General features: G+C 67.7%; 46 protein-coding genes, 1 tRNA gene, 6 pseudogenes and 2 CRISPR repeat arrays (2 of these 55 cut by a window edge). Of the genes and pseudogenes, 30 read left to right on the top strand and 23 right to left on the bottom strand.

What is annotated here, in order from left to right; translation table 11 throughout:
* Positions 1-6 (top strand) — tRNA-Ala (locus tag ACZ6QQ_RS32565); it begins 68 nt to the left of the window's first position.
* A 63-nt stretch (positions 7-69) separates the two neighbouring features.
* On the opposite strand, the pseudogene ACZ6QQ_RS32560 reads toward ACZ6QQ_RS32565, so the two are convergent.
* The 3 genes and pseudogenes from ACZ6QQ_RS32560 to ACZ6QQ_RS32550 form a co-directional block, all read right to left on the bottom strand.
* Positions 70-847, bottom strand: a pseudogene (locus ACZ6QQ_RS32560) (transposase family protein).
* A 53-nt stretch (positions 848-900) separates the two neighbouring features.
* Positions 901-1,037 (bottom strand): annotated as a pseudogene (locus ACZ6QQ_RS32555) (transposase); the annotation flags it as partial.
* A gap of 122 nt (positions 1,038-1,159) precedes the next feature.
* Positions 1,160-4,474: an AfsR/SARP family transcriptional regulator gene (locus tag ACZ6QQ_RS32550; RefSeq protein ID WP_465881498.1), complete on the bottom strand. Its 3,315-nt coding sequence runs from the start codon at positions 4,472-4,474 to the stop codon at positions 1,160-1,162.
* 2,135 nt (positions 4,475-6,609) lie between these two features.
* On the opposite strand from ACZ6QQ_RS32550, the gene ACZ6QQ_RS32545 reads away from it, so the two are divergent.
* The gene (locus ACZ6QQ_RS32545; protein WP_465881497.1) at positions 6,610-7,143 is read left to right on the top strand and encodes an IS5 family transposase; all 534 of its coding nucleotides are present in this window, start codon (positions 6,610-6,612) and stop codon (positions 7,141-7,143) included.
* Between the two features lie 206 nt (positions 7,144-7,349).
* Here ACZ6QQ_RS32545 and ACZ6QQ_RS32540 read toward each other — a convergent pair whose 3' ends face one another.
* Genes ACZ6QQ_RS32540 through ACZ6QQ_RS32525 form a run of 4 tightly spaced genes read right to left on the bottom strand, consistent with a single transcriptional unit; the run spans position 7,350 to position 9,384 of the window.
* Positions 7,350-8,261, bottom strand: coding sequence for an SPFH domain-containing protein (locus ACZ6QQ_RS32540; protein ID WP_465881496.1), 912 nt, complete (start codon positions 8,259-8,261; stop codon positions 7,350-7,352).
* A gap of 3 nt (positions 8,262-8,264) precedes the next feature.
* Positions 8,265-8,639 carry a hypothetical protein gene (locus ACZ6QQ_RS32535; RefSeq protein ID WP_465881495.1) on the bottom strand — a complete coding sequence of 125 codons (375 nt, stop codon included), beginning with the start codon at positions 8,637-8,639 and terminating at the stop codon, positions 8,265-8,267.
* A 14-nt stretch (positions 8,640-8,653) separates the two neighbouring features.
* Positions 8,654-9,016: a transposase gene (locus tag ACZ6QQ_RS32530; RefSeq protein ID WP_465881505.1), complete on the bottom strand. Its 363-nt coding sequence runs from the start codon at positions 9,014-9,016 to the stop codon at positions 8,654-8,656.
* Complete coding sequence (locus tag ACZ6QQ_RS32525; RefSeq protein WP_465881493.1) at positions 9,013-9,384, bottom strand: IS5 family transposase; 372 nt, start codon at positions 9,382-9,384, stop codon at positions 9,013-9,015. The genes ACZ6QQ_RS32530 and ACZ6QQ_RS32525 overlap by 4 nt, the downstream gene beginning before the upstream one ends.
* Positions 9,385-9,428: 44 nt before the next feature.
* On the opposite strand from ACZ6QQ_RS32525, the gene ACZ6QQ_RS32520 reads away from it, so the two are divergent.
* Positions 9,429-9,722: a helix-turn-helix domain-containing protein gene (locus tag ACZ6QQ_RS32520; protein ID WP_465881491.1), complete on the top strand. Its 294-nt coding sequence runs from the start codon at positions 9,429-9,431 to the stop codon at positions 9,720-9,722.
* 46 nt (positions 9,723-9,768) lie between these two features.
* Here ACZ6QQ_RS32520 and ACZ6QQ_RS32515 read toward each other — a convergent pair whose 3' ends face one another.
* Genes ACZ6QQ_RS32515 through ACZ6QQ_RS32495 form a run of 5 tightly spaced genes read right to left on the bottom strand, consistent with a single transcriptional unit; the run spans position 9,769 to position 15,242 of the window.
* Entirely contained in the window at positions 9,769-10,839 is a 1,071-nt protein-coding gene (locus ACZ6QQ_RS32515) for a LacI family DNA-binding transcriptional regulator (protein WP_465881489.1), read from the bottom strand.
* Positions 10,840-12,228 (bottom strand): glycoside hydrolase family 13 protein, encoded by a 1,389-nt coding sequence (locus ACZ6QQ_RS32510; RefSeq protein WP_465881488.1) that lies wholly within the window; start codon positions 12,226-12,228, stop codon positions 10,840-10,842. It lies immediately after the preceding gene.
* 1 nt (position 12,229) lies between these two features.
* Positions 12,230-13,051, bottom strand: a complete 822-nt coding sequence (locus ACZ6QQ_RS32505; protein ID WP_465881486.1) for a carbohydrate ABC transporter permease — start codon at positions 13,049-13,051, stop codon at positions 12,230-12,232.
* A complete protein-coding gene (locus tag ACZ6QQ_RS32500; protein WP_465881485.1) occupies positions 13,048-13,965 on the bottom strand; it encodes a carbohydrate ABC transporter permease in 918 nt (305 codons plus the stop codon). Before ACZ6QQ_RS32500 ends, ACZ6QQ_RS32505 begins: the two co-directional genes overlap by 4 nt.
* The gene (locus ACZ6QQ_RS32495; protein WP_465881484.1) at positions 13,962-15,242 is read right to left on the bottom strand and encodes an ABC transporter substrate-binding protein; all 1,281 of its coding nucleotides are present in this window, start codon (positions 15,240-15,242) and stop codon (positions 13,962-13,964) included. The genes ACZ6QQ_RS32500 and ACZ6QQ_RS32495 overlap by 4 nt, the downstream gene beginning before the upstream one ends.
* Before the next feature lie 108 nt (positions 15,243-15,350).
* On the opposite strand from ACZ6QQ_RS32495, the gene ACZ6QQ_RS32490 reads away from it, so the two are divergent.
* From ACZ6QQ_RS32490 to ACZ6QQ_RS32475, 4 genes and pseudogenes are all read left to right on the top strand, one after another.
* Positions 15,351-17,015 (top strand): glycoside hydrolase family 13 protein, encoded by a 1,665-nt coding sequence (locus ACZ6QQ_RS32490; RefSeq protein WP_465881483.1) that lies wholly within the window; start codon positions 15,351-15,353, stop codon positions 17,013-17,015.
* A 363-nt stretch (positions 17,016-17,378) separates the two neighbouring features.
* Positions 17,379-17,525 (top strand): annotated as a pseudogene (locus ACZ6QQ_RS32485) (transposase); the annotation flags it as partial.
* A 90-nt stretch (positions 17,526-17,615) separates the two neighbouring features.
* Positions 17,616-17,924: pseudogene (locus ACZ6QQ_RS32480) on the top strand (transposase); the annotation flags it as partial.
* Between the two features lie 726 nt (positions 17,925-18,650).
* Positions 18,651-18,884: a hypothetical protein gene (locus ACZ6QQ_RS32475; RefSeq protein WP_465881481.1), complete on the top strand. Its 234-nt coding sequence runs from the start codon at positions 18,651-18,653 to the stop codon at positions 18,882-18,884.
* 680 nt (positions 18,885-19,564) lie between these two features.
* Here ACZ6QQ_RS32475 and ACZ6QQ_RS32470 read toward each other — a convergent pair.
* Positions 19,565-19,735 (bottom strand): hypothetical protein, encoded by a 171-nt coding sequence (locus ACZ6QQ_RS32470; protein WP_465881480.1) that lies wholly within the window; start codon positions 19,733-19,735, stop codon positions 19,565-19,567.
* A gap of 261 nt (positions 19,736-19,996) precedes the next feature.
* On the opposite strand from ACZ6QQ_RS32470, the gene ACZ6QQ_RS32465 reads away from it, so the two are divergent.
* Positions 19,997-20,566, top strand: coding sequence for a hypothetical protein (locus tag ACZ6QQ_RS32465; protein WP_465881478.1), 570 nt, complete (start codon positions 19,997-19,999; stop codon positions 20,564-20,566).
* Between the two features lie 468 nt (positions 20,567-21,034).
* Here the strand turns inward: ACZ6QQ_RS32465 and ACZ6QQ_RS32460 are convergent, their stop codons facing one another.
* Positions 21,035-21,814: a helix-turn-helix domain-containing protein gene (locus ACZ6QQ_RS32460; RefSeq protein ID WP_465881477.1), complete on the bottom strand. Its 780-nt coding sequence runs from the start codon at positions 21,812-21,814 to the stop codon at positions 21,035-21,037.
* A 362-nt stretch (positions 21,815-22,176) separates the two neighbouring features.
* Between ACZ6QQ_RS32460 and ACZ6QQ_RS32455 the strand changes: the two genes are divergently transcribed.
* The 5 genes from ACZ6QQ_RS32455 to ACZ6QQ_RS32435 all read left to right on the top strand — a co-directional run bounded on the left by ACZ6QQ_RS32455 (position 22,177) and on the right by ACZ6QQ_RS32435 (position 25,908).
* Complete coding sequence (locus ACZ6QQ_RS32455; protein WP_465881476.1) at positions 22,177-23,238, top strand: helix-turn-helix domain-containing protein; 1,062 nt, start codon at positions 22,177-22,179, stop codon at positions 23,236-23,238.
* A gap of 15 nt (positions 23,239-23,253) precedes the next feature.
* Positions 23,254-23,811, top strand: coding sequence for an HD domain-containing protein (locus ACZ6QQ_RS32450; RefSeq protein WP_465881475.1), 558 nt, complete (start codon positions 23,254-23,256; stop codon positions 23,809-23,811).
* A gap of 43 nt (positions 23,812-23,854) precedes the next feature.
* On the top strand, positions 23,855-24,094 hold the full coding sequence (locus tag ACZ6QQ_RS32445; RefSeq protein ID WP_465881473.1) for a hypothetical protein: 240 nt from the start codon (positions 23,855-23,857) through the stop codon (positions 24,092-24,094).
* A gap of 341 nt (positions 24,095-24,435) precedes the next feature.
* Positions 24,436-25,371 (top strand): threonine/serine dehydratase, encoded by a 936-nt coding sequence (locus ACZ6QQ_RS32440; RefSeq protein ID WP_465881471.1) that lies wholly within the window; start codon positions 24,436-24,438, stop codon positions 25,369-25,371.
* 21 nt (positions 25,372-25,392) lie between these two features.
* Complete coding sequence (locus tag ACZ6QQ_RS32435; RefSeq protein ID WP_465881469.1) at positions 25,393-25,908, top strand: GNAT family N-acetyltransferase; 516 nt, start codon at positions 25,393-25,395, stop codon at positions 25,906-25,908.
* Between the two features lie 101 nt (positions 25,909-26,009).
* On the opposite strand, the gene ACZ6QQ_RS32430 is transcribed toward ACZ6QQ_RS32435, so the two are convergent.
* Both ACZ6QQ_RS32430 and ACZ6QQ_RS32425 read right to left on the bottom strand, forming a co-directional pair.
* Positions 26,010-27,272 carry a D-alanyl-D-alanine carboxypeptidase family protein gene (locus ACZ6QQ_RS32430; RefSeq protein ID WP_465881468.1) on the bottom strand — a complete coding sequence of 421 codons (1,263 nt, stop codon included), beginning with the start codon at positions 27,270-27,272 and terminating at the stop codon, positions 26,010-26,012.
* Between the two features lie 276 nt (positions 27,273-27,548).
* Positions 27,549-29,144 carry an alpha/beta hydrolase gene (locus tag ACZ6QQ_RS32425; RefSeq protein ID WP_465881467.1) on the bottom strand — a complete coding sequence of 532 codons (1,596 nt, stop codon included), beginning with the start codon at positions 29,142-29,144 and terminating at the stop codon, positions 27,549-27,551.
* A 197-nt stretch (positions 29,145-29,341) separates the two neighbouring features.
* On the opposite strand from ACZ6QQ_RS32425, the gene ACZ6QQ_RS32420 reads away from it, so the two are divergent.
* From ACZ6QQ_RS32420 to ACZ6QQ_RS32405, 4 genes and pseudogenes are all read left to right on the top strand, one after another.
* The gene (locus ACZ6QQ_RS32420; protein ID WP_465881466.1) at positions 29,342-29,878 is read left to right on the top strand and encodes a DUF1697 domain-containing protein; all 537 of its coding nucleotides are present in this window, start codon (positions 29,342-29,344) and stop codon (positions 29,876-29,878) included.
* Between the two features lie 27 nt (positions 29,879-29,905).
* Positions 29,906-30,420 (top strand): annotated as a pseudogene (locus ACZ6QQ_RS32415) (chloramphenicol phosphotransferase CPT family protein).
* A gap of 69 nt (positions 30,421-30,489) precedes the next feature.
* On the top strand, positions 30,490-31,083 hold the full coding sequence (locus ACZ6QQ_RS32410) for a SigE family RNA polymerase sigma factor (RefSeq protein WP_465881465.1): 594 nt from the start codon (positions 30,490-30,492) through the stop codon (positions 31,081-31,083).
* A complete protein-coding gene (locus ACZ6QQ_RS32405) occupies positions 31,080-32,231 on the top strand; it encodes a hypothetical protein (protein WP_465881464.1) in 1,152 nt (383 codons plus the stop codon). Before ACZ6QQ_RS32410 ends, ACZ6QQ_RS32405 begins: the two co-directional genes overlap by 4 nt.
* Before the next feature lie 163 nt (positions 32,232-32,394).
* On the opposite strand, the gene ACZ6QQ_RS32400 is transcribed toward ACZ6QQ_RS32405, so the two are convergent.
* Positions 32,395-32,769, bottom strand: a complete 375-nt coding sequence (locus ACZ6QQ_RS32400; protein ID WP_465881462.1) for a YciI family protein — start codon at positions 32,767-32,769, stop codon at positions 32,395-32,397.
* A gap of 272 nt (positions 32,770-33,041) precedes the next feature.
* Here ACZ6QQ_RS32400 and ACZ6QQ_RS32395 point away from each other — a divergent pair, with 272 nt between their 5' ends.
* Together ACZ6QQ_RS32395 and ACZ6QQ_RS32390 are read left to right on the top strand one after the other, a co-directional pair.
* Positions 33,042-33,260, top strand: coding sequence for a hypothetical protein (locus ACZ6QQ_RS32395; RefSeq protein WP_465881460.1), 219 nt, complete (start codon positions 33,042-33,044; stop codon positions 33,258-33,260).
* A 36-nt stretch (positions 33,261-33,296) separates the two neighbouring features.
* Positions 33,297-33,584 carry a hypothetical protein gene (locus ACZ6QQ_RS32390; RefSeq protein ID WP_465881459.1) on the top strand — a complete coding sequence of 96 codons (288 nt, stop codon included), beginning with the start codon at positions 33,297-33,299 and terminating at the stop codon, positions 33,582-33,584.
* A gap of 57 nt (positions 33,585-33,641) precedes the next feature.
* Here the strand turns inward: ACZ6QQ_RS32390 and ACZ6QQ_RS32385 are convergent, their stop codons facing one another.
* The gene (locus ACZ6QQ_RS32385; protein WP_465881457.1) at positions 33,642-34,082 is read right to left on the bottom strand and encodes a hypothetical protein; all 441 of its coding nucleotides are present in this window, start codon (positions 34,080-34,082) and stop codon (positions 33,642-33,644) included.
* Between the two features lie 172 nt (positions 34,083-34,254).
* Here ACZ6QQ_RS32385 and cas3 point away from each other — a divergent pair, with 172 nt between their 5' ends.
* The 7 genes from cas3 (at position 34,255) to cas2 (ending at position 42,216) form a co-directional block, all read left to right on the top strand.
* Positions 34,255-36,525, top strand: a complete 2,271-nt coding sequence (cas3, locus tag ACZ6QQ_RS32380; RefSeq protein ID WP_465881456.1) for a CRISPR-associated helicase Cas3' — start codon at positions 34,255-34,257, stop codon at positions 36,523-36,525.
* A gap of 368 nt (positions 36,526-36,893) precedes the next feature.
* Positions 36,894-37,580, top strand: coding sequence for a type I-C CRISPR-associated protein Cas5c (cas5c, locus tag ACZ6QQ_RS32375; protein ID WP_465881504.1), 687 nt, complete (start codon positions 36,894-36,896; stop codon positions 37,578-37,580).
* Positions 37,580-39,403, top strand: a complete 1,824-nt coding sequence (gene cas8c / locus ACZ6QQ_RS32370; RefSeq protein WP_465881454.1) for a type I-C CRISPR-associated protein Cas8c/Csd1 — start codon at positions 37,580-37,582, stop codon at positions 39,401-39,403. The genes cas5c and cas8c overlap by 1 nt, the downstream gene beginning before the upstream one ends.
* Entirely contained in the window at positions 39,400-40,263 is an 864-nt protein-coding gene (gene cas7c, locus ACZ6QQ_RS32365; RefSeq protein ID WP_465881452.1) for a type I-C CRISPR-associated protein Cas7/Csd2, read from the top strand. The genes cas8c and cas7c overlap by 4 nt, the downstream gene beginning before the upstream one ends.
* Positions 40,260-40,904 (top strand): CRISPR-associated protein Cas4, encoded by a 645-nt coding sequence (gene cas4 / locus ACZ6QQ_RS32360; protein WP_465881450.1) that lies wholly within the window; start codon positions 40,260-40,262, stop codon positions 40,902-40,904. The genes cas7c and cas4 overlap by 4 nt, the downstream gene beginning before the upstream one ends.
* The gene (gene cas1c, locus ACZ6QQ_RS32355; RefSeq protein ID WP_465881448.1) at positions 40,897-41,925 is read left to right on the top strand and encodes a type I-C CRISPR-associated endonuclease Cas1c; all 1,029 of its coding nucleotides are present in this window, start codon (positions 40,897-40,899) and stop codon (positions 41,923-41,925) included. The genes cas4 and cas1c overlap by 8 nt, the downstream gene beginning before the upstream one ends.
* A complete protein-coding gene (gene cas2, locus ACZ6QQ_RS32350; protein WP_465881447.1) occupies positions 41,926-42,216 on the top strand; it encodes a CRISPR-associated endonuclease Cas2 in 291 nt (96 codons plus the stop codon).
* A 125-nt stretch (positions 42,217-42,341) separates the two neighbouring features.
* A CRISPR array of direct repeats spans positions 42,342-44,822; the repeat unit is 37 nt; unit sequence GCTGCGCCCGGTCCCCGGACCAGGCGAGGATCGCAAC.
* Between the two features lie 579 nt (positions 44,823-45,401).
* Here cas2 and ACZ6QQ_RS32345 read toward each other — a convergent pair.
* The 5 genes from ACZ6QQ_RS32345 to ACZ6QQ_RS32325 form a co-directional block, all read right to left on the bottom strand.
* On the bottom strand, positions 45,402-45,680 hold the full coding sequence (locus ACZ6QQ_RS32345; protein ID WP_465881445.1) for a hypothetical protein: 279 nt from the start codon (positions 45,678-45,680) through the stop codon (positions 45,402-45,404).
* A gap of 11 nt (positions 45,681-45,691) precedes the next feature.
* A complete protein-coding gene (locus ACZ6QQ_RS32340; protein WP_465881444.1) occupies positions 45,692-45,934 on the bottom strand; it encodes a hypothetical protein in 243 nt (80 codons plus the stop codon).
* Positions 45,931-47,151 carry a helix-turn-helix domain-containing protein gene (locus ACZ6QQ_RS32335; RefSeq protein WP_465881443.1) on the bottom strand — a complete coding sequence of 407 codons (1,221 nt, stop codon included), beginning with the start codon at positions 47,149-47,151 and terminating at the stop codon, positions 45,931-45,933. The genes ACZ6QQ_RS32340 and ACZ6QQ_RS32335 overlap by 4 nt, the downstream gene beginning before the upstream one ends.
* 38 nt (positions 47,152-47,189) lie before the next feature.
* Positions 47,190-47,336: a hypothetical protein gene (locus tag ACZ6QQ_RS32330; protein ID WP_465881442.1), complete on the bottom strand. Its 147-nt coding sequence runs from the start codon at positions 47,334-47,336 to the stop codon at positions 47,190-47,192.
* Between the two features lie 458 nt (positions 47,337-47,794).
* Positions 47,795-49,003: a helix-turn-helix domain-containing protein gene (locus ACZ6QQ_RS32325; RefSeq protein WP_465881441.1), complete on the bottom strand. Its 1,209-nt coding sequence runs from the start codon at positions 49,001-49,003 to the stop codon at positions 47,795-47,797.
* A 281-nt stretch (positions 49,004-49,284) separates the two neighbouring features.
* Here ACZ6QQ_RS32325 and ACZ6QQ_RS32320 point away from each other — a divergent pair.
* From ACZ6QQ_RS32320 to ACZ6QQ_RS32305, 4 genes and pseudogenes are all read left to right on the top strand, one after another.
* Positions 49,285-49,830 (top strand): annotated as a pseudogene (locus ACZ6QQ_RS32320) (cysteine hydrolase family protein).
* A 594-nt stretch (positions 49,831-50,424) separates the two neighbouring features.
* A CRISPR array of direct repeats spans positions 50,425-52,593; the repeat unit is 36 nt; unit sequence CTGCGCCCGGTCCCCGGACCGGGCGAGGATCGCAAC.
* A gap of 419 nt (positions 52,594-53,012) precedes the next feature.
* Positions 53,013-55,178, top strand: a complete 2,166-nt coding sequence (locus ACZ6QQ_RS32315) for an acyltransferase family protein (RefSeq protein WP_465881440.1) — start codon at positions 53,013-53,015, stop codon at positions 55,176-55,178.
* Between the two features lie 111 nt (positions 55,179-55,289).
* Entirely contained in the window at positions 55,290-57,191 is a 1,902-nt protein-coding gene (locus ACZ6QQ_RS32310) for a glycerophosphodiester phosphodiesterase (protein WP_465881438.1), read from the top strand.
* Between the two features lie 187 nt (positions 57,192-57,378).
* A protein-coding gene (locus ACZ6QQ_RS32305; protein WP_465881436.1) for a metallophosphoesterase family protein crosses the window boundary here: on the top strand, positions 57,379-57,671 show its 5' end (the start). It continues 1,381 nt past the right edge of the window; the window shows 293 of its 1,674 coding nt (coding positions 1-293); it begins with the start codon at positions 57,379-57,381; its stop codon lies beyond the right edge, outside the window.

Here is a 57,671-nt window from a genome sequence, read left to right as displayed (position 1 = left end):
GCTCCACAGTTTTAAGGCCCTGACCAGCAAGAACGCCGGTCAGGGCCTTAAAGTTTGTCTATGCTGGTGTCATCCCGTCAGGATGATGTTGTGGAGGTTGGCGATACCGGAAGCGGTGTCGGCCAATGTGCGGGCGGCGCGGCGGTAGTCGCGTAGGACTTTGAAGCACTTCATCCTGGCCAGGGCGTGTTCGACCTGTGCCCGGACGGTGCGGTGTTGCTTGTTCAGGTCGGTTTTCCACTCGGGCAGTTCGCTGCCGTCGGCGGGCTTGCGGTACGGGATGATGACCTCGGGGTTGCCGCGGTAGGCGCCGTCGGCCATGACCGGGCGGCCGGCCAGCTTCTGGTCGATGCCACTGGTGCGGTAGACGATGGTCGTTGCGGTTGCCGGGTTGCGGGTCGCCGAGGGCGACGACGAGGCGGGTGTGGGCGTCGATAGCGACTTGCAGGTTCGTCGAGTAGCGGTAGTTCTTGCTCGGGGCGGCCAGGCGGTGGTCCCGGGTCGGGATGAGAGTGCCGTCGACGATGGTGATCTGGTCGACCCGGCGTCGTCGTACCGGTGCGAGTGCGAGCAGTGGGCCGAGGGTGTCGATGACCCGGTGGGCGGCGGAGTGCGATACCCCGAACAGGGGGCCGATCTGCCGCATTGTCAGCTTCGTGCGCCAGTACGCGGCGACCAGCAGCACCCGGTCCGGCAGGTCGAGAGACCACTGCCGGCCCGGCCGACCGTCAGCGATCGCGTCCCCGCCACGCTCGGCGACGAGCTTGACCAGGCGGCGGAACTGGACGGGCTGCAGCCCAGTGAACGGGAAGATCCACTCGGGGTGGGCTGCCGAGATCACCTGCACCACAACATGATCCACCATGGAGCACCCACCGAGTTACGAGACGTCCCTTAGCCGGCCATCTCCTCGATCACCTTGTCGGTGATTCGGGAGATCACCCCCTTCGACACCGCCCGTGGATCTTGGCGAAGTGCACGGAGATTTCCCCGGTCGTGAGGGCTTTGGCGTACATCGACAGGACCGCCTCGTTGACCGCCCGTTGATGTTCCTGTGCGCCCGCGTCTGGCCAGGCCTGCGCGCGGTTCATGCGGCAGTGGGCTGGGAGCGCAGTCGCTCCTCGTGCGCATTCGTTCGCTGCGCGCACCACGCTTGCACTCAGGAAGGACCAGGACAGGGCATGCTACTGATTTCGTCAAGGATCTTGCATGCATCTCCCAGGTATCGCTCCGCGGCAGGTCGGTCGCCGAGTCTTCGGGCAATGTTGCTGAGCAGATGCGTGGCACGGGCTTCTCCAAGTCGATAGCCGGTCCGCTTGTAGACTTGAACTGCTTGTCGGGCAAGCCTGCTGGAAGTGTCAACGTCACGGGAGGCGTAGTGGATTCGGCCATGCACCGTCAATGCATCGGCCTCGGGCACCAAATATCCGGCGCGCCGGGCAATAGCAAGCGCATCCACGATATGAACCGCGGCTTCCTTTGAGAACTCATCCCGCCTCGGTTGGGCGATCAGTGACGTAGCCAAGCCGGTCAGTGCCTGGCTCTGTAGGCGTTCTTTTTCGGCAGGGGGCAGAATCGCGAGCGCCTGGCGGTGATGTTCGACGGCTTCGTTGTGGAATTCTAGATGAGTGTAAATCGTTCCTAGTAGGCTCAATACTTGGCTTTCTGCAGTTCGTTCATCAATTTTTCGCGCAGAAGCAAGGGCCTTCTTGGCCACGCGAAGCGCTAGAGCATGATTCCCGGTTTCATGCTCCAACATTGCGAGAATTCGTAAGGTGTCTGCCTCGGCGAACCGTTTCCCGATCTCCGTCTGCAAGGCCAGCGCGTCGGAGACGCACATTCGTGCGACGGAAGACCGGCCCAGCCAGTGTTCTACTTCGCCGAGTGCGATCAGGGACGTCATCTCGCCGAGCTTCGAGTCCACCTTGCGGTATAACTCGATCGCCTGAGCGAGTCCACCGCTGGCATTCTCCAGATGACCGATATCTTTGAGAGCTAGAGCCTTGTTGCCTGTAGCATTAGCTTGTCCTGACAGATTGTTCCGCTGCCGATAGAATGCGGCCAAATGGTCGTACAGGTCAATTGCTCTATGAGGTTGGCCGACATGAAGGTGAATCCTTGCAATGTTGCCCGCGCATGCCGCCTTGCCCTCATCCCACCCGATTCTTTCTGCATATTGACCTGCCAACCTGTAGTGGTCCCGAGCTACCGCATACCGTTTCCGCTCATGACTGGCCACCCCGGCGTTGATATGAAGTGCGCTTTGAGCCACCAGATCGCCGTCGCGCTGTGCTGCTTCGATGCCGACGTCAGTCGCTACGAGCCAGTCCGTCGGGTAGCCCTCGTGCCAAAAGTAGCCACGGAGCGCGTCTGCGAGCAGCCATGACAATCTCCTTGGGCCCAGCTTGGCGGCGTATCGGACCGCCGACACCAAATTCGCCCTCTCGGATTCCAGCCAGGCGAGTGCACATTTTCGATCGCCGAACACCATGGGCACGATATGTGGCGGCATTGTGGGTGCGCGGAGCCGAGATATATGCGGGTAGAGGAGGTCGACGGCCGCAGCAGCGGAATACAGGTACCAGTGCAGGAGCCGGGTGGCAGCGTCGTGGTCCTCGTCGTTCGAGCATTCCTGGGAGCGTGAACGTACGAGCTCGTGCGCTGCGTACCTTCCGGGCGTGCGCTGCGACAGCAATTGGAGGTCGCAGAGATTCTTTAGGTATTCAGCCGCACGTTCGGGGGCCGTCGCGAGAAGGTTGGCGGCGGCTAAGGTGGTGAGGTCGAATCCAGGACATAGAGCTATGGCGCGTAACATTCGACGTTCGTCGGGCTGGAGCTCGGCGCAAGATGTGTCGATAACTACATGTGCCGCAGTACGGACATGATCGTCCGGCATATTGGGATTCGCGGATCGCTCAATTTGGGAGACGGAAAGAAAATGCGAAATTGGCAAGTCAGGATTCCGTCTGATTTGTGCGGCGGCGATACGTAAAGCGAGGGGAAGGTATCCGCACTCCTGGGCCAGCCTTGCGGCCGAGCTGGGCTCGGAATCGACTCGGCCGTATCCCAGAACCCTTTTGATCAACGTCAGGGAGTCAACCTCCGAGAATCGCCCGATCGTCAAGCGGCGAATGTCGTCGCCGACGAGTGGTTCTAGTCGGTCGCGCGTGGTTACCACTGCCAGGCAACCGGCTTCCATGGGTAGTAGCGGCCAAATCTGTTCAGCATCGTACGCATTGTCAAGAATGATCAATATTCGTCGGCCAGCGGTCATCGTTCGAAACAGATCCGCTGCTTCTTCGACGTTGTCTGGGATTTGATACCCAGACACGCCCAACGCACGTAGGACGTGGTCAAGTGCGTCGAGCGAACGCATCGCCGTACCCTCGTCGTTACCGTGCAGGTCGACGAAAATCTGTCCGTCAGCAAAGTCGCGGGCTGCGGCGTGCTGAGCCCAACGGACCGCTAGAGCGGTCTTGCCGATACCATCAGCGTCAGCATGGATGACTATCGTTGACGACCTTTTCGAACTCCGGGCGGCTAGTAGAGAGTCGAGCTCGCTCAGTTCCGTCTTCCGTCCGGTGAAATCGGGAAGGGCAGCAGGTAGCTGGTCCGGTACCCGTATCCGAGGTCGCGGTGCGGGGCTGGACAGATTGATGGAGCTGACCGAACTGTCCGGGTAGTGAAATCTAGGAGGGAGATCGAGGGCGGCATCCGAGCGGAGCATGGCCGTATGCAGTCGCTGGAGCTCGCTGCCCGGGTCGAGACCGAGGTCGTCGCGGATTCGCGCGCGTGTTCCGGCGAATACCTCCAACGCCTCGCCGCGGCGCCCGTCGCGGTACAGTGCGAGCATCAGGTGACGTGCGAGCCGCTCATCGAGCGGGGCACCGGCGTGCAGTTCGGTGAGTTCGCCAATCAGTTGGGTGTGCCGACCCACCTCAAGGTCTGCCTCGATTCTAAGGTCGAGAGCCGTGCGACGTGCCTCCTCCAGTCGGGCGGCAAGCCGGTCCCGGGCAACGGGTTGAAGATCGGCCATCGCCGGCCCTTGCCACAGCGCCAGCGCGGACCGCAGAAGCCGCCCTCGCTCCGCAGGGTCATAGCAGCCCTGTGCCTGGTGACACAGGCTCATAAACCGGTGCGCGTCCACGTTCGATGGCGCGACGTCAAGCTGGTAGCTACCGCGCCGGTGACGAAGCTGCAGGTCCTCTTCCCCGAGGCCCTCAGCCCGGAGCCGGGCACGCAGCCGAGAGACATAGGTCTGCATGACGCTTCGTGCGGCATCCGGCGGACTTTGTGCCCAGACCAGCTCCGTGAGGCGCGTGACCGCGACCGGGTTACCTGCCTCCAGCAGGAGTATGGCCAGCACACACCGCTCCTGCCGTCTCCCGAGATGCACCTGACGACCGGCAAGTTGGAGTTCGACAGGCCCGAGCACGCGGAAATCCATGACCATGATTGTATCGATCTCGGCCACCGGTACGAGCGTTGGTAAGCGATCTGGTAAGAGCGGGCAGGCAGAATCAAACCCAACCGATTTCGTCTCCATCCACACGACGAGGTGACCGACGAGGGTGTAACGAGAGGTTCGAAAGGCAGAGCTGTTCGTCGCCACGGCCCTATCCCGCTCGCAGAATTGTCTCCACCACCTGCAGGAATCGGGCTAAGAGTGAGACTCGGAACTCGAAATAGACAATTACTACCGACTGGTTCGCGTGTGCCTCACCGAGGAGGTATCGCTGACGGCCTGGTATTCGGCGAGACTACTGCGCGAGCCAGCAGCAGTGCGATTCAGTAGACGTATCCGCGAGAGTGGAGGCGGTAGCTTGCCCACCGAATGCTCGTTCACGATACAAGTAGGAGCGTTCTATTCTCGACTGGGTCACGGTGGTGTTCGTGATCTGGTGCCGATCGGCTTTTCGGACCGCGCGGCACCTGGTGGCCTCACTGCGTTAGTCCAAAGTCATTCCATGTAGTCGACTGTGATGGGACGAGTGGAAACGGGCCGAGAGTAAGACAATTTGGCTCGGGATAGAGTGAGCCGGACCCGCAAGGTCCTCCTGACAGCAAGCGTCAATAGGGGCAATATGTGGCTAAGACCGCGCCAGCGTGCACCGCCGAGCGTACGGGACATCCCGATCCTCTAAGGTGCCTTCATTCGCAATAGGTCACCTCTGGTTGGTAGGAGCGTTAAGGAGCCACCGGGCACACGGGAGCCTTTCGGTATGCTCCCGCGACAGCATTTCAATTATTCGTGAAACTCCCGGAACCGTTTATGTCCGAGTATCGGTAAGGCAACCCTGAAGAAGATAGGGGAAAGTAGTGAAGTCTAGACTAATCAGGTCTGTGCTGATAACCATGGCTGCACTCGCATTGGCATTGAGCGCGTCTGGGAATGTCGCCTCGGCTAGTCCGGGTGGGGCAGCTCCTAAGGGTGTAGAGGCTAGTCTGGCTGTTGCTGTGGCTAGCTCCGATCGGGCGAACGCCCCGGCCTACACGTTCGGCTGCCCGACTGGCGGCGTAATCTCGGTGGCCAACAACCTTCCGATTCGTGTGGACACCACGACGACTTCGACAATCATTGAATGGGCACAAAAGGGGTGGGTGTACTCCTGCTACCGAGGCACCTATTACCTGGGTGGCCGGTATACCGCCTGCGGAGTTACCAACGCTAACCAGTGGATTGCGGTCTGGGTGGGATCCCGCTGGGGATTCACTTATACAACCTGCCTCAATGACTACTGACGGCGCTGTCGCCGCTCCCGTACGCACGGCAAGTCGAGGTCGGCCCATCAACCGAGGGCAGGGGCAATGAGCGCGAACATGCGGACGATCGGACGCATTTCGGTGTTGAGTGACGACGACCTGTGACTATGCGCGCTGATCTCGTCATGCAAGTCGTCCCCTTCGAGAAAGGTGTAGATCATTGTTTAAGGCGAGGCGCGCCTTCACGGCGGTCGCCCTATCCGTAGGCCTGGCGCTGGCCGGGGTGAATTTCGCAACTCCAGCCAATGCGCGACCACCCGGTGCAGGTTGGTTTTTCGTCGACCATCTCCCCACCCTGTCGCAGTGCATCCGGATTGCGCAGAACGAGGTGCTGCCCCTTTTCAAGGAATACAACTGCGAACATGATTCGCCAGGCTACATCCTTTGGGCCCGGTATCCCAGGTGACCGTCAACCGCCTGCCGGATAACCCGTCGCCTTCCAATTGCGCTAAGCCGATTCAAGGCTGTTGAGGCGGTATGAGTCTGGTGATCCATTCGATGACGTAGGGTCGAAGGGATCATAATGACAGGGAAATCTGGTCGGAAGTTCGGCGGATCAAGTGGGGCATGACCCTGTTTCGCAAGCAGTTGCTTCACATAGCCTGGACCGCACGTAAGCACGTGTGAGCAGTGCTGGTCTAGCTCGAAGGAGTGGGCGGCGGCCTTCGGCTCGCCGCCCACTCCTGGTTGGCCGGCCTCTCGTTCCTTGTCCACTTTCCCCTGAGTTATCGACGACTGACCGTGTAGTTCTTCAGGTCTCACGGCTAACTGAGTGTTTGAGAGGGTGTCGCACGGCGTGTCCACCGGGTAGGTGGATCTTCGTTGGAGGGTTCCGGTGTGGAGCGGATGCGGATGTATGACTCGGACCTGACTGATGCTCAGTGGGATCTCGTCGAGCCGTTGTTGCCGTTGGTCAAGGAGCCTGGTCGGGTGCCGAAGCATCCGCGTCGGGACGTGGTCGAGGCCATCTTGTACGTGGTGCGGACCGGGTGTTCGTGGCGGCGGTTGCCGGTGGACTTTCCGCCGTGGTCGACGGTGTACTGGCAGTTCAGGCAGTGGGAGAAACGTCAGGTCACCGAGCGGATTCTGGACCTGTTGCGGGAGGAGGTCCGCCTGGTTGGGGGTCGGAACCCGCAGCCGTCGGCGGGGTTCATCGACTCCCAGTCGGTGAAGGGCGCGGACGCGGTGGGCCGGGACACCCGCGGCTACGACGTTGGGAAGAGGGTCAACGGTCGGAAGCGGTTCGTCGTGACCGACACTCTCGGTCTGCTGGTCTGTGTGTGGGTCCTGGCGGCGTCGTGGCGGGACCGCGACGGGGCGAAGGGTGCCCTGCTGGCCGCTTACGCCGGTACGCCGATCCGGTTCGTGTTCGCCGATTAGGGCTTCGCCGGCCGTCTGGTTGGCTGGTGCCGCGATGTTCTCCGTACTCATCTTGAGATTGTCCGGAAGCCGGCCGACCAGGAAGGGTTCGTGGTCCACCCGAGGCGGTGGGTGGTCGAGCGGACCCTGGCCTGCCTCACCCACCGGGCCAGGGTGTCCCGGCTGGACCGACGACCTCGCCGACAGCACCGGTACTAGCTGAGAGGCTATGTTGCGGCGGGTGCGGGTGCGGGGGGTCCGGGGACATTGACGTTGCCGCCCTCGGGGACGGGCAGGAAGGTGGGGCAGCCCTTGGCGGCCTCGCTGATCAGGCACTTCTGCATGGCCTCGTAGAGGACGTAACCGTAGGGGCCGAGCACCGCGACGAGCTTGCGGATCTGCTTGAGCTTTTCGTCGACGGTGGCGTTCTGCTCGATCACCGCCTGCCGTTCGGTGATCGCGACCTGCACGGCGGCCAGCCCGTCGACCAGTTCCTTGCGCGGGATCGGCTTCTGCAGCGTCAGGTTGAACTCCAGGAAGTACGCCTTGCCGCCGGTGGTGGCCTTGACGGAGTTGCCCAGGTTCGCGTTGATCGCCGTCTCGAACGAGGCCCGGGTCGCCGGGTCGTTGTAAAGGGCCAGCCAGTCGTACTTCTGCGCCTCGGTGGTCAGCGCCTTGTGTAACGGCTGCCCGATGTAGAAGCGCAGCAGTTCGAGCCAACTGTCCGTGTACCGGCCGTCGTCGTCGAGGATCGGCTGGAACTTGAGACCGATCTCCTCGTGGAAGTCGCGCAGCATCCCGCCCTCGTCCTCACACGAGGTGTCGAGGTGGAACGTCAGGCCCCCCGACACAGTCAACTCCTGGTTGTCCTTCGAGACCACCGTGAAGGGTGGCACCTCCGCGTCGTCATTGCCGGTGAAGTCGAAGGTCCGCTGGCCGGCAGGGTAGGTGAAGTACTTCTCTCCCGGGCCGTCCCAGGTCCGGTTGTTCTCCGTGACGCACTCCTGGAAGGTGGTGCTGGAGAAGGCACCGGCGTCGTAGTGCAGCGACACCTGGTCAGACTCGGTGCTGACCGTGCTGCACCCAGCCGCCACCACCAGCACCACCCCGGCCCCCACGATGATCCTCAGCCTGCGCATCCCCTACTCCGTCCCGTCGGTCCTGGTCCGACGGTAAGGATCGAGGTCAAAAGCGGAAGATGTGCTACCGATACGTAGCGTTACCGTTGCGGCCTGTCCTCCGACAGCCTTCGGCGTGTCAACACGATCCGCGGCCCTGTAACCGGTCGCTGCCGACAGCCTCGCGACGTTGATCAACACCTGGAACTCGCCGAACGTTTTCGGCCCGCCCGCCGCCGCGCTCATCAACTGGTCCACCATGCCGAGCCGGTCGGTCAACGGGCGGCGCTGCGACGACAATGTGTCCACCGTGGTCAGCACGTGCAGCCTCCAACCCATGACCACCGCATAGCGCCAGCCCACCGCCGCCGCCACCTCCGCCGTGGCGGCGAAGGCCACCAGGTCCCCGGCGGCTACCTGGGCGGCCGGCCGCCGGCCGTACCGCGTTTGCGGCGGTTGGCCTGCTGGTCGACCTTCTCCGGGATCGTCATTTTGATGCCACGGCGGCGCAGGTCGGCGCGGATGGCCTTGATGGAGTACGCCTTGTCGGCCAGGACCCGGCCGGGTCGGGTACGGGGTCGTCCGATCCGGCGGGGCATGCGGATGCCGGCCATCACCGCCTCGTACCCGATCCGGTCGTGGCGTTGACCAGCGGTGGCGTGCCGGCTGATCGGCCGGCTCGCGCGGTCGGCAGCCAGGTGCAGCTTCGTGCCGTACCCGCCGCGGGACCGCCCCAAAGACTCCCGGTCTTTGGGGCGGTCGCTGGGCGCCGTCAGTGTTTTGGGTAGTCCGCCGGAAGTTGGTGGCGGGCACCGGCGGCGTGCTGGTGAGCGCGAACGACGCTGCTGTCGAGGCTGATGGTCCAGTCGTCGCCCTCGTCCAGGTCGGCGTCCAGACCTAGCCTCTGCGCGATGTGCTGCCAGGTGCCGTCCAACGCCCACCGGCGTTTACGCAGGTACACGGTCTTCCAGTTCCCGAAGCGGGCGGGGAGGTCCCGCCAGGGGATACCGGTACGTTCCCTGAACAGGATGCCGCTGATCACCGTCCGGTGATCGTTCCACCGACCACCTCGCGGCGGATCGGCCGGCAACAGCGGCCGGATGCGGTTCCACTCGGCGTCGGTCAGTTCAAATCGTGCGGGCATGGTGTCCGGGTAACACTCCGGACATCCATGATCTTCCCGCCCTCATGATTCACAAGACACTACCTAATACTACGACGGCACTGACCGAGTCGAGCCTTGTCCACGTTCGTTGGGTATCGCGGTTCACCGACCGGCTCCTGGCCACACTGGTGCACCTACGGCACGGCATGACCCACGACGTGGTCGCCGCCTGGTTCGGGGTACACCGCTCCACGATCACCCGCAGCATCGGCGAAGTCCGACCACTGCTCGCCGAGCGTAGCTGCCGCCTGAACAGCGAGATCCGCTTGATCTTGTGTGCCCGAAGGGACTCGAACCCGCATCCTTCTGATCCGTAGTGCCTTTGACACATGGCCCCGGGTTCGGGCCAGCCGGCGAGGTCTGCTAACGAGCCTCCAGGTACGCCGGGGCTACCGGCACTCCGATCGCGGCGACAGAATCGCGCACCACCAGTGTCGTCGGCAGGCGGTGTTGCTGAGCCCTGTCCAGGCGGCTGAAGATCGAGTCGACGAGCAGTTCCGCCGCGAGCCGGCCTTTCGTCTCTACGGCCTGGCGTACGGTCGTCAGGCCCGGGGTCGTCCAACTCGCCTCGGGCTGGTCGTCGTAGCCGGTGATGGAGACGTCGTCCGGGATACGCACACCCGCCTCCCGTGCGGCGTCCATCGCCCCCATCGCCAGGATGTCACTCAGGGCGATGATCGCGGTGGGCCGCGATGGGCGCGACCACAGCTGGTGGAAGGCATGGTGGCCGCCGGACCGGTTGCAGTCCACCTCGACCAGGTCCACCGACGGCGACTCCAGGGACAGCCCGGCCCCGGAGAGCGCTTGGGCGATGCCCTCCATTCGCCGTGCCAGCGGTCCCCGGTAGCGCGGGCCCTCGTCGTGCGGGCCGGGCTCGAACGCCACGATGCCGATGCGGCGGTGGCCGTGGGACAAGACGTACTCGCAGATGGACGCTGCGCCGCCCCGGTCGTCGACCTCCACCGAGGAGACACCGACGATCGGTTCCCCGTCGACGAGCACCATGGGTACGCCGCGCTGGTTGAGTGTGGTTACCTCGCCGCGGTCGGATTCGAGCCCGCAGACGATGAACCCGTCGGCGGCCGCGGCGGGGATCGCCTTGAGGGTGGAGCCGCGCAGCGGCGGGACCAGCAGCAGGGTGAGCCCCTCCCGCTGGCAGACGGCGCCGATCCCGACCAGGAACTGGGCGTAGTACGGGTTGGCCATCACGGTCGGGATGTCCTGCGGGAGTAGCACCCCGATGCTGTTCATCCGGCCCTGGCGCAGCATGCGGGCCATCGGGTTACGGGAGTAGCCGAGCTCCTCGGCGACGAGCAGCACCCGCCGCAGGGTTTCTTCGGAGAGGCGATCGGGCTGGTTGAACGCGAACGAGACGGCCGCCTTGGACACCCCTGCCGCTGTCGCGACGTCGGCGAGCGTCACCTTGCCACCCATTCAGTCCTCCACTCGCGCGCCGGTGTCCACCGTCATGATGACGACGCCATGTGGCCGCACCATCACCTGCCTGCCGGTACCGTAGCCTGATCCATCGATGGCGTCCCGCCAGACACGATCGCCCAGCACCGTGGCGGGCACGGTCACCTGCTCGGTGCCGACGTTGACGGCGACGAGCACCTCCTCGGCGCCGTGGCTGCGGCGGCGTACCAGCAGCGATCCGTCGGCGTGAGCCCAGGAGTCGTCGCCCCGGGTCAGGGCGCTGTTGGTGCGCCGTAGCCGCAGCATGGCGCGGGTCCAGTCGCGGATTCCGAGGTCCCAGCCGGACTCGTCCCAAGGCATGCAGGCTCGGCAGCCGGGGTCGTTCTCCCCGGTCAGGCCGATCTCGTCGCCGTAGTAAACCATCGGCGTACCCGGAGAGGTCACCAGGAGTGCCACGGCCTGGCGCAGGCGGTCGGGGTCGCCGCCACAGCGGGTGAGCAGCCGCTCGGTGTCGTGGGAGCCGAGCAGGTTGAGCATGCCCGCGTGTGCCTGCGCGGGCAGCGCGGTGTAGAGCGCGGCGACGCCGTCGGCGAAGGCCCGGGGGTCCAGCGAGCTGTCCACGACCAGGCCGAGGATGAGGTCGCGCAGGGGGTAGTTCATCGCGCCGTCGGCGAGGTCGCCGCACACCCATTCGGTTGCGGTCTCCCAGACCTCGGCGACGATGTAGAGCGACGGGTCGATGCTCTTGACGAGCTCGCGGAAGCGGCGCCAGAAGGTCTTGTTCATGAAGTAGGGCACGTCGAGGCGCCAGCCGTCGATGCCCTCGGCGGTCCACCGCCGTGTCACGTCGAAGAGGTGCTGGCGGACCTCGGCGTTGTGCACATTCCACTGTGGTAGGTAGTAGGCGCCGCCGCAGGTCGCGTAGTTGAACGTGTCCGGCGAGACCTCGACCGGCAGGTCCTCTAGGTAGAACCAGTTCTGGTACGGCGAGTCGGCACCGCGCCGCACCGCGTCCTGAAACGCCCAGTGCCCCTTGCCGCAGTGGTTGAAGACCGCATCCAGCACGATCCGGATACCTCGGGTGTGTGCCTGCTCGACCAGCCGCCGGAAGGTCTCCAGGTCGCCGAGGTAGGGGTCGATGCGCTCGTAGTCGGTGCAGTCGTAGCGGTGGTTGGTGTCGGCCTCGAAGATCGGCGTGAGGTAGAGGGCGTTGGCGCCGAGGTCGGCGATGTGGTCGAGGTGGTCGATGATCCCCTGTAGGTCGCCCCCGAAAAAGTTTTCCCTGGTGGGGGTGCCGCCCCAGGGCAGCGCGCCGGGCGGGTTGTTGGTCGGGTCTCCGTTGCCGAACCGCTCGGGGAAAATCTGGTAGAAAACGGCGTCGTGCACCCAGTCGGGCACCTGCTGCATGTCAGTCCTTCAGTCCGGTGAGGGCGATCCCACGCACCAGGGCGCGTTGGAAGATGACGAACATGACCAGGCACGGCAGCGTGGCTGTGACCGTACCGGCCATGAGGTAGTTCCAGCGGGTGCCGTAGCGACCCTGGAAGGAGGCGAGGCCGGTCTGGATGGTGCGCAGCTCGTCGGAGTTGGTCACCAGCAGCGGCCAGAGGAAGTCGTTCCAGGCGTAGAGGAAGCTGAACATTGCCAGCGTCGCGAGCGCGGGTCCGGACAGCGGAACGATCAGCCGCAGGAAGATCCGCAGCCGCCCCGCCCCGTCGATGCGGGCGGCGTCCTCCAGTTCGACCGGGATCGTGGCGAAATACTGGCGCAGCAGGACGATGCCGAAGACGTCGACCAGCCGGGGCACGATCAGCGCCGCGTAGGTGTCGAGCCAGCCCAGCGACGTGACCAGCGCGTAGGCGGGGATAATCGTGACGAACTGCGGAATCAGCATCGTCGCGAGGAAGACCACGAACAGACCGGTACGCCCGGGAAAGCGCAGCCTCGCGAACGCGTAGGCCGCGAGGGCGTCGAGCACCACGTGCCCGGCCACGATGCCGACGGTCATCACGATGCTGTTGAGGTAGTAGCGGGCGAACGGCGCAGCCTCCCATGCCTGTGCGTAGTTCTCCCACCGCAGGCTCGTCGGGATGAGCAGCGGCGGGGTGTAGACCGCGTTGGCGGGCTTGAGCGACGTGGTGATCATCCACATGAGCGGGCCGAGCACGGTGAGCGCGCCGATGATCAGCAGGGTGTGGCGGCCGAGGCGGGATAGCAGATTGAGGTTCATCGCAGGGGCGACCTTCCCGAGCCGCTGGCTCGCCACTGCACCATCGTCACGCCGAGCACGAGCGCGCAGGTGACGAACGCGATCGACGCGCCGTAACCGAACTCGCCGAGCCGGAAGCTGGTGCGGTAGGTGAGCATGCCGAGCACGTCGGTGCCGCCGAGCGGACCGCCATTGGTCAGCACGTAGACCAGGTCGAAGGATTGGAATGTGGTGACCAGTGCCTGCATCGAGACGAAGAAGGTCATGGGCGCCAGCAGCGGCACGGTCAGCCGCCGCAGTTGCTGCCAGGACGACGCGCCGTCCAGTCGGGCCGCCTCGTAGAGGCCGCCGGGGATGGCCTGCAGCGCGGTCAGGTAGAGGATCGCGTTGAAGCCGAGGCTCTTCCAGACCGTAACCAGCGTGAGCGCGACGAGCGCGAGCCATGGTTCGCCGAGCCAGTTGGGCTGCGGCAGGCCGACCCGGCCGAGCAGGTCGCCGACGAGCCCCGCCGGGTCCAGCGCGTCGCGCCACAGTACCGCGACCGCCACGGCCGAGGTCACCACCGGAAAGAAGTAGATCGTCCGGTAGAGGGTCCGGCCACGGATCGGCGCGTCGAGCAGCAACGCCAGGCCCAAGCCCGACACACAGCTCAGTACTGTGACGCCCACGCCGTAGACGGCGGTGACGAGTAGCGAGTTGCGTACCTCGGGGTCGCCGGCGAGCCGGGCATAGTTGCCGAAGCCGATGAATCGCTGAGCGGTGCCGAACCCCGACCACTCGGTGAGGCTGAGATAGCCGGCGGAGATGATGGGGTAGATCACGAAGACGCCGAGTACGGCCACCGCGGGCAGCAGACACACGGCGGCGGTGATCAACTCGTCCCGGTGGTACCGGCGGCGGCGCCGGTACCACACAGCAGAGGTGGCGCCGGTCATGAACCCGACGCCAGGATCTGGTTCACCTGCGTCTCGGCGTCGGCCAGCGCCGCCGCGACGCTCTTACGCCCGTTGAGGGCCTGCTCGACCTCCTTGGCGAAGGCGAAGGACACCTTCGGGTAGACCGGGCTGTTGGGCCGGGCGTGCGCGCTGGGCAGCAGGTCGACGAAGGGACGCAGGTTCGGCGCCTTCTCCGTCACCCACGCCTGGTAGGCCGGGCTTTGCGCCACCGAGGCGACGACCGGCAGCATACCGGTGGCCTGGCACCACGTGGTGACGTTCTCGGTGCTGTCGAACCAGGTGAGGAACGCCTTCGCCGCGTCCTGCTGCTCCTTCGAGGCGGTGGAGAAGACCATCGCCTGCTCGCCCCCCATGTTCGTCGCCTGGCTGCCGCCGGACGGGGTGGGGAGCACGGCCGTGCCGAAGTCGATGGGCGCGTCCTTGGCCCAGATGCCGACCATCCAGGAACCCTCCTGCGCGGAGGCCGCCTGGCCCTTCTCGAAGGCGCCCCACGGTCCGAGCGGCGCGCTGTGCTTGCTGATCAGGTCGACCCAGAATTGCAGTGCCCGGCGGCCCGCGTCGGAGTTGAACGCCGCCTTCCTGTTGTCGGCGGTGAGGAACTCACCACCGGCCTGCCAGAGGTTAACCTGGAAGTTCCAGGTGACGCCCTCGCCGTTGTCGCCGGGCTGGGTGAAGATCTCGTAACCGGGCTTGCCGGTCTTCGTCTTGATCGTGTCGGCTGCGGCGACCAGTTCGTCCCAGGTCGCGGGCGGGGTGTCCGGGTTGAGCCCGGCATCGCGGAACAGCGCCTTGTTGTACATGTAGCCGAGGGTGTTGCTGGAGACGGGGATCGACAACTGCTGGTCGCCGGAGCGGCCGAAGCTGAGCATCGACGGGTAGATGTCCTTGTCGAGCCCGGCCGCCGTGAGCGAGGACGACAGGTCGACGAGCTTGCCGGTCTGGGCGAGCTGTGGGACCCAGACCAGGTCGGTGATGGCTATGGTCGGCAACTGCCCGCTCGCGGCGCTGGTCTGGAGCTTCGTGAGCAGCTCCCCGCCGGGGATGTTGACCGCGTTGATCGTGATGTTGGGGTGGCCGGCCTGGTAGCGCTGCACGGCGGCGTCGAACGCGTCGGCGTTGCCGCCGTCCCAGTAGTGCCAGACGGTGATGGTCGTGGGACCGGCGCTCGTCGGGGCCGGGTCGCTCCCCGGGGCACAGGCCCCGAGCAGCAGCACTGCGGTGGTTCCTGCGGTCAGGATGGTGCGTCTGGTGGTCATCCTCCGGAGCTCCTTCCGCCCCGGTGGGATCCGGGGCTGGACACAAAGTTATTAAACCGATTTACTTACTATTTACGTGGTCCTGTCAAGAGTTTTTGGGAGAAGAAGTTGGTAACAAGTTCGCCATGGTGGCGTCATGCGGTCGTCTACCAGGTCTACCTGCGCTCGTTCGCCGACGCCGACGGTGACGGCATCGGTGACCTCGAAGGACTCCGGTCCCGCCTGCCCTACCTCGCCCGGCTCGGCGTCGACGGCGTGTGGCTCAACCCCTGTTTCCCGTCGCCGCAGGCCGATCACGGGTACGACATCGCCGACTACCGCGACATCGAGCCCGCGTACGGCACGCTCGCGGGCTTCGATCGGCTCCTCGCCGACGCCCACGCCGTCGGCCTGCGCGTCCTGCTCGACATCGTGCCCAACCACTGCTCGGTGGAGCACCGCTGGTTCCGGGCCGCGCTCGCCGCCGGACCCGGTTCGCCCGAGCGCGCCCGGTTCATCTTCCGGCCTGGCCGGGGCGCGCACGGCGAGCAACCGCCCAACAACTGGCAGTCGGTCTTCGGTGGCCCTGCCTGGACGCGGGTCGCTGACGGCGAGTGGTACCTGCACCTGTTCGCCGCCGAGCAGCCCGACTTCGACTGGGACAACCCCGAGGTCGCCGACGAGTTCGACGACATCCTGCGGTTCTGGCTCGACCGGGGCGTCGACGGTCTGCGCGTCGATGTCGCGCACGGCATGGTGAAGGCGGCCGGGCTGCCCGGCTGGGACGGCCCCCACGAGCACAACCCGCACATGTGGAACCAACCGGGGGTGCACGAGATCCACCGACGGTGGCGAGCGGTTGTGGCGGCGTACCCCCGCGATGTTGCCCTGGTCGGTGAGGTCTGGCCGCCGCACGCAGCGGACCTGGCCCGGTACGCCGCGCCCGACCGCCTCGGCCAGGTCTTCTATTTCGACCTGATGGTCCAGCCATGGGCCGCACCGGCACTGCGCCAGGCGATCACGCGCGGCCTCGACGAGGCCGGTGGCAGCGCGGGCAGGCTAGCCTGGACGCTCGCCAACCACGACGTGCACCGGACCGTCACGCGCCTCGGCCAGACGCGCGACCCACGACCGGTCCCCACACCGGACATTTCGCTCGCCCGGCTCACGATGAAACCCCAGATCGAGATGGGTACGCGTCGAGCCCGCGCCGCCGCCTTGCTGCTGCTCGCGCTGCCGGGCTCCGTCTTCCTCTATCAGGGCGAGGAACTGGGCCTGCCCGAGGTCCTGGATCTCCCCGCCGCCGCCCGGCAGGACCCGATCTGGCACCGCACCGGCGGCACCGAGCTCGGTCGCGACGGCTGCCGGGTGCCGATGCCCTGGAGCGGCACGCAGGCACCCTTTGGCTTTTCGCCGCCCGGCGCACCCGGCCCGTGGCTGCCGCAGCCCTCCTCGTATGCCGGGCTCACCGTCGCCGCCCAGGAGGCCGACGACACCTCGACGCTGCGCCTTTATCGGGACGCGGTCGGGGCCCGGCGGAAACTCTTCGGCGACGGGCTCGGACTGTCCTGGGTGGACTCCGGCGACGACCGCGTGCTCATCGCGCGCCGCGACACCGGCGCGGTCTGCGTGGTCAACACGGGTACGCGGCCGTTCCGGATCCCCACCGATCTTGGCGAAGTCATCCTGAGCAGCGCTTCCCTGCTCGACCGCGACCTGCCCCCCGACGCCGCCGCCTGGCTCGGCCCCAGCGCACGGCTTCAGCTCACGCTCGCGCCGCCGGATGGTCGGTAACCGGTCGGCCGCGCTCGATCCGACTGGGCAGACTCGGCGGCGGAACGCTTCCCGCCAGCGAGTCGCGATGGTCCCGACCCTCGGTGCCGACGTACGCCAGGTCGAACCCTCGCGCCGCCGCCGGGCCACCACCCTGAAACGCTACAACCTCAGCCACCCGCCGCCTCCGAACGAGCATCAGTCGTCGACCGACGACTCTAGAGGGACATCAGCGGCACTGCGACCGGGACGTCGGAGGTGGAAATCATGGGTCCGTAAACACGAACCGTTCCCGACATTCGGTTTTGGCAGCGTGCTGAATGACGAGGTGTAGTGGATGCCGGTGGCCGTGGCGAGGGCTCGTAGGGTGTGCCCGGCGCCGGCCACGGCTCAGGACTCGGCACCCGACGCTGGGTCGTCGAGCAGACCATCGCCCTGCTGCACTGGTTCCGACGCCTACGGACCCGCTGGGAAATCCGCGACGACATCCACGAAGCCTTCCTCACCCTCGCCTGCGCGATCATCTGCTAGCGCAGACTCCAATACTCAAAGAGTTAGGAGTTCTTAGTACTGCAACGGCACTGACCGAGTCGAGTCCTGTGCACGTTCGTTGGGTATCGCGTGACGGATGTCGATGTTGATCGGTGGCACGCGGAGTTGGACCATCTTCATGGTCGGATCGGTGGCCGGTTTCTTCGGGCGGAGCCGCGTCGGCGGGCCCGTCAGTACCTGTGTGGGTTGGTGACGAGCCTGGATCGGAAGAACGGGTGGACCCTCGCGGAGCAGGCCGGGGACGTGTCTCCGGACGGGATGCAGCGGTTGCTGCGGTAGGCGGATTGGGACGTTGAGGCGGTCCGCGACGACGTGCGGGACTACGTGATCGACCACCTCGGCGACCCGCAAGGTGTGCTGATCGTGGATGACACCGGGTAGCAGGACGAGGTCGGCGGCATCGGCCAAGTCGGCCATCATCGGAGCCGGCAGGTGAACCAGCCGCTTCCTGCCGGACCAGACATGCAGCGACGCCCCGTCGCCGACGCATGCCTTGACCAGCGCGGCCATCGGGCGCAGCGTTGACGGCAGGTGTCCGGCCGGACTCGCCCAGCCAAGTTTCAACTGTCCGACCAGAGCCTGCCAGCCGTCATCTACCTTCTGGGCCGGCGGCATTTGATAGCTCATTTGCAGATGAGCTCTCACCGTACGGGACACGTCGGTGCCGACGATCGTCGCGCCCGTGGAGCCGGCGAGGCGAGTGGTGAAGCTGATCGGAAGGCGACACACCTGGTTGCCGTCGCTGTCCTCAGCAACCAAGTCGAGCAGCACTGGGGTCGCCAGCTCGGCCTGCGGCGAGCTGAACTGGACCGTCCCAGGCCCGGAGTCAGGAGGGAATAGGTCCCGCAGGTTATCCGGGAGCACCATCGTTACTTCTTCGACGAAGCGCTCTTCGACGGTTACCGAGCCGCCGAAGGCAACCGCGTCCAGCCAGCTTTGCTGAACGGCGGCGGCTGCGGCGTCGCCGACTGGGAACGCGAACGTGCCGCGCACGCTGAAGGTTGCGTCGTTGCCGGGTCGGGGCCTGACCTCGACCCTTTCGTAGTTCTCACCAGCCGAGATGCTCCAATCCCACCGCCGAGGCGCCATCTCTGCGGCCCGTGCGTGAAGGGTTCGCTGTCGACGGAACAAGTCAGGTACGCCGTTGATCATCCCAGCCTGCTCCATATTGAGCTCGGCGAGACGCTGGCTGATTTGGTACTCCTCGCCTTCGAGGAAGCGGCGAAGACCCTCGTCCTGGTTGAACTGATCGTCGAGCCAGTCGATGCACCACCGGGTCAGTTTGACGCCCGGGTACTGGGCTTCCAGGCTCTCCCACCAGACGATCTCCGCTGGTGAGAACTCAAGTGGGACGATGAGGATCCACTCGGATGGCGAGTGCTTCTTGACGGCCTTGGCTAGCGACTTTTTTTGGTCTGCGACCGCCGCGATCCGGTCATCCGGCCCGTGAAGGACTTCACCTCGTAAATCCGCACGCCGTCCCCGGAGACGTAGCGTGTGGGGACGTAGCTGTCGCGGCCACCGTCGCCCCCGTGCCGTCGACGCCTTGCGCTTGAGGGTCGACCTTCTTGATGAGCATCTTCATCGCGCGCTCGAACCGCGCCGGGTCGCGCGTAGCTGACGTCCAGTGGATCATGAAAGCCCCTCACACCTCAGCCGGCGAATCACCGTAGCCCAGCGCTGACGTGCAGCCGCAACGACACTCGCGGCTACGACGTAACAGCCACGTGAGGGAGCGTGGATGGCATCGGAGCGCGCGGTTCAGATAGCGCGCAGCGTCCCGGAGAGCCATGTTCGGCTGGTGTGCCCAAGTTGGCGGATTCGACGACGTTCGCGGCGATGTGACGCGCCGGTCATCAGGTGCCCCCAGGTCCTCAGGCGACGGCGCTTCACCTCGCTCACCACCGCGTCTTACCCGAAGGACCTGGCACCGGAACCCGGGCCTTCCGCCGACGACCTCGCCGGCATCGCCGCTGGGCGCCGACTGGACTGATCCCACGTTCGAGTGGTCTTGCCGGTCAGGTAGACGAGCGCGCCAACTGCGCCTCGATCGCCGTCGAGACGACCTTCAACGCATCCTGCTCGAAGCCGTCCGGCAGTAGTTGTAGCGTGTGCGGGATCGCGACGCCACCCTTGCCGCAGTCGTCGGCCGTGCCGTCCAGGTGACGGGCGCTGTCCGCGCATGGCATTGGTAGCTGACTTGCGGTGGTGCCTGTCCGCGAACTTCCCGCGAACCCGGCATCAAGTTACGAAGTGGGTGCGGTTCATCCGTACTCACCCGCACACGCCTGTCGATCTACGACGTGCCCCTGGTGCTTCCCGAATGGGTAGCAAGGGCTGCGCCGCTGGCTCGACGCGTTCCGCCGGCGGCCTTCAGGCCGGGTCGTGGTGTCGGCTGCGTAGGTCGTCGGCTGCGGAACTGAGTTGCCCGCACGCATACCCTAAGTAGCGTGACCTCCAGTTACCGTGACACAACCATCGTCGGCCGCTTGCTTTCCGGCCTCGGCCGGATTGAGCACGGCCTGAGGCTCCAGCAGTCTCGAATACTTTCGTATAACAAGAGCGTCCCCATGCGGTACGCCGGGACGGACCACGAGCTCAGGGTCCACACCGACCCCGAGATCGATCTTGACTACTATGCCATGGAGCTGGGACGCCTCGTCTCTCTCACCGAGGAGATCGACCGGCTGTTCAAGAAGCCTGCCGAGATCAGTCAGGCTCGCGCCGTGTTCCTAACCGTAGTGCCGCAGGTCAAAGCCATCCGCAACGCCCTTACCCACTTCGATGATGACCCGCGACTGGACAACGTGATCTTTCTCGGTGGCGCCATTCGGCGCCTTCACCCGGACGGACGAGTCGAGCACCTCGTCGATGCCCGATATGAGCAGCACGATGCTGCTATGTCCCTGGTTGGTGCCGTAGGGCAGTGGCTGCGTGGCCGTCTACACGAAGCCCTGGCCGCCGACCCTGCCGTCCCGCTGGAGGAGCAAATCCGTAACAGGGCCGCCGGCGTGGCTTGAGTGAGGATGCGCCATCTTCGTACGGCTGCACTTCAGTTGACACCATAGGCAAGAGCTGCACTCGGCACCGCTCGGTCGTAACTGCCAGGTACCGGGCGGCAGGCCATCGGTTGGCCCCGGGGTGCCACCATCTGCTCGCTGACGGCGCCGGCCGACGTGCCCTGTTGCCCCCGTTTACCCCCCGTAAACCCCTCTGCAGAGTCGACGACCAGTGACAAGTAGCGATCAACACAGAGCGGGGTTTATGCAGCTCAACGGCAAGATGTGACCAGCGATGACAAGCCTGGTGCCGTGACGGTCGGTAAGAGGGGGTCAGGGGTTCGAGTCCCCTCAGCTCCACCATGAAAAAGCCGGCGACCGGTTCCGGTTCGCCGGCTTTTCGAGGGCCGTGTGTGGCGACGCCGGATACGGCGAACATTCATCTCCACGGTTGACGCCCGCAAGGCGGTGCGGCCATAGCGGTCGCGTTCATGCCGAGCCCACCCGTGCGGCTTGGGCGGATCGCGCCCGAGCCAACGTATACAACCGTGCACCATCGCCCGCCGGCTCGGCCACCGTGTCCGGCTCGCCATCGTGGGCCGGCCTGGCGTCGATCACTAGCCGGACCGCCCCATTCGGCGAGGACGTAACCGTCAGCGTCACCGTCGCGATGACGTTAGGCAGCGCGGCGGACACCGGCCTGTCCGGCACCGGCACGCCGTCATTTGGCACGACGTTTTCTGCCTCGGCCGGCGTGGCGGGGTCAGCAACGAGCGCGAACAACCCACCGGCCGCGCCCAATGCCCGATCCAGTGCCGACGCCACCTCCGGCGTTGGCTGCCTTCCACCGGTTTCGAGGTCCCACAGGTAGCTGTGCGAGTAGTGCGCCAGCCTCCCCAACCGGCGCAGCGACAGCCCGCGCCGCACCCGCAGCTCCTTCAGCTGGCTGGCGAACTGCGAAGCCGGTTCGACTTCGTCACGGGTCACATCGTGCGGTTCCCGAACGGCGTAGAATCCAAGATCCGCATCACTGGCGACGCACAGCACCTCCCGCAATGCCCGACGGGTGTCCTCCTGCGGCCAGCGGACCACTCCGCGTTCGAGCTTGCCGACATGGGCAGCGTCCAGGCACGACTCCCGGTCGGTGTGCTCGTGCAGCCAGGCGTTCACCGCCTCGGCCAACTCTTGCCGGGACAATGCCTGGCCCGGCCTCGACGGCGACAACTGCCGTAGCCGCACGTGCCGCAGCAGGTTGTTCGGCTTCTGCACGGATCTACCACCCTTCGCGTATCGTTACGCCATTCATCCGTCCCAGGGGCGCGCACTCCACAGCCGCTCGCGCCCGCCTTCGAGCTTCGAGGTCACTCGCCTACTCGGACCAACCCGGCTCGTTCATACGGCGGGCGCCGACCAGAGTCGGCATCAAGCGATGTTGCAAGGCTGTCTTCTGTCTATTCCCTGCCCATACGTGTTCCCATCGCTCGACCAGATGAGGCTACGATCGTCTGACGGCCCGCGGAACTGACCGCCAGTGCGGGTGCGTCGGCGGGCAGAGGGGAAAGCGGAGGAAGTCCGTGGCACCTGGACCAATAACCCTGACCGGGAGTCAGAGTTCGCGTGCAATCGGCCTCGTGTCAGGGTTCGTGCTGAAGCTCGCCCGGCAATCTGCCGCGTTGACGCAAGAGAAGCTTGCCGAGGCCCTAGGCGTCGATGTGTCAACCGTTCAAGGTTGGGAGTCTGGCCGTCGGCCGCTTTCCGCGATCAACGCAGGCGACTTCCTTCGTTTGTGTGGCCGATTATCTCGCCTCGGTGCGCCGGCATCCACGGGGCGCCATCTGCGCGAGGCGATCGAAGCCGACCAGGTGCTCTCGACCGGCATCGCGGCGGGCGCGGCCTGGGTCGACCCGGACAGTCATCCGCTGGCCGCCAGCGTCCACCGCTGGACGATCACGAACCTGATCACATGGCCCATCGTCGGAAAGATGCCGCAACATCTCCACGAGTTCAGGTCTCACGTGCCTCGACGTGGCCCCACTCGGGTGCAGCCCAGATTGGACGATGAGGAGCGTACGCGCTTCCTCGATCATTTGCTTGTCGTGGCGGAGCGCGCCCGGAAGGCCGACGAGGCGCTTTTACGCCGACAGGCTGTGTATCTTCTGGGGTTCGACGGCAGGCCGGCAGTGGCCGACTGGCTCCGTGCGGAGTGGAACCGCGCTGGCCGCCGGAAGGTCAAACGGGAAGACATCACCGGTCTTTTGAAGGCGCGTTCTGCCTCAGTTGCGCTGGCCGTCGCGGGCGACAGTACATACCTTTATGACTTTGTCGATCACATGACAGACGGGCCGGGGGAGATAGCAAACCTCAATTACTGGGCTTACTGGATCGGTGAGCTGAGCGACGAGCAAACCAGTGATGCGTTCATGTTGAATGCGGATACGCGGTCTTGGACTGGTGACCGACTACTACACCATCTTATGGTCCGCCTCCAACCCGACTCGCCTCACTTGCCGCTGAATCTGTGCACGCTTCACGCCCTTTTCACCTCGCGACCGTCGCTTCTCAATGGGCGCCCCGCCGTCCGTGCGTCGCTTGTCGATGTGCTCGCTGAGCTCGCCTCGACCGATGGCCTGAGCCGTGCCGAGCGTGACCAGCTCGCAGGACTCCAGTACGCGGTGCGTATCGCTGACCGCTAGAAGAGAGGACACATTTTGAGTGACGCCGAAGCTCTCGCCGCGTTCGGGTACGAGCTCGGGCTGTTGAAGCGCGTCCGACGCTCCGGCTGGTGGCACGCTGGCGTACGTGATCCGGAGTCGGTTGCCGAGCACACCATGAGGACCGCTCAGTTGGCCGCGCTCATCGCTGCCGAAGAGGGAGCCGATCCCGTCCGAGCATCGTTTCTCGCCCTGTGGCATGACACTCAGGAAACCCGGACCGGCGACCTACCGCATACCGCCACTGCATATCTGACCAAGCCTGAACCTCGCCAGATCACTGCCGATCAGACCGAACGCATTCCCGAGCGAAGTCGTGAAACGATCCGTGACGCTGTGAACGAGTACGAGTCTGGAGACAGTCTTGAAGCGGTTTGCGCCAAGGATGCTGACAAACTGGAGATGCTGCTACAGGCCGTTGAGTACAGGGATCTTGGCATACGTCGGGTTGACGGCTGGATCGACTCGGCTCGTAAGAGCCTGAAGACGGAGACCGGACAGCGAATTGCCGAGGCGGCGATCAACCTGTCTCCGCTCTCGTGGCGTGACAGGTGACGGTGGGACTGTAGGAGGCCGGCGGGACGGCGATGCGTCCCGCGTGACGGTGACGTTCGGGCCGTCGGGGTCGCTGGCCATCCCGCTGACGAAGACCCCGCCGGGAACCCGTCGGGCGCCGAGGATGCTGCCCTCCGGGTCGCGGTTGACCGGGTCCGGGTCCTCGAAGCAGGTCGGCGGCGGGTTCGGGTCGTCGCAGCTGGGCGGGACGGCCCGCGCGGCGGTCGGCGCGAGCAGCGTCGCCGCCAGACTGGTCGCCAGGACCGGGGGCAGGCCACCCTGACCGGGCTCTCGTGTCGCATGACGGAATATCCCTTCCTCGTACGCGGAGCGAACCGCCGATCGGCGGTCGCTCGGAGATCCACCGTCCTGGGTGGACAGGCCGTGGCGAGGGGATATCAGCACGACGTGAAAGAGCCTCGCAATTGGGGTTCTGCGCCCGTACCGGGGCCTCGTACCAGGGCATTTCCGGACCCGCGTGGCGACTCGGCCGGCACTTCTGACGGCTTCTCGACGCTGCCGCCGCTGTTACCCACGCCACGTACGTCGATATCGAGTCACCTTCCCGACCCGGTGGCTAGCATCGGGGTTCGGTTTCGGCAGGGAACGAGGAGGCGGCCAGTCGTGATCACCCGAGTCGAGGTCGACGCGGCGGCGTCCCGGATCGCCGGGCGGGTGCGGCGTACGCCGCTGATCGAGGTCGATCCGGGGACCTGGGCCGGGCCGGGCTGGTTCAAGTGCGAGTTCATGCAGCACACCGGCACGTTCAAGGCCCGAGGCGCGATCAACCGGGTGCTGGCCGCGGGCGAGTCCGGTGAACTCGACCCGGCGGTGGGCATCGTGGTCGCCTCCGGCGGCAACGCCGGGCTCGCCAACGCGTACGCGGCTCGGGCGCTCGGGGTGCCGGCCACGGTGTTCGTGCCGCTGACCGCCCCGGCGGTGAAGGTGGCGAAACTGCGGGCGTACGGCGCGACCGTGGTCCAGCACGGCAACGAGTACGCCGAGGCGTACGAGGCGGCGCAGAAGACGGTCGCCGAGACCGGGGCGGTCTACTGCCACGCGTACGACCAGCCGGAGATCGTCGCCGGTGCGGGCACCGCCGGCAGCGAGTTGATCGACCAGCTCGACGGGGAGGTGGACACCGTCCTCGTCGCGGTGGGCGGTGGCGGGCTGATGGCCGGTGTCGCGGCCGCCGTCGAGGGGGTGGCCCGGGTCGTCGCGGTGGAGCCGCTCAGCATTCCGACCCTGCACGATGCGCTGGAGCGGGGCGGGCCGGTGGACGTGCCGGTGTCGGGGATCGCGGCCGACTCGCTCGGCGCCCGCCGGGTCGGTGACATCGCGTACGCGGTGGCGGTTCGGACCGGCGTACGGAGCGTGTTGGTCTCCGACGAGCAGCTGGTCGACGCCCGGCGGCAGCTCTGGGACCGGTGGCGGATCGTGGTCGAACACGGTGCCGCCGCCGCGTACGCCGCACTCGCCTCCGGTGCCTACGAGCCTGCGCCGGGCGAGCGGGTCGCGGTGCTGCTCTGCGGGGCGAACACCGACCCGTCCGACCTCTGAGCGGCCGCCGCGACCATGACCATGGAGACGACGAGGACGGTCCGGCCGGTCGAGCCGGAGGATCTTGACGAGGTGGCGCGGATCTACGCCCACTACGTGACCGAGAGCGTGGCGACCTTCGACGAGGTCCCGCCGACGGTGGCCGACTGGCGGCGCAAGGCGGCGACACTGCGGGCGGCCGGGCTGCCGTTCCTGGTCGTCCAGGTCGGTGGCGCGGTGGCCGGATTCGGGTACGCCGCACAGTGGCGGCCCAAACCGGCGTACCGGCACTCGGCCGAGAACACGATCTACCTCGCGCCGGACCGGACCGGGGCAGGGCTCGGGTCACTGCTGCTCGGTGCGGTGCTGGACGGGTGCGTGGCGGCCGGCGTACGGCAGGTTGTCGCGGTGATCGCCGACACCGGCAGTGACGCCTCCGCCGCCCTGCACCGCCGGCACGGCTTCACCGAGGTCGGCCGGCTCGGGTCGGTCGGCTTCAAACACGGCCGCTGGATCGACACGGTGCTCTTCCAGCGCGACCTGACCACCGAAGCCTGACCGGAAGCCGGACTGAAACCTGACCACCGAAGCCTGACCGGAAGCCGAAGCGGGAGCCGCAGCGGGGACGGCCGGGCCTGACCGGGCGGGTCGGCGGCAGCTCAGCGGCGGGTCAGGCGCTGCCAGACGCCCGGCGGTTCGAGCTGGTCGGTGGTGTGCAGCGGGCTGCCCATCGGTGGCTGGTCGCCGACGGTCGCGGTCACCCGACCGTGTTCCACACCGGCCGCGAGCTGCCTCGGCACGGGCGGGATCTCGGTGCCGAGCCGGACCTCCAGCCCCGGCCAGCCGATCACGTCCACGTTCTGCGCCGCCCGCAGTGTCGTACCGGGGGTGTCGAGCGGGCCGCGTACGGCCGCCACCTCCTGTCCGGCCGCGACCACCGTGTGTACGCCCAGCGCGGCGGCGGCCGAACGGACCAGCGGCGTGGTCGCCCGGAACACCGCCCGCAACTGTTCCGGGGTGTGCGCGCCCGGTTGCCCGAGCACCGCACCGACGACGAGCACGCTGGCGGTGCCGACCCTCGCGACGGCGGCGAAGGTGAAACAGCCGCCGGCCTCGTCGGTGGAGCCGGTCTTGACTCCGACCACCCCGTCCCGACCGAGCAGGTCGTTGTAGTTGGTGATCGTCCCCTCGACCGGCACGGTCGCCTTCGGCTGGGCGACGATCTCCGCGAACGCCGGCAGGGCCATCGCCTTGCGGGTGAGAATCACCTGGTCGACGGCGGTGCTCACGGTGTCCGGGGCGAGCCCGGCCGGGTCGGTGTAGCGGGTGTTGGTCATGCCGAGCCCGGTCGCCATCGCGTTCATCTTGTCGACGAACGCGGCCACGCTGCCCGCGTCCCAGGCAGCGAGGATCCGGGCCATGTTGTTCGCCGACGGCAGCATCACCGCCTGCAACGCCTGCCGCTGGGTGAACTTCGCCCCGGCGGTGACCCGGATCAGCGACTCGCCGCGCGCCTTCTCCGCCGGGTACGCCGCCGCCTGTGCCGCGCTGACCGTCAGGCTCGGCCCGGACTCGCCGACGCCGAGCGGATGGTCGGTCAGCACCACGTACGCGGTCATCACCTTCGCCACGCTGCCGATCGCCACCGGTGTCTGGGCGCCGTGGCTGCCCAGGTCGCCGACACCCTCGACGGCGACGGCGGCCTGCCCGGTCGACGGCCAGGGCAGCTGCGGCGGGGTGCCGGGGATCCGGGTGGAGGCGGGCACCGTCTGGTCGGCGGTCGGGCGCGGCGGATCGTGCCAGAGCGGCTGACTGACGAGCAGCCCGATCGCGACGAGCACCAGTGCCAGCGCGGCGGGCAGCAGCAGCTTCAGCCGCCGTGACCGGCGTTGCGCCGCGGCGTACGAGGCCGACTGATACATGAGCGCTGTTCCTCCACGAGATCGTCAACGCCACGGACGGCGCTGACGAATCTGATATTGCCGCTGGTCGCGGGCGCGGTGCGGCATCATCGACGGATTGACCCCGGCAGCGGTGGCCGGTTCGCCGGGCGCGGTCGCCAGACCCAGGGCACGGTGTACGGCCAGCTCGTGCTTTCGAGCGGAGGGAGCCTACGCGATCTTCGACCAGGCGAGGGGGCAGTTACCGGACCCTCCGGTGCGGGCAGCCGGAAATGCGCCGCCCGCACCCGATGATCGTCACGGCGTGACGGCCGCCCAACCGGGTCCGACCGGGCCCAGCGGACCCCGTACGGTCTCCCGGCGCTCGCCGGACGAGCCGGTCGGTGCCAGGGGAGCCGCGCAGGTCGCGCCGGACGGTGGAAGCCGGCGGTCGACCAGGTACCGGTCGACGAAGGCGGTGACGCACGGTGTGCCCGGGTAGATTCCGTGCCCCGGACCATCGAAACTGACCAGCCGACCGTTGCGCCCGAGCTGGTCCGCGACGTTCGACGCCCACTCGTACGGGGTGATCGGGTCGTGGAGCGAGTTGACGACCAGCACGGGCAGGTCGGTGCGGACCCGGAGCCGGTGCTGCGGGTTGTTCACCTCGCCCTTCCAGCCGAGGCAGATGCCGAGAGCGCTCAGCGCCGGAGCCGAGCCCCGCATGGTCGGCGCGGCCCGGCGGGCCAGGTCGACGTACCGGCGGAACCCGGACAGGCCGTCGACCGGCAACGCCCAGTCCTGGCAGAACACCGGCATCGGGTACTCGACCAGTTCGTGGGTGGTGATCTTCGCCGGTTGCGTCGTCGTCGCCGGGGCGACCCCGTTCCCGGCCATCGTGGCGAGCCGGTTGGCCAGTCCGACCCAGTCCGGGCCGTAGAACGCGTTGAGCACCCGACCGCTCAGATCGAGCCAGGTCAGCGTGCTGCCGTCCACCGGGTCGACCAGGGTGCCCGCCTCGGCGCGGCGCATCAGCCCGGCCAGGACGTCGGCAACGTCCCGCCCGTGCAGCGCGCAACCCGCGGTCCGCTCGCACCAGGCCGCGAACTGCTCGAACGAGTGCTCCGCCCCGACCGACTCGGTACGGACGAACGCGCCGGTGTCGAGGCTGTGGTCCATGGTGCTGTCCATCACCAGCGCCCGCACCCGGTCGGGGTAACGCTCGGCGTACATCTGCCCCATGAGGGTGCCGTACGAGGTGCCGAAGGAGCTGACCTGCCGTACGCCGAGCGCGGCCCGGATCGCGTCCATGTCGTGCGCCACGCTGACCGAGTCGACGTGGTCGAAGAGCGGGCCGGTGTTCGCCTTGCAGTTGTCGTACAACCGGTGGTTGTACGCGACCAGCGCGCGGAACTCCGACTCGTCGGCCGGGACGGGGAAGGGCTGCTCCTCAAGGAGCGCGAGGGAACAGCGGATCGGGTTGCTGCGGGCGACACCACGGGGGTCGAAGCCGATCAGGTCGAACCGTTCCCGGATCTCCGGGCTGCCGAACCGCTCGGGGCGCCCGATCACCGAGTCGACGCCGGAGCCGCCCGGCCCACCGGCGTTGATCAGTAGTGGGCCGATCCGGGTCGCCGGGCCGGTGGCGGCTCGTTTGGCGAGTGCCAACGGGAAGGTCGCGCCGCGTGGCCGGGACCAGTCGACCGGTACGGCGAGGGTGGCGCAGCGCAGGCCGGTGTCGTCCGGCTGCTCCGGGCACGGCTGCCAGTCGAGCGCCGGTGGCCGGTAACCGTTGGTGGTCGAGTCGGCGTTCGCGGTCCCGCCGGCCACCGCCCCGGCGGGTGCGCCGGAGGCGCCGATCAGGAGGACGAGGGCGGCCGAGACTCCGACCGTGAAACGGATCGCTCTTCGCATAGGGCGACAGCTCCCATCGATGGACGTTTCGCCAGTCGAGCATGGCTGGATCGGTTGGCTGAAGGGTTGGCGGAGGAGGTCAGGGGGATCTCCGGGAGGTCCCCCACGGCCGGGTCCGGCGTCCTACCCGAGCCGGTGTCGGCCCGGTTCGGTACGGTTCGGGGCAGGATCGGCGGGCGTCGACGGGGGTGGTGCGGGTGAACTCGTACGCGGTTCTGCTGCGCGGCATCAACGTCGGCCGCAACAACCGGATCGCGATGGCGGACCTGCGGGCCCTGCTGAGCGGGCTCGGCCACACCGATGTCGCGACGCTGTTGCAGAGCGGCAACGCGGTGTTCCGTACCGACGGGACCGATCCGGCCGCACTGACCACCGAGATCGAACGAGCGATCAGGAAGGAACTCGGGCTCGACATCGCCTGTGTGGTCCGGGACCGGGCCGACCTGGCCCGGATCGTCGCCGACAACCCGCTGAAGGGTCGGACCGACGAACCGTCGAAGCTGCTGGTCTGCTTCCTCACCGAGCGCCCCGATCCGGCGAAGATCGCCGCCATCGACTTCAGCGCGTACGCGCCGGAGGAGTGCGGGGTCGGCGAGCGGGAGCTCTACGTCTGGTACCCGGCCGGGCAGCAGTCGGCGAAACTGACGTACGCGTTCTTCGAGAAGCGGCTCGGCTGCGCGGCGACCGCCCGCAACTGGAACACGGTCACCAAACTGCTCGCCATGATGAGCTGACCCCCTGCCGGAAGGTGGCGCGACCACGTGACGACGCAGGTCATCGTGCTCAACGGTGGTTCCAGCTCGGGCAAGTCCGGGATCGTCCGGTGCCTCAAGCACCTGCTGCCGAATCCCTGGATCGACCTCGGTGTCGACGATCTGATCGACCGGCTGCCACCGTCGATGGTGAGATTCGGGCAGCAGGGCGAGGTCATCCTGGGCGAGGGCTTCGGCGAATTGCAGAATGCCTGGATGAGCGGCATCGCCGCGATGGCGAGGGCCGGGGCGCCCGTCATCGTCGATGACGTGTTCCTCGGTGGAGGTGCCTCGCAGGAGCGCGCTCGTAGACACCTGGCGGGCCTCAGGGTGCTCTGGGTCGGGTGCGTTGCGCCCCGGACATCGCGGCGGCCCGCGAGATCGCCAGAGGCGACCGGGTGATCGGAATGGCGGCGTCGCAGGCCGAGACCGTGCACCAAGGGGTCGTCTACGACGTGGAGGTGGACACCGGCCACACCGAGTCCCTGGACTGTGCGCGCACCATCGCCGCGTACGTCATCTGATGTCGACCCGTTGTTCGGGGATGAGCAAACTTTCCCGGAGCGCCGGCGTCGTAATGGCGGAGGTGGGCTGTGGACCAGGGTTCCGAGCGCGAGTTCACCGCATTCGTCAGCGCACGTGGTGAAGCTCTGCTGCGGGTCGCGTACGCCCTCGCCGGTGACCAGTACGCCGCCGAGGATCTGCTCCAGGACGCGCTGGCCAAGGCGTACGCCCGCTGGCCGAAGATCCGGGGCGATGCCGAGCCGTACGTCCGGCGGATCCTCTACAACGAACAGATTTCCGGCTGGCGGCGCCGCAAACGGCGACCGGAGGTGCCGCTCACCGCGACCCCGGAACCCGCAGCCGACCGCGACACCGCCGACGACACCGTGTTGCAGATGATGCTGCGGGACGCGCTGCGGATGCTGCCGCCCCGGCAGCGGGCGGTCCTGGTGCTGCGTTACCTCGAAGACCTCAGCGTCGAACAGACCGCCGCGCTGCTCGGCTGCCGGGTCGGCACGGTGGCGAGCCAGTCCTCCCGCGCACTGGGCAAGTTGCGGGCCCTGGTGCCCGCCTTCGACACCCTGGTCAACCGGAGCGACACGACGCAGCGGGACGACGACAGACAACGGCACGGGCGGACCAAACGCACCAACCCTAGGACCCGTTGGGAGACGGTGCGATGAGCCACGCGACTGACCAGGCCCTGCGTCGGGCCGTACGCGGTCTGGCCGGCGAAGCCCGCGCCGTGACCGACCTGGCACCGCTCGCGATAGCCCGGGTCCACCGGGTACGGCAACGCCGCCGCCGCGTCGGCGCCGTCGCCGCCGGGATGGTCGCGTTCGCGGTGATCGCGGCACCCTTCGTCTGGCTGCGCCCCGGACCGAATCCGCAACCCACCGGTCCGCACCTCATCGACCGGCGGTCCGATGATCCGACCGAGCTTGCCGTAACGCCGTCGCGACCGCCCACTCAGGAGGCGGGCAGTGCCTGGTGGAATCGTCCGGTCGGGCTCACCGATGGCTGGGTGATAGCCGGCGCGACCACCACCGGGTCCCCGCGCCAGCCCGCCTACGTGCTCGACCGCGCCCGGAACGCGTACGCCTCCTACAGCACCTACGACGAGCTGTGGGCGGCGCCGAGCGGCAACTTCGCCGCCGTCTACGACTATGACCGGCGGGGTGAGACCGGGCTGCTGAACGTGCCGACCGGTGTGATCAACTGGGTCCGTACCGGCACCCACATCCTCGATCCGCAGTGGTCGCCGGACGGCGGCAGACTGCTGCTGACGGTCATGGACCAGCAGTCGGCGGGCGGCCTCGGCGCCGTCATCGTGACCGCCGCGAACCGGCAGGTCCGCGAGTTCTCGACCGACGGGACGAAATACCTCTGCACCGACTACTGCCAGTTCACCTGGCTGCCGGACGGCAAGGAGGTCGCGCTCCAGCAGACCGACCCGGTGGGGGAGCGCTCGGAGGATGCCCGGCACCCACGGCGCGGGCTCCAGCTCTTCTCGGTCGACACCGGCCAGCCGACCCGGTTCCTGCCGATCAGGGGCGACGTGGTCGGACCGTACTCGTGGTCGCCGGGCCGGGATTCCGTGGTGATCCAGGGGCAGCAGGAGGCGCAGCTCGTCGACGCCAGCACCGGGGCGGTACGCGGTAAGCTGCCGAGTGCCGACGCATTCTGGACCGGCACCGACCGGCTCATGTACGTCGCCAGCCGTGACGGAAATCTCATCGCGACCGAAATCGACGTTCAGGGCAACGAGCTGCTGCAGGTGGTGCTCCCACCCGACCTGGCCGGACGGCAGATCACGGTCGCACCCCGTTGAACGGGCACCTCGGCGCCGGTCGGATCGGCCGGGCGCCCGATCCCCGGGGGGCACCGCCCCGACTCCCGGTCCAGGTCGATGTGCGGACCCGCGTCGTCAATCACGGCCACGCGGGTCCTGCCCCGACGTGCCGGGTCGCCTTCGACCAGACGTCGGCAGGCTGTCACCCTCGCCCGTTGGCCTGGCGGAGCATCGCGTCCTGTTCGGCGTCGGGCATGAGCTCCCGGACCTCTTGCGGGCAGCGGCAGGCGACGGCGATCTTGGCCGCCCAGGCCAGCGCCTCCTCGCGCGAGGCCACCTCGACGACCGAGAACCCGCCGATGACCTCCCTGGTCTCCGGGTAGGGACCGTCGGTGACCACCCCGTCGGTGCCCACGACGCTCGCCCTCTGGCGTTCGACTCCGGCGCCGAAAACCCACACGCCGGCGCTGTGCGCCTCCTGGACCACCGCGTGCGAGGCCTTGCCCACGTCGGCGAAATCCTCGTCGGGGATGTGGTCCATCGCACCGTCGGGAAACGAGATCAAGTAGCGGGTCATCCCATGGCTCCCTTGTCTCGGCGGCCTCCTGCGACCGCCTCTCACCTGTTCTCCGGAACGACTGGCCCGGATCCGCTGCTGTGCCGGAAAAAGGTCTCACAGGGTCCTGACGAAAATTGGTCTTGGCGCTTGTTACCTGGGACCCGGTCGTCATGGCGGCGACGGTGCGCGCGGCCATCGACGCCGCGGCAGCCCCGGATGGACCCCGACCCACAGGCCTACGCGGCCGAGCTGGTCGGCCTCTTCAGCCGAGCTACCCGGAAGGAATCCTCATGACCACGACGACCGAACCCCGGCCCCTCACGGCTATGGCGGTCACCCCCCCCGTGAAGACGCTGAACCGCGTCACCCTCCTCGTCTGGGGCTGCGCCGGTCTGCTCAACGTCATCGTCACGCTGGCCGCCCGGACCGGCCGGTCCGAGGGGCTGAATTTTCCGCCCGCTCTGCCGAGGTGCCGGCCTCCCGCGCGGCCAACGCACGGTCAACCGTGACGTGTACGAGCACAGTCCGGGATAACCTTGGCTCATATGGCTACCTATCGCACTGCCTCAGTGCTCCTCTCCTCGGACGGCACCAGGACCCCCGGGACCGCTGCACTCTTCGCCGAGCCCGCCCGCAAGGGTGGGATCCCACCCTGGGCCGGTGACTTCCGACCCGCCAACAGCGCCGGCAACGGCCCCAAGAACGCCGTCGGGAAGACCTTCACGTTGGAGTTGCCCGACGGCAGCACCGGCAAGGTCGTGGTCCAGAGCCTCAAGAGCGGGAAGGGCGGCGTCGTGCTGGCGTTGATGGGCGAGGACGCGCCCCCCTTCTGATCGGGAAACGCGGTCCGGGTTGCCCTGGGCGGCGGCGTGCCGACCCGGGGCTACCGATCACCGGCGGCCGGTGGACAGGGCGACGAGATACTGTCCGCCGCCCGCCTCGACGCTTGCGGTCACCGGCAGTCCGGGCACCAGCCGGGAGAACCGGTCGACCAACCAGTCCGCCGTCTCCTGGGCGTCCTTCCTGCTCGGACAGCGGGCGACCAGCTCGCGGCCACCCTTGCGTTCGAGCCGCTCGGCGACGGTGATCAGCGGTGCGGGCTCCACCACGTGCAGACGGTCCGGCCAGGCGATGACCACCTTGACCGCGCCCTTGCGGGTGTTGCAGGCACGGTGCGCGAGTCGCTCGGCGACCTTGGCCTTCTTGTCGGCGGTACGGCTGTCGACGCTGGGACCACGCGGGTCGTTCACCGACATGTCGGCGTCGACCGGCTCGTCACACACCCAGCAACGCCAACTGTCCCGCCTCGCGACGTCATCGAGAAGACTCATCCGAGCAAACTAGCCTGTCGGCAGCTGAGGGCTGCGTACGCGGCATCACCGCGTACGAGGGCTGGCACCTCGGTCGCGAGGCGGGTCAGCATGTCGCTTGAGCTTGTCGAGTGCCCCGGATTGAATGGGCGGGCCAATTCGTGCCTGTCCATTCGATCCGTGAGGATAATTCATGCCGGCTGGTCGACCACTCCAGGCACACAGCCCTGCTCCGGGAGCTTCGCAGTGGCACGGCCTCGCGGACCATCTTCGGGGCACCGCCGAGTTGGCCAGGCGGTTCGCGGCGCCTTTCGGCGGCGGCGATGTGGCGTACTGGTTGGGAGCGCTGCACGATGTGGGCAAAGCCGCCTGCGGCTGGCAGGACAAACTCGCGGCGGTGGCGAATACCGGTACGGCGGTGGGCATCGACCACAAGGCACTCGGCACCCGGATCGCGTGGGAGCGGGGGCTCGGCGGCTTCGCGAACGGAATCTACGGGCATCATGGCGGCCTGGTCGACGGTCCACGCCTGGCCGGCGTACTGAAGGACCGGCTCGCCAAGTATTCGGAGCACATCACGTCGGCCGAGACTGAGGTGTCCGGACTACTGCCGGACCTGCCGGCCAGCCTGGCGCAGTTCGCACCCGAGGCATGGCGCGATCCGCTGGTGGGGGAGATGGCGCTCCGGCTGTGTTACAGCGCCCTGGCGGACGCGGACAGCCTCGACACCAGCGCCCACTTCCGGCAACTGTCCGAGCCGCAGGTCCGAGAGGATGCCGACTTCGGTCGTCTCCACAAGTTGTTCGAGCAGCGCCGGGGCGACGAGGTGGCCGGACGGGGAAACACGCCGGTCGGCGTACTCCGGGAACGGGTCTACGCGGACTGCCTGGGCGCGGCCGAACATCGGCCGGGGGTGTTCCGACTGGGCGCACCGACCGGAGCCGGCAAGACTCTCGCGAGTGCGGGGTTTGCGCTCCGGCACGCGGCAAAGTACGGCAAGCAGCGGGTCATCGTCGCCGTACCGTTTCTCACCATCACCGAGCAGAACGCCGCCGTCTATCGACGGATGCTCGATGAGGACGGGGCGGAGCCGGTTGTCCTGGAGCACCACAGCCAGGCAAACTTCGACGGCGGTGATGCCGGGCGTTGGGCCAGGCTGGCGGCCGAGAACTGGGACGCCCCGTTTGTCGTCACGACGTTCGTCCGGCTGTTCGAGTCGCTCTACGCGCGCAAGCCCTCCGCGATGCGGCGGGTGCATCGACTCGCCAACTCGGTGATCGTGCTGGACGAGGTCCAGGCGCTGCCGCACCCGATGCTCGCACCGATTCTCGACGGGCTGCGGCTGCTGGTTCAACACTTCGGGGCGACCGTGCTGCTCTCCTCCGCAACCCAACCGAGCTTCTGGGCCCTGGGCGAATTCAAGGGCGTCAAGCGCACCGACCTGATCCATGACACGCCCACGTTGGTGAACGACCTGCGGCGGGTGCGGTTCGAGTGGAAGCTCGCCGAGCCGAGGCCGACCCTGTCCGACATCGCCGAGCAGGCGGCAGCCGAGCCGGCGGCACTGGTGGTCGTCAACACCACCGCGAACGCCAAGACCGTCTTCGACCACTGGCGGGACATCGAGCCGGAGGGCGTGGCCTGGCATCTGTCGACCCGGATGTGTCCGGACCACCGGCAACGGGTGCTGGCACGGGTACGGCGGATGCTCAAGGACGGTGAGCGGGTGCTGCTCGTGTCGACCCAGCTCATCGAGGCCGGGGTGGACGTCGACTTTCCGGTGGTCTTCCGGGCGATGGCACCGGCGGACTCGCTGCTCCAGGCCGCTGGGCGGGCGAACCGGGAAGGCCTGCTTGCACAGGGTGGCCGAGTGGTCGTCTTCGCGCCGGAGGACGGGGGACAGCCACCGACGTACAAGACCCTGGTCGGCTGCGCCAGGCAGCACTTCGGGCCGGGAAAACATGACCCCGACGACCTGGCTGCGCTGGAGCACTACTACCGGGATGTGTACGACGCCCTCAACCTGGCGGACTCCCGGCACGTCGGGCAGTTGATCCAGAAGGCTCGCGCTCGGTGGGAGTTCGAAACCGTCTCGGACGGCCCGGTGGTGGATGCCGGTGCCAAGCGGCGCGACTCGAAGCTGGCGTTCCGGATGATCGATGACGGGGGTATCTCCGTGGTGACGCCGCAGGGCGCGAAGACGCCGGAAGAGCAGCTTGAGGTCGAGCGGGTGGTGGAGGAGCTGCGGGACGCGCCGGTTCCCGAGATGGCGAAGTTGCGGCTCCTCCAGCCGTACACGACCAACGTGCATCCGAGCGCGCTGAGGAAGCCGGGCGTGAACGCGCTGATGAAACCGATCCTCGGCACCGACGTACGCCGTGGTGCGCTGGTGGAGTGGTGCGGCGGTTACGACGCCCAAACCGGCATCGAGTTCGACCCCTGTCTAGAGGACTTTGTTCTGTGACGTCGCCGAAGGTGGGGAAATCCTGAGCTCGTTCTCCACGCTTCGTGACGGACCGTCTGTCCGACATGGACGAGTGAGGGCTTGACCATCCGACGCCACCCTGACTGAATGGGCGGGGCTGCCCCGATCTTCATGATCGTAGACGTGGTGTCGATCCCGCTTTGGACGTGACGGATCCGGATCGTTTTCCATGCCTCTCCCGAACTGATTCTGATCTTGACAGTCGCTGCCGGAAAGAATGTCGTACCGGTCGGTCATCATCCGGCTGATGCTTCCAGCCCATTTGTGGGCGTCGCCCAGATGAACCGTGCCCACGCACGGCATTGTCGTCAATCCTGATCGGAGGGGTTTGCCCTGTGACAGCAGAGGTGGTCAACGGGGTTACGCTGCGGCGGAGTCCCGAGGGAGATCTGCCGGTGGTGGTGCAGGTCAGCGCCGATGCGGCGCTGTTCTCCCGGCCGGAGTTGAAGGTCGAGCGGGTTACCTACCCGGTGATGACGCCGTCCGCTGCGGTCGGCGTACTGGAAGCGATCTTCTGGAAGCCCGAGATGCGTTACCGGATCGTCGCGATCGAGGTGCTCAAGCCGATCAAGCAGTTCACCATTCGGCGCAACGAGACCTCGGACGTTGCACCCCTCGCCGAGGCGATCAAGGGATCCCGGCGGGTCGACACGGCAGCCCGGCGGGACCAGCGCAACGCCGTGTGTCTGCGCGATGTGGCGTACCGGATCCATGCCCACATCGAGCTTGCCGGGCATGCCGACAAGTCTGTGGCAGCGTACCGGGACCAGTTGCGGCGGCGGGTGCGTAAAGGGGCCTGCTTCCAACAGCCGTACCTGGGTGTGCGGGAGTTCAGTGCCGAGTTCGGCTGGCCGGACGAGACGGAACGCGCGCACGTCAACGAGGAGATCGGCATCATGCTGCACTCCATCCACCGCGACGGTAAGGCCGGACAGCCGCGGATGGAGTGGTTCGCCGCTCGTGTCGTCGACGGTGTCCTCGCGGTCCCGGAGCGCGGGATCGAACTGGCGCTGCCCGAAGGTCTGGTGGCCTAGTGCTCCTGCAACGCCTGGTCGAGTACGCCGAGACCAGCGACGACGTGATCCCACCGTTCTACGCCCGCAAGGCGGTGCGCTGGATCCTCAACATCAGCGCTGACGGCACTCCCACGGGGGACTTCGTCAACACAGCGGAGCCGACCGATCCGCAGCGCAAGTACGGCACCCTGCGCCTGGTGCCGGCCGTCACCCGTACCGTTGGAATCGCCCCCGTGCTCGGAGTCGACAACGGGGAGTACGTCTTCGGCTGGCTCTCCGAGGGCGCGAAGCCCGAACGGGTGGCGAAGCAGTACGACGCGTTCCGTGAACTGATCGACCAGTGGGCATCGGCCGAGCCGACCGGTCCGGGTCCGTCCATCGCCGCGTTCTACCGGGACGGCCATGATCGCAAGCTCGAACCGCCGGACGGCTGGGCCCGCCCCGACCTGATCACGTTCCGGGTGGCTGGCGCCTATGCCGCCGAAGCCGAACAGGCCGTACGCTTCTGGGCCGGTATCGCCGGTGATCGCAAAGGTTCCGGGCGGATCGGTCTCTGCCTGGTCTGCGGGCAGGTCCAGCCGTTGCTGAAGACGATCCCGCAGCAGATCCCGCAACGCTGGCTGCCGGGTGCCACCCAGGGTGCCTCACTCGTCAGCATGAACGAGGCGGTGCACGGCTACGAGCTGCAAAAGTTCCTGACCAACACGCCGATCTGCGCCGACTGCGGACTGAAGTTCATGACGGCGTTGACCGGGCTGCTTTCCGACCCGAAACACAGCACCGCGTTCTCCGGACAGAACGCCCGGCTGGCCTGGTGGGTGCTGGGCGGCTCGACCTACGACCCGTGGGCGACGGTCGAGCAACCCGATCCGATCGTGATCCAGGAGATGCTCGCCGGGCCCGTTACCGGCTCGGACAAGAGCGTGGACGACCTCTCCACGTACTGCTCGGTGACGGTCGGTGGCAACGTCGCCCGCGTGGTGGTACGAGACTGGGTCGAGCAACCGATCCGCGCGGTCCAGGCAAACGTCCGTCGATGGTTCGCCGACTACCCGATGGTGGATGCCTGGACCGGCGAGGTGGTCTACCCCGGCATACCGCACCTGGCCAGGGTCGCCGGTCGGTTCGAGGCTGGTCGTAACGGGGCAAACGGCTCCTGGACGAAGTTCGGCGCATCCGGCGAGCACCGCCCGTCGGACATGTTCCACCGTCTGATCGGCGCCGCCCTGCTCGGGCGGCCGTTGCCGCCGAAACTGCTCCACCACGTGATCAACCGGATCCGTCTGGACGGGCGCCTCGATGCGGCCCGCGCCGGACTGATCCGGCTCGCCCTGCGCCGCCATCCGTATCTGAGCCAAGACGACCGAGAGAGGCTGACGCCGACCTTGAGTGTGGACAAAAAGCACCCGGCCTACGTGTCCGGCCGGATCTTCGCCGTGATGGACGACCTGCAACGGACCGTGTTCCGGGTCGCCGACCAGAAGCTGAACACGACGTTCGCCGAGCGTTACTTCGGCCGGGCCATCGACAACCCGCAGGTGGTGCTCGTCTCCGGCCGGCGCAACACCACGGCCTGGCTCAAGCGGCTCCGCGGGCCCCTGCACCGGCCGAACTGGTCGGAGGCGTACGAGCGGCGGCTCGATGACCTGTTCATGCGGCTCGACGCGATCCCGAGCGGTGCCGTGCTCACCGACAAGGCCGAGTTCATCCTCGGCTACCACCAGCAGCGCGCCGATCTGCGGGCCGAGCGGATTGCCGCAGCCGCCAACAAGAAGAAGACCGACCTGCCCCCGGAGCCGGCGCAAGAGGCACCGAAGCCCGAAGGAGACGAGAACGCATGACCGCCGCTCACCTGGATCCGACCCGGCGACACGACGCCGTACTGCTGTTCGACGTCTCCGACGGCAATCCGAACGGCGACCCGGACGCGGGCAACCAGCCGCGTACGGATGACGAGAGCGGCCAGGGCCTCGTCACCGACGTGGCGATCAAGCGCAAGATCCGGGACACAGTGTCGTTGCTGCGCGGCGACGACCCGCGTTACGGCATCTTCGTCGAGGCCGGCTTCGCGCTGAACACCCGGATCGAGGCGGCTCTCAAGGCCAACCCCGGCAAGGCGGACGAGGCCCAACGCTGGCTCTGTGAGCACTACTTCGACATCCGGATGTTCGGCGGGGTGCTCAGCACCGGCAAGGGTGGCGGCGCCGGCCAGGTCCGTGGCCCGTTGCAGCTCACCTTCTCGCGCAGCATCGACCCGATCCTGCCCACCGACCACACCATCACCCGGGTCACCCAGACCCGGCAGGACGACATCGACAAGGGTGAGCGTACGGAGATCGGCTCCAAGTGGACCGTGCCGTACGGCCTCTACCGGGCGCACGCGTTCTACTCGGCACCCCGCGCCGCAAAGACCGGTGTCACCAGCGACGACCTGGCCGCACTCTGGCAGTCGATCAGCGTCATGTTCGACCACGACCGGGCCGCCACCCGGGGCGAGATGAAACTCTGCGGCCTGTACGTCTTCAGCCACCCGGACGCGTTCGGGGTCGCCCCGTCGGCCAGCCTCACCCAGCGGATCACCCTCGAACGGATCAACAAGGAGAAGGCACCCCGCGCGCACACCGACTACGCCCGTGAGCTGGACGAGTCGGGGCTGCCCGACGGCGTCGAGCTGACCAAGCTGGTCGACCTCTGGCCGTGACGGACGACGCCCAGGCGGACAGCGGTCTCCGGGAGGTGCCGCTGTCCGCCCTGGAGCACTACGACTACTGCCACCGGCAGACCGCCCTCATCCACGTCGAGGGCGTCTGGTCGGAAAGCGCCGAGACCGTACGCGGCGACCTCAGCCACACTGCCGTCGACCTGCCCGGCATCCAGCGCCGCCGAGGGCTCACCGTCGTGCGCTCACTCCAGGTCTGGAGCCACGTCCACGGCCTGCGCGGCATCTGCGACGTGGTCGAATTCGAGCAGGGTACGGCGACGCCGGTCGAGTACAAGGTCGGGCGCTACCTTCCGGGTGGCCCGGCCGAACTGCAACTCGCAGGCCAGGCGCTCTGCCTGATCGAAGCGGGCTTCGCCGTGCCGACCGGATACGTCTACTCGGTCGCCGAACGACGCCGGCACGCCGTACCCATCACCGCCGAACTGCTGGCTCGGGTTGTCGGCGCGACCGAGGCCGTACGAAAGCTGATCGTCACCGGGACGCTGCCAGCGGCGCGCAACGACGCTCGCTGTCGGAAATGCTCCCTGCGCCAGGACTGCCTGCCCGAACTCACCGACGGCCGCAGGCAGGCGCTTCCCGACCTGTTGACCCCGCGACCATTGGGACAGTGGCGTGACTGAGCTGCTCAACACCCTCTACGTGCAGACACCCGGCACCAGCCTGCACCTGGACGGCGACACCGTACGCGTCTTCCACCCCGACCAGACCGGGCGGCGGCTCCTTCCGCTGGTCCGGATCGACCACTTTGTTGTCTTCGGCGGAGTGAACGTCACCGACGACCTGATCCTCCGCTGCGCCGACGACGGCAGATCCATCAGCTGGCTCACCGGGAACGGGCGCTTCCGGGCCCGTACGGTCGGCCCCACCACCGGCAATCCGTTGCTCCGTCAAGCTCAGCACCGGGTGGCCGACTCGGTTGAACAGCGGCTACAGATCGCAGTCGCGATGGTGGCCGGCAAAATTCACAACAGTCGGCAGGTGCTGCTCCGGACCGCTCGGGACACCTCCGGCCACCGGCAGGTCGCCCTACGGGCGAGTGCCGAACTGTTGGCCGAACGGCTCGGGCTGCTCGGTACGGCGGCCACCGCCAACGAGGTGCTGGGCGTGGAGGGCATCGCCGCCCGCGACTACTTCGCCGCCATGCCGTACCTGCTGACGGAGAGCAAGGAGTGGAAGGCATCCGGTCGGAACAAGCGACCACCGACGGACCCGCTGAACTGCCTGCTCTCCTTCCTCTACGGGATGCTGCGAGTGGCGGTGCAGGGCGCACTTGAACAGGTCGGGCTTGATCCGTACATCGGCTTCCTGCACGGGGTGCGGTCCGGTAAGCCGTCGTTCGCCCTGGACCTGATGGAGGAGTTCCGCCCACTGCTCGCCGACCGTCTCGCGCTCACCCTGCTCAACCGGCGGGAGCTGACACCCGACGACTTCGAAGCGCTGCCCAACGGCGGGTACCGGCTGACGGACGCCGGGCGTAAGTCGGTGCTCGGGGCGTGGCAGCAGAGTCGTCAGCGAAGTTGGCAACACGTCCAGTTGGGGCGCGAGGTGCCGGGGGCGTTGCTGCCGCTGGTGCAGGCCCGGCTCCTTGCCCGGCATCTGCGCGGTGATCTGGTCGCGTACCAGCCGTGGATGGTGAGCTGAGTGGATCTGCTGGTCACGTACGACGTCGAGACCATCACACCGCAGGGACAGCGCCGACTCCGCGCGGTCGCGAAGATCTGCGAAGCGTACGGACACCGGGTGCAGAAGTCGGTGTTCGAGGTCGTCTGCCGCGACCCCGACAAGGTACGCTTGGTCGCCGAACTGCAAGCCGTCATCGACCCGGTCCGCGACAGCGTCCGGATCTATCGGCTTCCGGCGAGCGCGCTTGACGATGTCGAGCACCTCGGCAAGCCACGCGCTGTCGACCCACGCGGCCCCTTCGTGATCTAGGAACCCCAAGCTCACACAGAATCGCCGAAGGTTCCGAACCAAGAAACCAGGATGAGATGAACAAATCGGATCACGAACAGCGGCACATTTCATCGTCATCGGCCTATGTTTGCTGTTCCTGAACCACTGCGCCCGGTCCCCGGACCAGGCGAGGATCGCAACCTCCTAGCCGAGCTGGTGGAACGTCTTCCGGGCGCAGACTGCGCCCGGTCCCCGGACCAGGCGAGGATCGCAACCGGTTGTCATGGGCGACAGTCTACGGCGCGGAGTGCAGACTGCGCCCGGTCCCCGGACCAGGCGAGGATCGCAACGCTGTTGGTCGCGACCATCGAGCTTTCGCAGCCTGGAACTGCGCCCGGTCCCCGGACCAGGCGAGGATCGCAACCTCCGCCGCTAGGCCGCGATGTCGGTGGCGCACTACTCGCTGCGCCCGGTCCCCGGACCAGGCGAGGATCGCAACCTCGCCCGCCAGCTCGACGGTGATCCCGAACTCCTAGCGCTGCGCCCGGTCCCCGGACCAGGCGAGGATCGCAACGCGTGACGGGTCAGCCAGTCAGCCGCCACCACCGTGAGCTGCGCCCGGTCCCCGGACCAGGCGAGGATCGCAACTGCGGCGTCGAAACACCTAGCTACTGTTGCGTCACTGCGCTGCGCCCGGTCCCCGGACCAGGCGAGGATCGCAACCTCTCGTTCATGACCGGACGGCGGATCCCGCACCTTGCTGCGCCCGGTCCCCGGACCAGGCGAGGATCGCAACGCCCGGTCCGCGACCGCGGGGCCGAACCGGAACGAGCTGCGCCCGGTCCCCGGACCAGGCGAGGATCGCAACTTCGAGGTCGGCGCAATCAGCAGCGACGGCATCACCGCTGCGCCCGGTCCCCGGACCAGGCGAGGATCGCAACGCTGGCTGGCTGCCAGACAACCGCCCCGACGTCGGCAAGCTGCGCCCGGTCCCCGGACCAGGCGAGGATCGCAACGCGTACTCGTCTGCCTCGACGGACGCACGGGCGGCCAGCTGCGCCCGGTCCCCGGACCAGGCGAGGATCGCAACACGTACACCGCGTTCGCCGTGCCGGTGGTGGGTGCGGGCTGCGCCCGGTCCCCGGACCAGGCGAGGATCGCAACCAGTCGGATCCAGGACTGCGTAGCGACCTGCGTAGAGGGCTGCGCCCGGTCCCCGGACCAGGCGAGGATCGCAACGACGCTGACCTGCTCGTCATCGAACATCCAGAATCCCTGCTGCGCCCGGTCCCCGGACCAGGCGAGGATCGCAACGCGTACTCGTCTGCCTCGACGGACGCACGGGCGGCCACGCTGCGCCCGGTCCCCGGACCAGGCGAGGATCGCAACTCCCTACTGCGGACGGGGGCAACTCATGACCATCAGCTGCGCCCGGTCCCCGGACCAGGCGAGGATCGCAACGTTGAGGAACCGGCTCCTGCTCACACCAACGATCGTTGCTGCGCCCGGTCCCCGGACCAGGCGAGGATCGCAACCCCTGGTGAAACCCACTGCGAGCCCCGGCGCCGTTCGGGCTGCGCCCGGTCCCCGGACCAGGCGAGGATCGCAACACCCGCCGGGGTGGCCTGCTCGTGCCCGACGACGCGAGCTGCGCCCGGTCCCCGGACCAGGCGAGGATCGCAACTCCCGGTGGCGGCTTCTAGCAGCCGACATGCACGAGCTGCGCCCGGTCCCCGGACCAGGCGAGGATCGCAACGCGAGGTAGGCGACAACCACGGCAAGCCAGGCGGCGAGGGCTGCGCCCGGTCCCCGGACCAGGCGAGGATCGCAACCCGACGATCGGCGACATCGTCGTCGACGACCTAACCAGCTGCGCCCGGTCCCCGGACCAGGCGAGGATCGCAACGGTCAGCAGTCCCGGCAGGGTCGCCAGCAGCGGCCCGAGCTGCGCCCGGTCCCCGGACCAGGCGAGGATCGCAACCGATGCAGTGCATCTACTGCTCGCAGTCGCACGCGCCGCTGCGCCCGGTCCCCGGACCAGGCGAGGATCGCAACACGCCGACATGCAGCGGCGCACTTACTGTGCCCGAGCTGCGCCCGGTCCCCGGACCAGGCGAGGATCGCAACCGCTTACCGACCACGGTCAGTTCGAGCGTGTTCCCGCCGCTGCGCCCGGTCCCCGGACCAGGCGAGGATCGCAACGCATGCCGTCCATAGGACAACGGCCTGCCGGCGGTTCGCTGCGCCCGGTCCCCGGACCAGGCGAGGATCGCAACGCCCAGCGCGGCGGAACCGATTCCTACCGCGACAGCGAGCTGCTCCCGGTCCCCGGACCAGGCGAGGATCGCAACCCTCTGTCATCGAGGGAGGTGCGTCACACAGCATAAGCTGCGCCCGGTCCCGGGACCAGGCGAGGATCGCAACACTGAGTTCCAGGCCGATGCCAAGGTCACGGGTTTCAGCTGCGCCCGGTCCCCGGACCAGGCGAGGATCGCAACCTCCAGGTCACAGGGGTTAGGGTGATCTTGTGGTGGGCTGCGCCCGGTCCCCGGACCAGGCGAGGATCGCAACTTGCCTGCGTCGTGAATGATCGGCAGGATGCCGAGTAGCTGCGCCCAGTCCCCGGACCAGGCGAGGATCGCAACCAGTTCGGGGACGTCGGAGAGCAACAGGCGGGGACGGATGTTCACCATGCGTTACCGCCTGGACCAGCCGGGACGAGTGCGACGGGGCGAAGTGCAGCACGGGCGCCGGATGCTGCGGCCGGTCCCCAGACCAGGCGAGGATCGCAACCGCAGCAGGTCAGCGAGGGCGCGGTAGCCCATCGGCTCGCTGCGCCCGGTCCCCAGACCAGGCGAGGATCGCAACTCCGGCGATCTGAACATCATCGACGAGGCGTTCGCGTAGCTGCGCCCGGTCCCCGGACCAGGCGAGGATCGCAACCCTCGGGGTCACACCAGGCCGACCAGCGCGGAATGCTGTGCCCGGTCCCAGGACCGGGCGAGGATCGCAACGTCGAGGACGGCCAGCTCGACAGCCGCATCCCGCTCGGGCTGCGCCCGGTCTTCGGACCAGGAGAGGATTGGAACAGGGAGGCGCCGATCTCGGCGCCGAGACTCGATGCCGTGTAGACGAAGGAGCTCCGGGGCACCGTCGTCGCTGTGTTTTGGGCGATGGGCATATGGGCCGAGGTGCGCGTGCTGTTCGGAGAATCCTGAGTGGGGCTAGATCGAGCGCCGGGTGTACCTGACCGGTGGGTCGTGGATCCAGCCGGTGAATCGGGCTTCGGCCTGTTCGGGAGTCATATCGGGCAGTGCGGCGGTTGCCTTGTCCCGAAAGCCGCCCATCACCTCTGCCAGCCGGGACCGATTGCCCTGGTAGAGGGACCACATGCGGCGTTTGAAAATCTGGCAGGGCCATTCTTCGTTGTCATCGCGGCAGTGCCAGTCCGTGCCGGGGCGGTGGGGGGAGCTCATCGGGTTGTTGTCCGGGTTGTGTTCCACGCTTCCTCCGATCAGAGCAGATGAACCCGCTCGGTGCTGCCATCGGGATTGCGTACGGTGAGGCTTCCCCCGCCCTGTTGCGTCAGGTGAAGGACCAGGTCGAAGACCACCAGCGCTCGGTTGATCGTGTCTGTTTTCGTGTCTCTCGTGCGGGCGCACGCCGCGTGGAGCGCGTCGACCGCACGGGGACTAAGGTTGACGGTCACCTTCGTCAGCGCCGACCCGATCCGAGGGTCGTCCGGGTCGTCGCTCACCCGCACGCTCCCATCTGCTCGGCGAGTTCCGCGACCAGTGCCGCCGGGGTGCCCTTCGTGCCGCGTAGCACCGCCGACATCACCTCACGTGCCATCGGCCGCGTACGGATCTCGGCCGGGGCGTGCCGGTCGCCTTCGAGGAGAGCCTCTCCGGCACGGGTCATGTCGCCGAGCAGGACGTAACCGCGAGCCACGTCGAGCAGGGCATGCGCCCGACGCTCGGGCATGAGCACGCCGAATGGGCGCAGCGGTAGGGCGTTGTGAATGGCGACGGCTTGTTTGCCGTCGCCCAGTTCGACGGCGGTCGCCGTACGGTGAAGTTCGACGTTGGTCGGGCCGAAGGACGTCCGGTACCGGTTGTCATCTCTGCCGAGGGCGGTCGCCGCCACCTTCGCCTCCCGTAGCAGCTCGCGGACGCTCGTGTTGTCGCCCAGATGTGCTGCCGCCATCGCTGCCTGCAACAGCAGCGACCCGTACACGGAGACCCGGTCGGGGTCCGACCAGGTCGGACCGTTCGGGGCGAGGCGGTGCGCCGTCACGATGTTCGCCTCGAACGCCGCGCGGACGTCGCCGGCCGCGAGTAGAGCGTTGGCGAACCTGGTCGTGCCCGTGCCGGCGAGTAGTGGGTCGTCGGCGCGTAGTGCGGCGTCGATTGATCGTTCGGCGGTGAGCCGGGCCAGGTCGTGGGCGCCGAGCTTGCGGGTCACCGAGGACATGATCTGGTAGACCTGTCCGACCAGGCTCGCGGCCCGTATTCGGTTGTCGCCGCGGTGGTAGCCCTCGGCGGTGCGGGTGTCGCGGAGTAGGCGCGGCAGCGCGCGGACCAGCACGTCGTACTGGCCGTATTGGCAGGTCAGCCATGCGTGGGTGACCGACTGTTCCAGTTCGTGCAGGAGTGGGCCGGTGCGGGATGCGCCCAGGTATGCGACGGGGGCGAAGCGGGAGAGCGTACGGCGTATCTCGTCCAGGTCGATCGGGTCGGTCGGGGTCACACGGGCGGTGTTCGCCGTCTTGTCGAGCAGCAGGTCGACGCTGATTCGCAGCACGCTTGCCATCTCGTACAGCACGCTGAACTTGTCCAACCGCCGCTCGCCCCGCTCGACCTTGTCGACCCAACTCTTCGACTTGCCGATCCGATCGGCGAACACCTGCTGGGACATTTTCCGTTGTGTCCGCCAGTACGCCACCCGTCGCCCGATGGGAAGCTCGTTGGTCACCGACCCCGGATCGGCCGACGTCGTCCTCGGACGGCCGGTCACAACTGCCAATCCGTACGATCCAGCTTCACGTGCACGGACACATCGCACTGTGGGTAGCCTCGGCCGTGAACGTGGCCCTGGAGTGTGATGCGGGCCGCCGACAGGATCACGGCCTTTGCCAGCGGCTCGTCCTGTTGGCTCATGATCCCTCGCCGCTAACCTGTGTCTCGGCACTCACGCCCGTGGCCTCCGTACCCACCGCGCGACCGCCGCGTTGCACATGATTCGCCGCAGGGGCCAGGGCACCTCTGACGGTTCCTGTGCGGCCCGTATCTCCGTGGGCGGTCGGCGTGATCGTGCTGGTTGCGGAGAGAACCACGGCTCGCCATTTGCCCCGGTGAACCATTTCATTGCGCACCTCCATGTCGCAGGACTACGTCGGAGGTGCGGCGGCCGAACTTTGCTTGCTCGTCTTCGGCTGCCGCCCCCGTACTGACGGAGGTGGTGGCCGGTCACCATGGCAGGCAACGGGCGACCACCTCCGAGCGTGCGGTGGGAGAAGCGAGTTCAGCAGTACGTTCAACCACCACCAGCAGGGCAAGGCTATGAAGCAGAAGGTGAGGTGAGGGGTACGCGACGTCACCGGGTACGGGTTGTACCCCTACAGCGCCACGTCGAGGCGAGTGGCCAACTCGACGGCTTCCGCTCGTACAGACGCCGGCGCCTCGGTCGCAAGACGGGTCAGCATGTCCCGCGCGGCGGGGGAATAGCGAACCGTCTCGGGTGAAATGGTGTCCGCCTTGATCAGCAAATGCAGCGTCGCTTCCCGGGCCCCCTCAAGGTCTGCGGCTCGGGCCAGCTCCACGTAGTGGCGGCCACGGCGCTCGGTCGACGGGATCGATTCCGGGTCGAGCGAGTGCGCCCGGCGCTGCGCCTCCTCGGGGCTGCCCAGGTCGACGGCGCACATCACCGCGTACACCTCAACCAGCGGCCGGGAGACCCGGGTTCGTAAGCCGACGTAGTCGGCCGGAAGTGCCCGGTGCACCACTTCCCGCGCTGATTCCCAATCTGACCAGGCTGCCTGGTCGCCGGTGCGGGCGCGGGTGAGCGCGGCGCACAGGTGCAGGTCGGCGAGCATCTCGACGTACTCAATCGGACCGTCAGTGACGCGCGGCGCGATGAGGGCACGGGCCTCGGTCAACCGATCCAGTGCTTCATCGCCCCGCCCGACGGCCCGCAGCAGATGCGCGGCGTACCAGCTTGCCTGCGCGATCGCGAGCGGGTCGTCCGCGTCGACCGCCGCAGTCATTCCGCGATCGACGGTCAACCAGCAAAGCTCGCGATCCCCGTGCCAGGCGAGATACGCCTGCGCCAGGTGGTACGACTGGGCGAGCAGTGCCAAGGCTTTGCGCCGGTCAGTGCCTTCGTGTAGGCGGGCGGCGCGCTGGGTGGCGGTGAGCAGGCCAGGTAGCAGGATCCCCAGCTCGGTGCGTTGTTGCCGTGAGGTGTGCCAGGTCTGCCAAGCCGAATCGATCGCTCCGCGCAGGTATTCGGGAGAGTCCGGCTCTCCGCTGATGGTGACATGCCAAGTGGTGAGCGCTTTCCGGACATCGTCGACCGAGGGGTGGCTGGGTCGAGGATCGAGGGAGAGATTGACGGTCGGTCCGAACAGATCACCGAGATCGCGGACGCCGAGGTGTGGGGCGATCTGCTGCGCCGCCCTGAGGGTGAGTGAACGTTTGCCGTTCTCGATGAATTTGATCGTGGTGGGCGAGAGGCTGGCCAGGCCCGCGAGCTGCTCCCGGCTGAGGCCGGCGGCTCGGCGGAGACGCTCGACGCGCTGTCCGGGACGTGGGGACTGGTCACTCATGCCGCACCTCGCCAGGCTATGGGTACACGATGTACCCCCGAGCCTACGCGGCGATCGTCAGCGTGGCGAGGGTCGATCGCTCTGAGGCAGATTCCGTACGTGGCGCTGCTCGGGCTACCAGGGGATCTCGGCATGAGTGATTAGTCGGGGGCCGTTGTTGATCGGGGGCGCGGGATAAGATGCCGGCGCCGATGCGAAGAGGGATTCTTGGACGAGTGATCTCCTGCCCGCGCTAGAGCAGAACATCGAGATTCTCCGCGACACCGATCGAGGTTGAGGCGATGACGACGGAACGGTCGGTCCTGGTGGTCACCGACATGCAGAACGGATTCGTTCGAGAGCAGTCCGCCCACATCGTCCCGATCGTGGTCGACCTAGTCTGTCGGTGGCAGAACGCCGGCGGCGACACACTTTTCACTCGTTACCTGAATTATTCTGGCAGTCCGTTCGAGCGCTTCTTTGGCTGACAGCGGCTTCAGTCTGCTCCTGAGACGGACATAGTACCTGACCTGCTCCCGTACGTGGAACGGGGAAGAGTGCTCGACAAGAGGGTATATACCCCATTCACTCCGGAGGGCGTGCGACTGTTCGAGCAACGGGGTTGGAAGAATATCTATTTCTGTGGGATCGCTACCGAAAGCTGCGTACTCAAGGGTACTGTGGACGCGTTCGAGCGGGATCGAACCCCATGGCTAATTGCAGATGCATCCGCCAGTCACGCTGGCGCCGATGCCCATGAGGCGGGGCTGCTGGTGGCTCGGCGCTTCATTGGAACCGGCCAGGTGATTGAGTTGGCCGACGTTCCCGCTGCGCTCCTCAAGGCGTAGGGGAAATAGCCGTGCCACGACGGTGCTTAGTGATCTGTTTTGGGGCAATGTGCAGTGGCGTCAGTTGCTCGTCCGTCTGTTCGGCTGCCGGCATGCTGTCGGGCCGAGCGCCTGGAGTCCGGCGTTCGCCGCTTCAGCAGCACGACGTCCCCTGTCCGGAGTCCCGTACGCAGCTTCTCTGGCGCCGCCGATACGTCCGGCATCCGGTCCACCGCAAGGTTTCCCGTTGGATGCGCCAGCTGCATACTTAGTCCGCGCCGTTGCCACCGGTTGCCAACACCCAGCCTGCGTCAATGCCCGCGACCCGTTTGATGCGCGTGGGGCCGTGTGGGTGTGGTCTGCGACCAAGCGACAGCTACCTTAGGGAGAGCGAGCTAGGATTCGGATAGCTGGTACGACGACGTCTCTGATAGTGCTGAATCTTTCAGGGGCACCGAGTTGCCAATTTGGTCGCTCGTTCCTGATCTAGGAACCCTAAGCTCGCATCGAATCGTCGGGGGTTCCGAACCATAAAGTCGGGATGAAATGAACAAAACGGACCACGCATGGATGCGGAATGTATCGTCATTCAGCTATTTATCCTGCTCGTGAGCCCTGCGCCCGGTCCCCGGACCGGGCGAGGATCGCAACCCGGACCGACCGGGCACCGATGCCGGTCGCGCCCGGAACTGCGCCCGGTCCCCGGACCGGGCGAGGATCGCAACCGCAGGTTTCCCCGTGCCGATGCCGGAGCCGTTGCCACTGCGCCCGGTCCCCGGACCGGGCGAGGATCGCAACGAGTTGTTCGCCGTCGATGGTGACGTACACGTCCGTCTGCGCCCGGTCCCCGGACCGGGCGAGGATCGCAACCGCTTGGTCGGGGGCTAATTCCATTGCGATAGCGCGTACTGCGCCCGGTCCCCGGACCGGGCGAGGATCGCAACGGCCCGGCGCTCGCAATTCTGTTTGCAGGAGACACAGGTCTGCGCCCGGTCCCCGGACCGGGCGAGGATCGCAACCGCGCGAAGACCGGCGGCATCAAAAAGCTGCTCAAGGGCTGCGCCCGGTCCCCGGACCGGGCGAGGATCGCAACGGCCTCTGCCACCTCTGCACCGGCCGGCTGATCGTCCACTGCGCCCGGTCCCCGGACCGGGCGAGGATCGCAACGCCCAACTGCGCGCGGCGATGGGTGACCAACACGCCTCTGCGCCCGGTCCCCGGACCGGGCGAGGATCGCAACCTTTCGTGCCGCCACCTCGACGAGGTTGGGATAACGCACCTGCGCCCGGTCCCCGGACCGGGCGAGGATCGCAACGGGTGAGGTTAACTTGCTCAGGTCGTGGCCGGTCATCTGCGCCCGGTCCCCGGACCGGGCGAGGATCGCAACAGCTGCGGCAAGCCGCAGCTTCGACGCGTCGGGGGTCTGCGCCCGGTCCCCGGACCGGGCGAGGATCGCAACCGCTGCTCGATGAACGTGCTCACGGCTGCTCTTTCTTCTGCGCCCGGTCCCCGGACCGGGCGAGGATCGCAACAAGGGCAACCGGGGCAAGGTACTCATCGCTGGCGGCGTCTGCGCCCGATCCCCGGACCGGGCGAGGATCGCAACGGCTACACGGCGACCGTGGAAACGGCCGGAGGTCTGGCTGCGCCCGGTCCCCGGACCGGGCGAGGATCGCAACGGTTGGCCGTGGCCGGAACTGTCCGATCCCCCGGACACTGCGCCCGGTCCCCGGACCGGGCGAGGATCGCAACTCCGGCACCGGAAATCTGACGCTTAACGCGCATGCTCCTGCGCCCGGTCCCCGGACCGGGCGAGGATCGCAACAGATGGTGGGTCGGGTGCTACGTCCACATCCTGGACACTGCGCCCGGTCCCCGGACCGGGCGAGGATCGCAACTCCGCGACCAGGACTGGTACGGCGACGAGTTCACCGACTGCGCCCGGTCCCCGGACCGGGCGAGGATCGCAACAAAGGGGTTGGGGTCGCTGCCGCGCCGGCTACGGGTGCTGCGCCCGGTCCCCGGACCGGGCGAGGATCGCAACTCGGGGGTCAACATCAATGGCCCGATCAACTGGGGGCTGCGCCCGGTCCCCGGACCGGGCGAGGATCGCAACGTGCATTTCCAGGGCGACGATGCGGGACTCTGCCGAGTGCTGCGCCCGGTCCCCGGACCGGGCGAGGATCGCAACCTAGGGGTTGGTGGCTGCCCCCGTGGGCAGCCGCTAGCGCTGCGCCCGGTCCCCGGACCGGGCGAGGATCGCAACAACTCGCGGTCCTCCAGCGAATCGCCGCTGTCGCTCCGCTGCGCCCGGTCCCCGGACCGGGCGAGGATCGCAACTCAGCCCTGGTCAAGCTCAGCGAAGAATGTCACGGTGGCTGCGCCCGGTCCCCGGACCGGGCGAGGATCGCAACGCCCGGACCGTCGTCGGCGGGATGGGCTCGGTGGAGCTGCGCCCGGTCCCCGGACCGGGCGAGGATCGCAACGTCGCGTGGGCCGTGGCATCGTGCTGGCGGCTGTGGCGCTGCGCCCGGTCCCCGGACCGGGCGAGGATCGCAACCTCCGGTACGGCCTGGAGGAGGAGCTGGAAGACCAGATGCTGCGCCCGGTCCCCGGACCGGGCGAGGATCGCAACCGGGGCGTTGTCTGGGTTCTGACCGCCACCGTATCCGGCTGCGCCCGGTCCCCGGACCGGGCGAGGATCGCAACCGCACCCGTCGCCGTACCCTGCTCGCCATCGGTGGCCCGCTGCGCCCGGTCCCCGGACCGGGCGAGGATCGCAACCCCGCCGGGGTCGTCGAGCAGTGGATGGCGCTGGGCTGCGCTCGGTCCCTGGACCGGGGGCGAGGATTGCAACGTGGGCAACGGGAGCGACAAGGAGCTTTCCGGCGCGGCTGCGCTCGGTCCCTGGGGCGGGCGAGGATCGCAACGTCCATAACGCCAGCGATACGGGCATCTACGGAGATGGCTGCGCCCGGTGCCGGGCAGGGCGAGGAGCGCGAGGCAGATTCTCGCGGCAGCATTGCCAGCCGTAGCCGGTAAACATGAAACTCCGGTCATGGTCCGTAATGCGCCTACCAGGGGTTATCGGCCATTAACATCCCCCTAAACCCGTCGTACCCGTCACCGAGCCTCCTGAGCCCGCCCCCTCCGCGCCCAGGTTCCATCGCGGGCACAGGACGGGCCTGGAGGGGTAGGCGGACATGACACAGGTGGACAGCCGGCCGGAGCCGAAGACCGACATCCGGGCCGGCTATCGCGGTGACATCGAGGGACTGCGGGCGCTGGCGGTCGTACTCGTGTTGTTGTCGCACGCGGGCCTGGACTTCCTGCCCGGCGGCTTCGTCGGCGTGGACGTCTTCTTTGTCATCTCCGGGTTTCTGATCACCGGTCTGCTGGTCGCGGAGCTGGAACGTACCGGCAAGATCTCGCTGGTCGGCTTCTACGCCCGGCGGGCGAAGCGGCTGCTGCCCGCCGCCGGCCTGGTGCTCGGCACGTCGCTGCTGCTGGCGCTCTTCTTCCTGCCGAAGACCCGCTGGGCGGACACCGGCTGGGACGTGGTCGCCAGCGGGCTCTACGCGATGAACTGGCGGCTGGCCGAGCAGGCGGTCGACTACCTCGCGGTCGGGGACGCGCCGAGCATCCTCCAGCACTACTGGTCGCTCGCGGTCGAGGAGCAGTTCTACCTGGTCTGGCCGCTGCTGTTGATCGTGGTCGGCTGGTCGGGCTGGGGCCGGCGCCGCGCCGCCACAACCGACAACCCCGGCCGTACGGGCGTCAGCCGGCGTCGCCGGCTCCTGCTCGCCCTGGCCCTGATCGCGGTCCCGTCGTTCGCCTGGTCGATCCATCTGACCCAGAGTGACCCGTCTCGCGCCTACTTCGTCACCACCACCCGGATGTGGGAGCTGGCTCTCGGCGGTGGCCTGGCCCTGCTGAGTTTCCGGCTGTCCCGGCTGCCCCGACCGGTCGCCGCCGCTCTCGGCTGGGCCGGGCTGGCGGCGATCGGCGCCGCCGGACTGTGGATCACGCCGAGCATGGCGTTTCCCGGTCACCTGGCCCTGGTGCCGACGCTCGGGGCCGCCGCCGTGATCGCCGCCGGCACCGCCGGCCGGCTCGGCCCCGAGCTGGTTCTCGGGCTGCGTCCGGTACGCGCGGTCGGCGCCCTCTCATATTCGCTCTACCTGTGGCACTGGCCGCTGCTGGTGGCCGCCGAGGCCCGGTTCGGTGAACTGAGCGTGGGAGCCGGACTCGCGGTTGTCCTGTTCTCCGTGCTGCCGGCCGCCGCGACCTACCACTATCTCGAAAACCCGGTACGCCGGTCGAAGCGGCTGGCGTTCTATCCCGTACGGGCGTTGCGGCTGGGGTTGTTCTTCACCGCCGTACCGGTGCTGGCCGGGATGTTGTTCCAGTTCACCGTCTGGCCGCCGCCGCGCCAGTTGCCGCCGAGCGCGCTGGTTCCGGCGGTCAGCGGGTCGTCGGGTGCGTCGGCACCGGTGCAGGCCGGTCCGCCGGGTGCGGCGATTCTCGGCGAGACGCCCCGGACCAGCAGGGACGGGGTGCCGGTGGACCGGGTCGACAGCATCGTCCCGGATCCGCTCGCCGCCAAGGATGACCTGCCGGACGTGTACCGGCACAGTTGTTTCTCCGAGGGGACCAAGACCGCGATCGTGACCTGCGTCTACGGCGACCGGGAGGCCGACTTCACGGTGGCGCTCGTCGGGGACTCGCACGCCGGCAACTGGATTCCGGCGTTGCAGGCGGTCGCCACCGAGCGGAAGTGGCGGCTGGTGACGTACCTGAAGCAGTCGTGCCCGTTCCTCGACCTGGAGATTTCGGTGTTGTCGCGGGCGACGCCGGCCTGTGCCGAGTGGAACCGGAGCGTACGCGCGGAGCTGACCGGCTCGGGTCGGCCCGACCTGCTGCTGACCAGTGGCGCCTACTACGTGCCGATCCGCGACGACGCCCTGCTCAACGGCACCGCCGGGTACGACGCCACGGTCGAGGCGATGCGCCGGACCTGGACGACGATGACCGATGCCGGGATCCGTACGGTGGTGTTGCGCGACACCCCGCACCTGAACGTACGGGTGGCCGAGTGTGTCTCGGCGAACCGGGCGAAGCTGACCAAGTGTGCCGCGTCGCGCGAGTTGGCGGTGAACCAGAGCGCCGGTCCGGCCCAGGCGGACGCGGTCCGGGAGTTGTCCCGGGTGCGGTTGGTCGACCTGACCGACGCGATCTGCCCGGCCGACCGGTGTGCGCCGGTGATCGGCGGGGTGCTGGTCTACCGGGACAGCAGCCACCTGACCGCCAGCTACGCCCGGAGTCTCACCCCACGACTGGGCGCCGAACTCGACGCACTGCTCAACTGAGCTTCGCCGGGCTCGGTCGGGCGGGCTTCGATGGGGACTACATGTGGCGTTCCGGCGGCGGCCACTCCTTATTGATCATGGCTTCGGCTCCGCTTCGTAGCGTCCGTGATCATGACTGTCCTTCCTGAACCGTCCCCGCCGAACGAAGCGGCGAGCCCGCGTACCCGTGTTGCCGCCGTGCTCGCGGCGCTCGCGGTCACCGGCGGCGCCCTCGTGGCCGTCACCGCCTCGACGCCCGCCGCCGCCGAGCCGGGCACCATCGTCGTCTCGGAGAACTTCTCCTCGGGATCCCTGCCCACCGGCTGGAACGCGGTCGACGGCGCCTGGAAGGTCGAGAACGGCCGGCTGTACGGCACCTCCGCCGGTTCCGCCGACAACAACAAGATCACCTTTGGGTGGCACCTGAACGACTTCCGGTTCGAGGCCACCATGCGCTTCGAGACGGTCTCCGCCGCCACCCGCTGGGCCTCGCTCGGCCTGGACGTCCCGGCCAGCGGCGCCACCCCGTGGTGGATCGCCACCATGCGCAGCGGCACCACCGCCGCCAACGGGCTCGAATTCGCCCAGCGGACCACCGCCAACACCTGGGTCGTGCCGAACACCGCCGCCGCCCCGTACGCCGCCGGCACCGGCCGGGACATCCGGGTCGCCGTCGAGGTGCACGGCAACCAGGCCCGCTGGATCTTCGACGGGCGGGAGGCGATGCGTACCAACAACCTGGTCCGTTCCGCCGACGGCGGCCAGGCGCTCTTCGTCAACGGCGCCACCGTCTCGTACGACGACGTCACCGTGACCGAGTTGCCGCCCAACGGCTACATCCGCCCCGAGGGCAGCCCGTTCACCGTCATCGCCCACCGGGGCGCCTCCGCCGCCGCGCCGGAGAACACCCTGGTCGCCCAGGAGATCGCCCGCAGGGGCGGGGCCGACTGGATCGAGAACGACGTGCAGCCGAGCCGGGACGGGATCCCGTTCATCCTGCACGACGGCACCGTCGACCGGACCACCGACGGCACCGGCAACATCCGGGACCTGACCGCCGCCCAGATCAAGGCCCTCGACGCCGGCTCCTGGTTCGGCCCCCAGTACGTCGGCGAGCGGGTACCGACCCTCGCCGAACAGCTCGCCGACCTGCGTACGCGCGGCGGCAGCCTGCTGCTGGAGATCAAGGGCAGGCACACGAGGGACGAGGTCGCCACGATCGTGCAGGTGATCCGGGACGAGCAGATGACGAGCCGGGTCTTCGTCCAGAGCTTCGAGGTCGACGCGCTGAAGTACACCTACGAACTGGCCCCGGAACTCCCGCTCGGCCTGCTCCGCAGCAGCCTCGACGCCGACCCGGTGGCGATCTCGAAGGAACTGCACCTGACCGCGTACAACCCGGACGGGAACGCGCTGCTCGCCAAGCCGGAGATCATCGCCCCGCTGCACGCGGCCGGGATCGCCGTGATGGCGTGGACGATGGACTCCGCCGGCCTGTGGCAGCGGCTGGAGCGGATCGGCACCGACGCGATCATCACCAACCGGGCGGCCGAACTGGTCGGCTGGAACGCGGCGTTCATGCAGCGGGCCTCCGGTGACCCGACCGTCGAGATCACCTCGCCGGCCGACGGGTCCCGTCTCGACCGGGCGCAGTCGCCGCTGATCACGGTCGCCGCGACCAACAGCGACACCGTCACCGTGACCGTCGACGGCAAGAAGTCGGCCGCCGGACGCAAGCTCGACCTGGCCAGGCTCACCGCCGGCAAGCACACCGTCAGCACCGTGGTCACCGGGCCGGAGGGCACCGCGACCGCGACCAGCACCTTCACCGTGACGGTGAGCCAGGCCGGGCTCGGCTACCTCATCCTCACCTCCGCCGCCGACCCGGCCGCGATCGGCACCATGACCGCCAAGCTGGTCGACGGCAGGTACGCCGAACTGGCCGGCTACGTCGACCGGCAGGCCGGCAAGCTGGTTCCGGCCGAGGTGGCCAGCGTGATCGCCGCCGACGCCCGCACCCTCGCTCTGAAGTAGACCCGCCCGCAGGTCACCGTCCCCGTCGCCTTCCTCCGGGCGACGGGGACGGCTCGGGTGAACCTCGACGGGGACGGCTCGCGTGAACCTCATCTGCCCGATGGCGGGCCCGCGCATCCCGTTCACCGGCTTGTTGATCGTCATCGACACGGTGTGGTCACCCATCCCCCCACCGTGTGGAGACACGATGACGATGCCCCGCACCCGCTACCTGATGGCCGCCACCGCGACCCTGGTCACCCTGATCACCGCCGGAGCGGCCCCCGCCGCCCAGGCCACCCCGGTCGACCGGGCCGCGACCACCGACACGACGACCGCCGGGCCCGGCCAACGCACGATCTGGCGCGGCGACTTCGACGCCGCCCGCGCCGGCTGGAGCGTACGGACCGAAGGCGCGCCCGCCGACTGGCGCGGCTGGACCTTCACCGAACGGGACGCCTGGTTCACCGCCGCCGCGCCCACCGGGATCGGCTGCGACCC

It is taken from the genome of Micromonospora sp. NPDC049529 (assembly GCF_055586685.1).
Note: the sequence above shows the minus strand (reverse complement) of the source record. Positions and strands in the feature narration are given on the sequence as shown.

What these genes read in the sequence shown, in the direction of transcription:
- ACZ6QQ_RS32545 (WP_465881497.1), top strand. Translation starts at nt 6,610, where the DNA reads ATGCGGATGTATGACTCGGACCTGACTGATGCTCAGTGGGATCTCGTC.
- ACZ6QQ_RS32540 (WP_465881496.1), bottom strand. Translation starts at nt 8,261, where the DNA reads ATGCGCAGGCTGAGGATCATCGTGGGGGCCGGGGTGGTGCTGGTGGTG.
- ACZ6QQ_RS32525 (WP_465881493.1), bottom strand. Translation starts at nt 9,384, where the DNA reads ATGCCCGCACGATTTGAACTGACCGACGCCGAGTGGAACCGCATCCGG.
- ACZ6QQ_RS32520 (WP_465881491.1), top strand. Translation starts at nt 9,429, where the DNA reads ATGATTCACAAGACACTACCTAATACTACGACGGCACTGACCGAGTCG.
- ACZ6QQ_RS32515 (WP_465881489.1), bottom strand. Translation starts at nt 10,839, where the DNA reads ATGGGTGGCAAGGTGACGCTCGCCGACGTCGCGACAGCGGCAGGGGTG.
- ACZ6QQ_RS32510 (WP_465881488.1), bottom strand. Translation starts at nt 12,228, where the DNA reads ATGCAGCAGGTGCCCGACTGGGTGCACGACGCCGTTTTCTACCAGATT.
- ACZ6QQ_RS32505 (WP_465881486.1), bottom strand. Translation starts at nt 13,051, where the DNA reads ATGAACCTCAATCTGCTATCCCGCCTCGGCCGCCACACCCTGCTGATC.
- ACZ6QQ_RS32500 (WP_465881485.1), bottom strand. Translation starts at nt 13,965, where the DNA reads ATGACCGGCGCCACCTCTGCTGTGTGGTACCGGCGCCGCCGCCGGTAC.
- ACZ6QQ_RS32495 (WP_465881484.1), bottom strand. Translation starts at nt 15,242, where the DNA reads ATGACCACCAGACGCACCATCCTGACCGCAGGAACCACCGCAGTGCTG.
- ACZ6QQ_RS32470 (WP_465881480.1), bottom strand. Translation starts at nt 19,735, where the DNA reads ATGCCATGCGCGGACAGCGCCCGTCACCTGGACGGCACGGCCGACGAC.
- ACZ6QQ_RS32435 (WP_465881469.1), top strand. Translation starts at nt 25,393, where the DNA reads ATGGAGACGACGAGGACGGTCCGGCCGGTCGAGCCGGAGGATCTTGAC.
- ACZ6QQ_RS32430 (WP_465881468.1), bottom strand. Translation starts at nt 27,272, where the DNA reads ATGTATCAGTCGGCCTCGTACGCCGCGGCGCAACGCCGGTCACGGCGG.
- ACZ6QQ_RS32425 (WP_465881467.1), bottom strand. Translation starts at nt 29,144, where the DNA reads ATGCGAAGAGCGATCCGTTTCACGGTCGGAGTCTCGGCCGCCCTCGTC.
- ACZ6QQ_RS32405 (WP_465881464.1), top strand. Translation starts at nt 31,080, where the DNA reads ATGAGCCACGCGACTGACCAGGCCCTGCGTCGGGCCGTACGCGGTCTG.
- ACZ6QQ_RS32400 (WP_465881462.1), bottom strand. Translation starts at nt 32,769, where the DNA reads ATGACCCGCTACTTGATCTCGTTTCCCGACGGTGCGATGGACCACATC.
- ACZ6QQ_RS32395 (WP_465881460.1), top strand. Translation starts at nt 33,042, where the DNA reads ATGACCACGACGACCGAACCCCGGCCCCTCACGGCTATGGCGGTCACC.
- ACZ6QQ_RS32390 (WP_465881459.1), top strand. Translation starts at nt 33,297, where the DNA reads ATGGCTACCTATCGCACTGCCTCAGTGCTCCTCTCCTCGGACGGCACC.
- ACZ6QQ_RS32385 (WP_465881457.1), bottom strand. Translation starts at nt 34,082, where the DNA reads ATGAGTCTTCTCGATGACGTCGCGAGGCGGGACAGTTGGCGTTGCTGG.
- cas3 (WP_465881456.1), top strand. Translation starts at nt 34,255, where the DNA reads ATGCCGGCTGGTCGACCACTCCAGGCACACAGCCCTGCTCCGGGAGCT.
- cas7c (WP_465881452.1), top strand. Translation starts at nt 39,400, where the DNA reads ATGACCGCCGCTCACCTGGATCCGACCCGGCGACACGACGCCGTACTG.
- ACZ6QQ_RS32330 (WP_465881442.1), bottom strand. Translation starts at nt 47,336, where the DNA reads ATGAGCCAACAGGACGAGCCGCTGGCAAAGGCCGTGATCCTGTCGGCG.
- ACZ6QQ_RS32325 (WP_465881441.1), bottom strand. Translation starts at nt 49,003, where the DNA reads ATGAGTGACCAGTCCCCACGTCCCGGACAGCGCGTCGAGCGTCTCCGC.
- ACZ6QQ_RS32315 (WP_465881440.1), top strand. Translation starts at nt 53,013, where the DNA reads ATGACACAGGTGGACAGCCGGCCGGAGCCGAAGACCGACATCCGGGCC.
- ACZ6QQ_RS32310 (WP_465881438.1), top strand. Translation starts at nt 55,290, where the DNA reads ATGACTGTCCTTCCTGAACCGTCCCCGCCGAACGAAGCGGCGAGCCCG.